Annotated in this window: 56 protein-coding genes and 1 pseudogene (1 of these 57 running past the window's edge); 22 read left to right on the top strand and 35 right to left on the bottom strand. The window is 39.5% G+C overall.

Translation table 11 applies throughout. From position 1 onward, the window contains the following. The 6 genes from B4F91_RS03260 to B4F91_RS03235 all read left to right on the top strand — a co-directional run. Positions 1-881, top strand: the 3' portion of a protein-coding gene (locus B4F91_RS03260) for a zonular occludens toxin domain-containing protein (RefSeq protein WP_286936503.1). The gene continues 421 nt to the left of window position 1, outside the view; only the last 881 of its 1,302 coding nucleotides appear in the window; the start codon falls outside the window, past its left edge; the stop codon is at positions 879-881. A 417-nt stretch (positions 882-1,298) separates the two neighbouring features. Beyond that, a complete protein-coding gene (locus B4F91_RS03255; protein WP_286936504.1) occupies positions 1,299-1,715 on the top strand; it encodes a hypothetical protein in 417 nt (138 codons plus the stop codon). 90 nt (positions 1,716-1,805) lie between these two features. Beyond that, on the top strand, positions 1,806-2,258 hold the full coding sequence (locus tag B4F91_RS03250) for a hypothetical protein (protein ID WP_286936506.1): 453 nt from the start codon (positions 1,806-1,808) through the stop codon (positions 2,256-2,258). A 3-nt stretch (positions 2,259-2,261) separates the two neighbouring features. Further along, positions 2,262-2,654 carry a hypothetical protein gene (locus tag B4F91_RS03245; protein WP_286936508.1) on the top strand — a complete coding sequence of 131 codons (393 nt, stop codon included), beginning with the start codon at positions 2,262-2,264 and terminating at the stop codon, positions 2,652-2,654. A gap of 236 nt (positions 2,655-2,890) precedes the next feature. Beyond that, complete coding sequence (locus B4F91_RS03240; RefSeq protein WP_286936510.1) at positions 2,891-3,274, top strand: hypothetical protein; 384 nt, start codon at positions 2,891-2,893, stop codon at positions 3,272-3,274. 169 nt (positions 3,275-3,443) lie between these two features. Beyond that, positions 3,444-3,842 carry a hypothetical protein gene (locus tag B4F91_RS03235; RefSeq protein WP_138684845.1) on the top strand — a complete coding sequence of 133 codons (399 nt, stop codon included), beginning with the start codon at positions 3,444-3,446 and terminating at the stop codon, positions 3,840-3,842. A gap of 328 nt (positions 3,843-4,170) precedes the next feature. Here the strand turns inward: B4F91_RS03235 and B4F91_RS03230 are convergent, their stop codons facing one another. The 4 genes from B4F91_RS03230 to B4F91_RS03215 all read right to left on the bottom strand — a co-directional run bounded on the left by B4F91_RS03230 (position 4,171) and on the right by B4F91_RS03215 (position 8,856). Beyond that, positions 4,171-5,193, bottom strand: coding sequence for a patatin-like phospholipase family protein (locus B4F91_RS03230; protein ID WP_286936511.1), 1,023 nt, complete (start codon positions 5,191-5,193; stop codon positions 4,171-4,173). Positions 5,194-5,332: 139 nt separating this feature from the next. Continuing rightward, complete coding sequence (locus B4F91_RS03225; RefSeq protein ID WP_248450161.1) at positions 5,333-6,739, bottom strand: alanine/glycine:cation symporter family protein; 1,407 nt, start codon at positions 6,737-6,739, stop codon at positions 5,333-5,335. Positions 6,740-6,865: 126 nt separating this feature from the next. Beyond that, the gene (gene ctlX, locus B4F91_RS03220) at positions 6,866-7,777 is read right to left on the bottom strand and encodes a citrulline utilization hydrolase CtlX (RefSeq protein WP_248443598.1); all 912 of its coding nucleotides are present in this window, start codon (positions 7,775-7,777) and stop codon (positions 6,866-6,868) included. Continuing rightward, positions 7,774-8,856, bottom strand: coding sequence for an ornithine cyclodeaminase (locus B4F91_RS03215; protein ID WP_286936513.1), 1,083 nt, complete (start codon positions 8,854-8,856; stop codon positions 7,774-7,776). The genes ctlX and B4F91_RS03215 overlap by 4 nt, the downstream gene beginning before the upstream one ends. A gap of 167 nt (positions 8,857-9,023) precedes the next feature. Here B4F91_RS03215 and B4F91_RS03210 point away from each other — a divergent pair, with 167 nt between their 5' ends. The 3 genes from B4F91_RS03210 (at position 9,024) to B4F91_RS03200 (ending at position 11,255) form a co-directional block, all read left to right on the top strand. After that, a complete protein-coding gene (locus B4F91_RS03210) occupies positions 9,024-9,455 on the top strand; it encodes an Lrp/AsnC family transcriptional regulator (RefSeq protein ID WP_004586320.1) in 432 nt (143 codons plus the stop codon). 75 nt (positions 9,456-9,530) lie between these two features. After that, the gene (locus B4F91_RS03205; RefSeq protein ID WP_286936515.1) at positions 9,531-10,241 is read left to right on the top strand and encodes an AraC family transcriptional regulator; all 711 of its coding nucleotides are present in this window, start codon (positions 9,531-9,533) and stop codon (positions 10,239-10,241) included. 150 nt (positions 10,242-10,391) lie between these two features. Next, positions 10,392-11,255 carry a DMT family transporter gene (locus tag B4F91_RS03200; protein WP_286936516.1) on the top strand — a complete coding sequence of 288 codons (864 nt, stop codon included), beginning with the start codon at positions 10,392-10,394 and terminating at the stop codon, positions 11,253-11,255. A gap of 67 nt (positions 11,256-11,322) precedes the next feature. Here B4F91_RS03200 and B4F91_RS03195 read toward each other — a convergent pair whose 3' ends face one another. From B4F91_RS03195 to B4F91_RS03185, 3 genes are all read right to left on the bottom strand, one after another. Continuing rightward, on the bottom strand, positions 11,323-12,318 hold the full coding sequence (locus B4F91_RS03195) for a patatin-like phospholipase family protein (protein WP_286936519.1): 996 nt from the start codon (positions 12,316-12,318) through the stop codon (positions 11,323-11,325). Between the two features lie 282 nt (positions 12,319-12,600). Beyond that, entirely contained in the window at positions 12,601-13,590 is a 990-nt protein-coding gene (locus B4F91_RS03190) for an LLM class flavin-dependent oxidoreductase (RefSeq protein WP_286936521.1), read from the bottom strand. 140 nt (positions 13,591-13,730) lie between these two features. Next, entirely contained in the window at positions 13,731-14,474 is a 744-nt protein-coding gene (locus B4F91_RS03185; protein WP_286936522.1) for a siderophore-interacting protein, read from the bottom strand. 123 nt (positions 14,475-14,597) lie between these two features. Here B4F91_RS03185 and B4F91_RS03180 point away from each other — a divergent pair, with 123 nt between their 5' ends. From B4F91_RS03180 to B4F91_RS03170, 3 genes are all read left to right on the top strand, one after another. Next, a complete protein-coding gene (locus tag B4F91_RS03180; RefSeq protein WP_286936523.1) occupies positions 14,598-15,017 on the top strand; it encodes a MarR family winged helix-turn-helix transcriptional regulator in 420 nt (139 codons plus the stop codon). Positions 15,018-15,098: 81 nt separating this feature from the next. After that, positions 15,099-15,512, top strand: coding sequence for a S24 family peptidase (locus B4F91_RS03175; RefSeq protein WP_004586327.1), 414 nt, complete (start codon positions 15,099-15,101; stop codon positions 15,510-15,512). Continuing rightward, a complete protein-coding gene (locus B4F91_RS03170; protein WP_286936525.1) occupies positions 15,500-16,759 on the top strand; it encodes a Y-family DNA polymerase in 1,260 nt (419 codons plus the stop codon). Before B4F91_RS03175 ends, B4F91_RS03170 begins: the two co-directional genes overlap by 13 nt. 1 nt (position 16,760) lies before the next feature. Here B4F91_RS03170 and B4F91_RS03165 read toward each other — a convergent pair whose 3' ends face one another. From B4F91_RS03165 to B4F91_RS03145, 5 genes are all read right to left on the bottom strand, one after another. After that, a complete protein-coding gene (locus B4F91_RS03165) occupies positions 16,761-17,216 on the bottom strand; it encodes a hypothetical protein (protein WP_286936527.1) in 456 nt (151 codons plus the stop codon). Positions 17,217-17,396: 180 nt separating this feature from the next. Then, positions 17,397-17,912 carry a DUF4240 domain-containing protein gene (locus tag B4F91_RS03160; protein WP_004586331.1) on the bottom strand — a complete coding sequence of 172 codons (516 nt, stop codon included), beginning with the start codon at positions 17,910-17,912 and terminating at the stop codon, positions 17,397-17,399. Continuing rightward, positions 17,912-18,103 carry a YwbE family protein gene (locus B4F91_RS03155; protein WP_004586332.1) on the bottom strand — a complete coding sequence of 64 codons (192 nt, stop codon included), beginning with the start codon at positions 18,101-18,103 and terminating at the stop codon, positions 17,912-17,914. The genes B4F91_RS03160 and B4F91_RS03155 overlap by 1 nt, the downstream gene beginning before the upstream one ends. A 59-nt stretch (positions 18,104-18,162) precedes the next feature. Continuing rightward, on the bottom strand, positions 18,163-18,444 hold the full coding sequence (locus B4F91_RS03150) for a hypothetical protein (RefSeq protein ID WP_286936529.1): 282 nt from the start codon (positions 18,442-18,444) through the stop codon (positions 18,163-18,165). A 3-nt stretch (positions 18,445-18,447) separates the two neighbouring features. Then, positions 18,448-18,660, bottom strand: a complete 213-nt coding sequence (locus B4F91_RS03145) for a hypothetical protein (RefSeq protein WP_004586334.1) — start codon at positions 18,658-18,660, stop codon at positions 18,448-18,450. Between the two features lie 89 nt (positions 18,661-18,749). Between B4F91_RS03145 and B4F91_RS03140 the strand changes: the two genes are divergently transcribed. Further along, a complete protein-coding gene (locus tag B4F91_RS03140) occupies positions 18,750-19,577 on the top strand; it encodes an ion transporter (RefSeq protein WP_004586335.1) in 828 nt (275 codons plus the stop codon). 66 nt (positions 19,578-19,643) lie between these two features. Here B4F91_RS03140 and B4F91_RS03135 read toward each other — a convergent pair whose 3' ends face one another. Continuing rightward, positions 19,644-20,759, bottom strand: coding sequence for a DUF748 domain-containing protein (locus B4F91_RS03135; RefSeq protein WP_288635371.1), 1,116 nt, complete (start codon positions 20,757-20,759; stop codon positions 19,644-19,646). Positions 20,760-21,394: 635 nt separating this feature from the next. Here B4F91_RS03135 and B4F91_RS03130 point away from each other — a divergent pair. Next, the gene (locus B4F91_RS03130) at positions 21,395-22,189 is read left to right on the top strand and encodes a GGDEF domain-containing protein (protein ID WP_235207499.1); all 795 of its coding nucleotides are present in this window, start codon (positions 21,395-21,397) and stop codon (positions 22,187-22,189) included. 69 nt (positions 22,190-22,258) lie between these two features. Here B4F91_RS03130 and asd read toward each other — a convergent pair whose 3' ends face one another. From asd to B4F91_RS03045, 17 genes are all read right to left on the bottom strand, one after another. Beyond that, entirely contained in the window at positions 22,259-23,398 is a 1,140-nt protein-coding gene (asd, locus tag B4F91_RS03125) for an aspartate-semialdehyde dehydrogenase (protein WP_039972138.1), read from the bottom strand. Between the two features lie 367 nt (positions 23,399-23,765). Continuing rightward, positions 23,766-26,483, bottom strand: coding sequence for a TonB-dependent receptor plug domain-containing protein (locus B4F91_RS03120; protein WP_174694626.1), 2,718 nt, complete (start codon positions 26,481-26,483; stop codon positions 23,766-23,768). Positions 26,484-26,578: 95 nt separating this feature from the next. Then, positions 26,579-28,180, bottom strand: a complete 1,602-nt coding sequence (locus tag B4F91_RS03115) for a hypothetical protein (RefSeq protein ID WP_004586339.1) — start codon at positions 28,178-28,180, stop codon at positions 26,579-26,581. Between the two features lie 300 nt (positions 28,181-28,480). Beyond that, entirely contained in the window at positions 28,481-29,809 is a 1,329-nt protein-coding gene (locus tag B4F91_RS03110) for a CDC27 family protein (RefSeq protein WP_286936866.1), read from the bottom strand. Between the two features lie 33 nt (positions 29,810-29,842). Continuing rightward, positions 29,843-30,448, bottom strand: a complete 606-nt coding sequence (locus B4F91_RS03105) for an energy transducer TonB (protein ID WP_029772986.1) — start codon at positions 30,446-30,448, stop codon at positions 29,843-29,845. 12 nt (positions 30,449-30,460) lie between these two features. Further along, positions 30,461-30,874, bottom strand: a complete 414-nt coding sequence (locus B4F91_RS03100) for an ExbD/TolR family protein (RefSeq protein ID WP_004586342.1) — start codon at positions 30,872-30,874, stop codon at positions 30,461-30,463. Positions 30,875-30,925: 51 nt separating this feature from the next. Continuing rightward, positions 30,926-31,453, bottom strand: a complete 528-nt coding sequence (locus B4F91_RS03095) for a MotA/TolQ/ExbB proton channel family protein (RefSeq protein ID WP_029772985.1) — start codon at positions 31,451-31,453, stop codon at positions 30,926-30,928. A gap of 3 nt (positions 31,454-31,456) precedes the next feature. Then, positions 31,457-32,824, bottom strand: coding sequence for a MotA/TolQ/ExbB proton channel family protein (locus B4F91_RS03090; RefSeq protein ID WP_024031703.1), 1,368 nt, complete (start codon positions 32,822-32,824; stop codon positions 31,457-31,459). A 10-nt stretch (positions 32,825-32,834) separates the two neighbouring features. Further along, a complete protein-coding gene (locus B4F91_RS03085; protein ID WP_004586345.1) occupies positions 32,835-33,587 on the bottom strand; it encodes a DUF3450 domain-containing protein in 753 nt (250 codons plus the stop codon). Positions 33,588-33,819: 232 nt separating this feature from the next. Then, positions 33,820-34,434, bottom strand: coding sequence for a DsbA family protein (locus B4F91_RS03080; RefSeq protein ID WP_286936873.1), 615 nt, complete (start codon positions 34,432-34,434; stop codon positions 33,820-33,822). Beyond that, positions 34,431-35,528: a GGDEF domain-containing protein gene (locus B4F91_RS03075; protein ID WP_286936875.1), complete on the bottom strand. Its 1,098-nt coding sequence runs from the start codon at positions 35,526-35,528 to the stop codon at positions 34,431-34,433. Before B4F91_RS03075 ends, B4F91_RS03080 begins: the two co-directional genes overlap by 4 nt. Positions 35,529-35,531: 3 nt before the next feature. Further along, complete coding sequence (locus B4F91_RS03070; protein ID WP_288635370.1) at positions 35,532-37,421, bottom strand: methyl-accepting chemotaxis protein; 1,890 nt, start codon at positions 37,419-37,421, stop codon at positions 35,532-35,534. A gap of 245 nt (positions 37,422-37,666) precedes the next feature. After that, positions 37,667-38,920: a sugar MFS transporter gene (locus B4F91_RS03065; RefSeq protein ID WP_004586349.1), complete on the bottom strand. Its 1,254-nt coding sequence runs from the start codon at positions 38,918-38,920 to the stop codon at positions 37,667-37,669. An 84-nt stretch (positions 38,921-39,004) separates the two neighbouring features. After that, positions 39,005-39,892, bottom strand: coding sequence for a substrate-binding periplasmic protein (locus tag B4F91_RS03060; RefSeq protein WP_286938413.1), 888 nt, complete (start codon positions 39,890-39,892; stop codon positions 39,005-39,007). A 90-nt stretch (positions 39,893-39,982) separates the two neighbouring features. Next, entirely contained in the window at positions 39,983-40,495 is a 513-nt protein-coding gene (locus B4F91_RS03055) for an RNA methyltransferase (RefSeq protein WP_286938416.1), read from the bottom strand. Continuing rightward, positions 40,495-41,007 (bottom strand): YcgN family cysteine cluster protein, encoded by a 513-nt coding sequence (locus B4F91_RS03050; protein ID WP_024031710.1) that lies wholly within the window; start codon positions 41,005-41,007, stop codon positions 40,495-40,497. The genes B4F91_RS03055 and B4F91_RS03050 overlap by 1 nt, the downstream gene beginning before the upstream one ends. Positions 41,008-41,102: 95 nt before the next feature. Then, positions 41,103-42,944, bottom strand: coding sequence for a DUF885 domain-containing protein (locus B4F91_RS03045; RefSeq protein WP_286938418.1), 1,842 nt, complete (start codon positions 42,942-42,944; stop codon positions 41,103-41,105). 152 nt (positions 42,945-43,096) lie between these two features. Here B4F91_RS03045 and B4F91_RS03040 point away from each other — a divergent pair. The 3 genes and pseudogenes from B4F91_RS03040 to B4F91_RS03030 all read left to right on the top strand — a co-directional run bounded on the left by B4F91_RS03040 (position 43,097) and on the right by B4F91_RS03030 (position 47,700). Next, positions 43,097-44,367 (top strand): annotated as a pseudogene (locus tag B4F91_RS03040) (amidohydrolase family protein). Positions 44,368-44,576: 209 nt separating this feature from the next. Further along, entirely contained in the window at positions 44,577-46,994 is a 2,418-nt protein-coding gene (locus tag B4F91_RS03035) for a TonB-dependent receptor (RefSeq protein WP_286938420.1), read from the top strand. 154 nt (positions 46,995-47,148) lie between these two features. Further along, positions 47,149-47,700, top strand: a complete 552-nt coding sequence (locus tag B4F91_RS03030) for a GbsR/MarR family transcriptional regulator (protein ID WP_004586357.1) — start codon at positions 47,149-47,151, stop codon at positions 47,698-47,700. Between the two features lie 53 nt (positions 47,701-47,753). Here the strand turns inward: B4F91_RS03030 and B4F91_RS03025 are convergent, their stop codons facing one another. Continuing rightward, positions 47,754-48,770 carry a lytic murein transglycosylase gene (locus B4F91_RS03025; protein ID WP_004586358.1) on the bottom strand — a complete coding sequence of 339 codons (1,017 nt, stop codon included), beginning with the start codon at positions 48,768-48,770 and terminating at the stop codon, positions 47,754-47,756. Next, entirely contained in the window at positions 48,763-49,050 is a 288-nt protein-coding gene (locus B4F91_RS03020) for a YcgL domain-containing protein (RefSeq protein ID WP_004586359.1), read from the bottom strand. The genes B4F91_RS03025 and B4F91_RS03020 overlap by 8 nt, the downstream gene beginning before the upstream one ends. Before the next feature lie 156 nt (positions 49,051-49,206). On the opposite strand from B4F91_RS03020, the gene minC reads away from it, so the two are divergent. The 3 genes from minC to minE are packed head-to-tail and all read left to right on the top strand — an operon-like array spanning position 49,207 to position 50,994. Then, positions 49,207-49,914 (top strand): septum site-determining protein MinC, encoded by a 708-nt coding sequence (gene minC / locus B4F91_RS03015; protein WP_004586360.1) that lies wholly within the window; start codon positions 49,207-49,209, stop codon positions 49,912-49,914. 5 nt (positions 49,915-49,919) lie between these two features. After that, on the top strand, positions 49,920-50,729 hold the full coding sequence (gene minD / locus B4F91_RS03010; protein ID WP_024031716.1) for a septum site-determining protein MinD: 810 nt from the start codon (positions 49,920-49,922) through the stop codon (positions 50,727-50,729). 1 nt (position 50,730) lies between these two features. After that, positions 50,731-50,994, top strand: a complete 264-nt coding sequence (minE, locus tag B4F91_RS03005) for a cell division topological specificity factor MinE (protein ID WP_004586362.1) — start codon at positions 50,731-50,733, stop codon at positions 50,992-50,994. 85 nt (positions 50,995-51,079) lie between these two features. Here minE and B4F91_RS03000 read toward each other — a convergent pair whose 3' ends face one another. Further along, positions 51,080-51,802 (bottom strand): outer membrane protein, encoded by a 723-nt coding sequence (locus tag B4F91_RS03000; protein ID WP_121638528.1) that lies wholly within the window; start codon positions 51,800-51,802, stop codon positions 51,080-51,082. A 134-nt stretch (positions 51,803-51,936) separates the two neighbouring features. Here B4F91_RS03000 and B4F91_RS02995 point away from each other — a divergent pair, with 134 nt between their 5' ends. Next, entirely contained in the window at positions 51,937-52,833 is an 897-nt protein-coding gene (locus B4F91_RS02995) for a LysR family transcriptional regulator (protein WP_286938423.1), read from the top strand. A gap of 70 nt (positions 52,834-52,903) precedes the next feature. Beyond that, positions 52,904-54,589, top strand: coding sequence for an RluA family pseudouridine synthase (locus tag B4F91_RS02990; protein ID WP_286938424.1), 1,686 nt, complete (start codon positions 52,904-52,906; stop codon positions 54,587-54,589). A gap of 190 nt (positions 54,590-54,779) precedes the next feature. Here the strand turns inward: B4F91_RS02990 and rnd are convergent, their stop codons facing one another. Beyond that, a complete protein-coding gene (gene rnd / locus B4F91_RS02985; protein ID WP_096042992.1) occupies positions 54,780-55,910 on the bottom strand; it encodes a ribonuclease D in 1,131 nt (376 codons plus the stop codon). Between the two features lie 51 nt (positions 55,911-55,961). Then, on the bottom strand, positions 55,962-57,614 hold the full coding sequence (gene fadD, locus B4F91_RS02980) for a long-chain-fatty-acid--CoA ligase FadD (protein WP_004586367.1): 1,653 nt from the start codon (positions 57,612-57,614) through the stop codon (positions 55,962-55,964). Between the last annotated feature and the right edge of the window lie 57 nt (positions 57,615-57,671).

Here is a 57,671-nt window from a genome sequence, read left to right as displayed (position 1 = left end):
GTGGTGATATTGATGATTTAGGAAGGGAGATATTTAACGAACATGGCCACATTATTTACCCCAAAACACTTAAAGAATGTTACATGCGACACAGAAAATACAACTGGGATATTATCGTCTGCACCCCAGATATTACCAGCGTCCATAAATACATTAGAAACGTTAGCCAATACGCATACTCACATAAATACTTCGATGGACTCGCAGCAATCCCCTATTACAACCGAAGGCCAAGAATTTTTGAACACAACCCAAAACTTGACGGAAAAACACCAAACAAATCGAGCACTATCGTTTGGAAGAAAATCCCAATCGAAGTGCACAAATGTTATAAATCGACAGCCACCGGCGGTGTTACAAAAGGACAAGGTAAAAATTTCCTTTTCAGTCCTATTTTTGCCTTTCCAGTTACTGCTATCTTTTTGTGCATATTGTATTGGCTATGGTATTTTTCCAGTTCTTCAAATGATGTGGAAAATATTGAAACCCCCGTTAACTCAAGTATGGAAAGTACTAAAAAAGATACTGGTATTAATAGCGGTGATTCTGATTTTAAGATTGCTGGTAGTGACCCTGTTTTTATAAGCTTGCCATATGGTGCTACCGATATTTTCGTTACTGGTATCCAGCAAGTTAAACGGCCAGAACGAACACACCGAGAATACATATTTGAATTTGTCACAGATAAATATGGCGTGTTTAGTTTAACCTCATACGAACTTGCAAGCATGGGTTTTACTATTCAGTACTTTAGCCCCTGTAATGTAGTTATCAAAAATAGTGCTTTTTCATATCGTGCTTTATGTAGCCCGAACCCTTATGACCCACCATCAGATGATAAAGAAGAAATCGACACAACTTCTCTTTTAACATCTTTATAAGCAGATTAAATCAAGCCGCCAAGCGAAGCCTGAGCGTAGCGGCTTGGTTATCTGGTACTTAACTTATTACGTAATTCTTATATATTACGTAATAAACAACATAATTTATTACGTACCAACGACCAATACATGTACGAACTTATGAAACTTTGTTTCATGAAAGGCCACAAACCAATGCTATTATTCCACTATTGTTAAATGGCCGTAACAAAGCGAAGCGCTTAGTAGTTAATAGTTACACATAAACCCGCGCTTGCGCCTTTGATAAACCAATACGGAGTTTGAGTAAATGATGATGCTAAGAGAAACACCCCTCCCCCCATATACTAATAGGGGGGGAGCGAAATTTACATTTATTGCACATTTACATTTAAGTAACATCTGCGTTGTGTTTAATAAATAGGAACAAAAATCACAATGTTTAAATCGGAATTTCACAAACAGTTACTCTCACTATTCGGCTACGACTATGCAAAAGCGGCGAATGAACTAGGTGTGAGTGAACGACAAATAAGACGTTACGTTATAGCTGGAAAGGCGAGCCCGCCAGTAGAAAAACTAGTCGCTATTATTTACCGTGGGTATTTACCCGAAAAAGGTGCATGGGCAGACTGTAAAATATCAATGGAAGATCACACAATGTCTACACCTTGGGGTAAAGTTAACCCCTCTGATGTCCAGCTAGTTCAGCGCTATAAGTGGTCTGCGAGAAAATCTGAGTCTATGTATAGAACTCTAAAAGAAAACCATAAAACACAAGATTTATACCTATCCGATTTGCAAGATCGGTTATTAAATATAATCGGAGAAATATCTGAAAGGACTGGTAGTTAAAGATGTTAAATAACTCTATTTTACGATAACATCGCTTTAAAAAGGGCTTTAAGTCCTTTCATACTAACTTTTATTATTAAGGACAGATAAATGAAAAGTTTTTTACTTATAATTGGTTTAATGACTATTTCCAATTCTTGTTTCGCAATTACACATCAAGAAATAGATAACCATAAAGCTCATCTAGTAACTGCAAAATCACTTTTATCTAATAGTAATTTTAATGGCGCTATCATATGTGGGTTCATCAGTAATTCACTGAATGATGTCTCGGCTACAGAGCAACATAGTGAAAATGCTTTCAATATTGGTTTAAAGAGCAACTATACATATACAGAGATCATGACTGGTATGGCCTTAGCACTTGAGATTTATAAATCTAGCTTTAATTTTTATATTGAGGGTTTTATAGCTGGTATTGATAAAGGTCTAAACGCAGATGGAGACAGTTCTTCAATTAAACTAAAAGCGAAAGAAAAACTATTTAAACTCTGGGACAAATCTAACAATTGCATGAATGGTAAGAGCACCTCCGAGTATTAATATATGACTAAATACAATAAGGAACGTTATATTCGATGGGCAAATCACCGTATAGCCCAGTTAACCTTTACCATTAACTTATATCTAGGTTTTTCAGTTGCCTCCTTAGCTTTTTGTATCAATCTTCTTTTAACCACATATAAAAATAACAATGATTTAAAATTTACAGTTTTTATTTGGTCTGTTAGTGCAATTATGGGTAGTCTAGCTAGCTTATTTCGCTTATTTGATTTTCGTTATACTGCCTTAAAAATAAAAAATAAGACCAAAATCAATACTTTTATTTCTAAGAATGTAGGTGCTTTGACTTGGGCTTGCTTATGGGCTCAAATTCTCACCTATATTTATGGTGCTTTCTTTTTTATTTCCACCTTTGTATTCGCTGCTTCTAACTGATTTAACTTTTACCTTCCTATTTTAATTTTCCATGATAGTTTTTGATTAATTTATTAATTTACCTCAAGTCAAACTATCACTCTAGACAGTAGATGTAACTCATTATAAAGAAAAGGTTTTTCACCCTTCCTTCATATGTAACGTACCATAACTTATAGGCCTAAACTGTGATTTTACACTTTAATCAATAGTGTTATTATATGAGCTTATGCCTCTCTATTTAATGGATTAAATATATGAATTTCAGTGAATTAAGACTCTATTTAATTATAGTTTTCGCTGGCCTTACTCTCTGGTTTGCGAATGAAATTTATGAGCATAAAAAATCCGAAACCTTGCTGAATGATTTAAAAGATATATCTAACCCTAGTCAAAAACCCAAGATACTCACATTCGAAGAAAAATTAGAGCAAGCTATGGAACGCCAAAAAGTACTACAGGCTAACTTGACTAAAAATAAAGCTGACAAATATATGGCAGATTTACGTTCTAAATTTACTAAGGAAGAGTTCGAAGAAAAACTTGCTGTATGTAACTATTTTACTGATTTATATAGAAATGACCGAACAAAAGAAAATGAATTAAAATACGTTAAGGCATGTGATCCAATGTATCACTAGTGACAGACTGTCAACCTTGACTAATGGAGTAAGAATCTAATATAAAAGGGCTTTTTGCCCTTTTCTTATTTACTACATACCGTAATTTATGAGCAATTATTGATAAGTTGTAAATTCTTTTACAACCTTGTATATTTTTAATACTGTTAATTATTTAAAGGAATAAAAAGTGACTACTTTCAAAATATTGATGTTTTTCATATTTTTCACCCTATCCATAAGTAATGCGTTTGCAAATAGCTCAACATCTTCATATTTAAAAAATGAAATCAATGAAGCCCATAAAGCTTATTTGTTTAATGATACTGCCACCGGTTTATATGCATTAAACTCACTAGCTCGTTTATTAAAGTATATTGGCCCAGATGAACTTTCAATAGAAGGAACAAATTTAAACCTTGCTTTAACTTACTTCCGAATTGGGCTATTACATGAAAAAAATGGTGATGAACTACTTAAAGATAAATATTTTTCACAAGCAATAGTTTTAGTTCCAAATTCAGAGGAAATTCTAACTAATGACTTTCGCTCTCTAGTTAATAAACTTGATAAAAATTTTAGTGAATAAAATTTTTTATGGGTAAGAATTAGTCGATACTAAAAATTTTTTCATAGAAATGAAACCGTGAAATTTTATTTCACCAAATCGTTATATAAATAATAAAGCTAGTTATTTAGGTATTAATAATTAGCTTTTTTAATTAAAAATTACACCATATCTTATGACGCTTATCTATATTAGTGGAGCAATACATTAGCAATAAAATTAAGCTCAAACTACTTTTTGACAAAGATTATTTTATAAATTTTTATTTATGAGATTGGATTTATTTCCCTATCGAATCTGCCTTTACTTTCAAACACTCCTAACTTATTGTTATTTCTAAGGCATACATTTATTTAATCATTAACCTCTTATCAAATTCCTCAGCCAACCTTTCAGTTTCACTAAAAACGGTATTCCAATATTTAATACGTGTGTCTGCATCAAGATCGGTAAAGTCGTTTCTGTCTGGGATTTTTCCGTAAGGTAAACCGGCTATAAATTCTTTTGATGGGGTGATCATCACCACGTTATCGTAATTTTGTGGTGCTACTTTACGTTTTAAATTTTTATCAAACCACCCTGCTTTTGGCTCGCTATTAAAATGGGGATATAAAATTAAGCCTGGGTTATTAATTTTTAAATCAAAGTGGTAGTCAATTATTCCGCCATCGCGATAAATACCGGGTGGCGAGCCTGCAATATTCTTTATGCCTTGCATAACAAGTGGTATAGAGCCCGATGCGAGTAAGGCATCTTTTAAATTTGTTTGGCTAAGTGGTATGTTTTGCGTTTTAAAATTGTAGGTGTCGGAAATTGATAAGTCACTTGTTGCTGGGCCAAAAATAAATCGCTCGTACTGCGAGCCTAATAATCTTCGGTTAACCCGATTAAGCATATAACTTTTTGATAAACCTAAAAGCTGAATTAATTTATTTTCACTCGCAATAAACCCATTCGATTTTGCCACTATAAAATGCGCTTTAAATACAGGGTTATTTATAATTTCGGTTACGCCCTGCTCCCCAAATACATCATCTAATAATGCGCGGGCTTTTAGTGTAATTTCAGCAGGTGTTGGTTTATTACTAGAATAGCGCGTTTGCGAATACGATTTTGCTAAACGCTCAATGGCAGCAACGGGGTCGTTTTGTGCAAAACAGGCTGATCGAAATGCGCCAGCAGATGAACCAATTAAGTTGAGTGGTTGGGTTCGGTTTTTAAAAAATTCACCAAAAATATATTTGTCTAAGCCAAATAATGTAAACCACTTAGGCCCGCCACTTGCTCCTAAAAAAGTGGTAAATAACTCGGGTTTAAAGCCCTGCTCGTTAATAATTTTTGCTGCTGTTTTACCTGCGTGAATGTCGATCATTAAATCAGTTTACCTTGTTATTCTTATATTTTAGTGCTGTTCACACAACTCAAAATTGAATAATTATGCAAAACTAAAAAGCGGTTTTATGTTGCCATAAAACCGCTTTTTATCGTTAAAATTGCTTAAAATACGGGAATCAATCCCAAATGCCGCTTTCGCATTTACCCTGTACTTTTACGTCTTTTACTTTAAATTCGGGCTCTATGCCTTTTTCTCTTTGTGTGTTGTAGTCGCGATTAACAGACAAAATAGTTGGCGTGAGCAATATAATAGCGATTACGTTAACCACTGTCATTAACCCTAATGCTATATCGGCTAAATCCCAGACTTCTTTTAGAGATGCCGATGCGCCCCACAGCATCATTGATAAATAAAGTAATGTATAAATTGTGCGCCCTACTTTGTTATCGAGCTTAAATAAATGCAGGTTACTTTCGGCGTAAGCATAGTTGGCCACTACCGAGGTAAAAGCAAATAAGGTTATGGCTGCAGCAACAAAGTACACACCGCCTTTTGCTAAATGTGCGGTCATGGCGCTTTGGGTTAAACGTATGCCTTCCATTTCGCCGCTTATATCTACATCGGCCAATAAAATAACTACCGCGGTACAGCTACAAAGTACAATTGTATCGAAAAACACGCCAAGCATTTGTATATACCCTTGTGTAACTGGGTGATTAGGCATTGGGCTAGCGCTTGCTGCAGCATGCGGCACACTACCTGCGCCGGCTTCGTTAGAATATAATCCGCGTTGAATACCGTTTTTAATGGCAGCGCCCATTGCTCCTGCGCCTGCTTCTTGTAAACCAAACGCTGATAAAAACACATCTTTAAGCATGGCAGGCACTTGCGGTAAATTCATAATCGTAATAATAACCGCCGCGGCTACAAATAATATGCCCATTAGTGGCACTACTCGCTCAGCAAAGCGGGCAATGGCTTTAAAGCCACCTAATATAATTGAGCCTGCTAATACGGTAATAACTAATCCAGAATAAAAGGTAGGTACTTGAAAAGCATAGTTAAGGGCGTCGGTTATGGTATTGGTTTGCATTGCACTAAAGGTAAAGCCATAACCTAAAAATAAACACGCGGCAAATACAATAGCAAAGGCACGGCTGCCCAAACCTTGTTGAATATAATAGGCGGGGCCGCCTCTAAATTCGCCACTACTATCGCGTACTTTATACACTTGCCCTAATACACTTTCGGCAAAGCCGGTTGCCATGCCGAGTATGGCTATAACCCACATCCAAAATATGGCGCCGCTTCCGCCTAGTGAAATTGCAACAGCGACCCCAGCTAAGTTACCTGTACCTACACGGGCACACAAGCCAGTACACAATGCTTGAAATGATGAAATGTCGTCTTTTTTACACTTGCTACTGCCTTTTAACAGGCTAAACATGTGTTTAAATTTTACTATTTGAATTGCTTTTAAACGTACCGAAAACCAAATACCTGCAAACAGTAGTATGTAGATTAGTATTTGGCCTTCTCCCCATAATAGGCCATTTACACTTTTTACTACGGTATCGAACATGGGCTAATCCTTTTGTATTTATTATATTTTTACTCAGCGCGCAGTTGAGTAATTGGCATTTAATAATGCATGTTAGCCATAGATTAAGGCAGCTAAGCTGCCTTAGGATGTTGACTTAGTGGTAGGTTATTTACTTTGCAGGTGTATGCCAGCAATCATGCATCTAACCGAACCTCCCGCCGACTCTATGGTTGGTATAGGTAACGGAACAAGTTTAGCTGTTTTTTGTATTGCTGCTTTTTGCTCGGTTGTAAGTGCATTAAACGCCGTTTGTGAGAGTGCTAAAATACGACCATTTGTACCTTGTAACTCTATTGCGTTGCCGCAAAAGCTACTTATTTGCGCATTAGATAAGTTTATTACTTCTAAATGGCTTTGTATAAAATGGCTAGTTAATTGTTTGTGCTGACTATTTGGCACCATATTTAAGCTGATCATGGCAAACTCTGTGGCTACACACATTAATACATTAGTATGATAAACCGCAGTACCTTGCTCATCGTATGCGTTAAATACAACAGGTTTTAGCTTTAATTGCTCGCACACTGTATTAACCACGGTTTTAGTAGTGCGCTTAGATTCTACTGCATAAGCAAGCTTATGCGGGTGGTCAATAACAAGCGATCCTGTGCCTTCTAAAAATGCATTTTCTTTCGCTAAAAATGAATAATCAGTCACAGACAACACTTTATAGTGATTAGTCAAAAAATCAATAATATCTTTTCGATATTCTAACCTTCTGTTTTCTGCGTACATTGGGTACATAACTAGCTCGCCACTTTGATGGGTAGAAAACCAATTATTTGGAAACACAGAATCGGGCGTGTGTGTATGTTCGTCTTCAAAAAGATGAACCGTTACGCCCTCGTTTTGTAATAATTTAACCGCATTAGTGACTTCGTCAAAGGCAAGCTGACTCTGATTTTGTGAGTTGCAGGTACTTTGAAACGTGTTGTCTAACATGGTTTGTGGGTTAGATGTAAAGTGATGCGGGCGCACCATCACCACCGCTGTCGGTGCTTGCTTTATGTGGCTCATGCGACTTGCTCTTGCTTAGGTGTTTTTGATGGTTGTGTAGTATTTAGTACCGAAAATAAATTACGTGGATCGGCTTGTTGTGTAATTAAATCAAGTAGTTCAAACTCACCCGCAGCCACCAGCGCGTCTTTAATATACACCAGCGCGGTAAAGTCTTCGCTTGCAAAGCCTACCCCATCAAAAATAGTAAGCTCGTTGTTACTTGTACGCCCAGGTGTTTGTTTATTAATTACTTTATGAAACTCTGTTACGGCAAAGGTTTTGCTCATTTGCTGTATTTCGCCCTCTATTCTGGTTTGCGGTTCGTACTCTACAAACACATTTGCGCGCGTTAATAATTGTGAATCAAGCTCTGTTTTACCAGGGCAATCGCCACCAATGGCATTTAAATGTACGCCCTGGGGGATCATATCGCTGGTTAAAATAGTGGCATTTTTTTTATCGGCTGTGCAGGTGGTAATAATGTTCGCGCCTTGTACGGCCTCTTCTGCGCTATTGCATAGAGTTACATTTAAACCGTAACCACTTAAGTTGTTGTAGGCTTTTTGTGAGGCGTTTTTATCAATATCGTATAAACGAATGTGAGTAATGCCTAATACGGCTTTAAAAGCTAATGCCTGAAACTCAGACTGTGCACCATTACCAATTAATGTAAGTGTTGTTGAGTGCTTAGGCGCTAAATACTTTGCCACAAGCGCCGATGTGGCCGCTGTGCGTAAGGCTGTTAGTAAGCACATTTCGCTGATCATAACCGGATAGCCGCTATCAACATCCGACAAAATACCAAACGCGGCCACGGTTTGAAGTTCCTTAAAGGTGTTTTTTGGATGACCATTTACATATTTACAGCTAAACATTTTACCGTCGCTTACGGGCATAAGCTCTATTACGCCATCAGGAGAGTGCGCCGCATAACGTGGCGATTTATCAAATTCGTCCCAGCGAGCAAAGTCCTGTTCTAATCTTTGAGTAAGCTCAAGCAATACGTTTTCTATTCCGACTTTATTTATAAGTTTGGCCATTGCCTGTACGCTAACAAATGGAACACCTTGTTTAGGTTGTGCGATAAAATGACTCATAAATACCTCTTTAATGACTAAATAAATTAATTGAAATAAGTTTATAGGCCAGAGGTGTTACTTAAAATGCCAAAAGTTTATACAAATAATAGTATTTTTTATCAAATTGCTATGCATTAAAGTACAAATTTAGTAATTTGTAATAAACACATAACCCAAGGCGTTTTATGACCCCTTACATTTACGACTCATTAGATAACGCATTAATAGCCGAATTACGAAAAGATGGCCGCGCTTCTATTTCAGCCCTAGCCGATGTTTTAAAGGTGTCGCGCGGGACAGTGCAAAACCGCTTAGACCGTTTAGTCTCATCCGGCGCTATATTAGGCTTTACGGTGCGTGTACACGAACACATAGAAACCGAAGCTGTAAGAGCAATAATGATGGTGGAAGTGGTGGGTAAATCTACATCGCAGGTAATTAAAACCATGCGCGGTATACCAGAGCTAACAAAGTTACATACAACCAATGGCGCTTGGGATTTAGTGGCTGAAATACAGGCGGCAAATTTAGGTGAGTTTGATGGCGTACTCAGGCAAGTACGCGAAATAGAAGGCATTTTAAATAGCGAAACCAGTATATTATTGTCATCTACTTAGGTTTAATTAACGCCATGTTTTACTTAAAGTGTTTTGGGCAATACTCGGTTTGTGTATTAGCTAATGGAGTAGGCAATGAATAAGCTTTCTATTCGGTATTATTCGCAAGATATAAATCGCCACCAGCACAATTACCATCAACTCGTTTTACCCCTACACGGGGAAATTTTTATAACATTAAATAATGACTTTAAAACAACGGTGAGTACAGGTAGTTGTATCGTTATAGAGAAAAACGTAGTGCATGCCTTTACGGCCGATGAAGCCGCGCGTTTTATTGTGGCAGATTTAGACGCGCTCCCTGAAAACCTTATTAACCTTTTATGCCCTAAAATCTCAATAGATAGCCGTTTATTAAGTTACTTACAGTTTATAGAGCAGCAACTGCTCGTTGTTAGCGATGAAAAGCTTACTAATTCAACTTTTGATTTATTTTACTTATTATTTTGTGAGCAAAGCAGCCACAGTAATATTGATAAACGAATAGATAATGTAATAACCACTGTTAAGCAAAATTTAGCCTACCCCTACACGTTAAAAGAGCTGGCCGATATAGCCTGTTTAAGCGTTACACAATTTAAAACTGTGTTTAAAAAAAGTACCACTATGAGTGCGCTGCAATATTTAACTATGTTACGAATGCAGCACGCTCGCGCCCTTTTAACCCATTCAGACTTACCGATTGCTTTAGTAGGCGAGCGCATTGGTTATAACGATGCCTCTGCGTTTAGCCGCCGGTTTAATTTATATTTTGGACAGCCACCTAAAGCGTTTGCAAAGCAGTAATATAGATAACCTAAACACGAAATAATAAAGCAAGCTCAAGCAGAGCGTAGGTTAAATAGCGTCAGAGCAAACAATAACACCGTCTTTTTAGCATATTTTTAAAAACCTATATTGATACACTCAGTACATAGTATTTACGGAGGGTAATTAATGGCAACACACATAGGGTTTTTAGCAATATTTTCGTGGGGGCTTTTAGCATTACTAGGTAATTTAACCAAAGCGATCCCGGCTTTTCAGTTACTTTTTATGTGTTTTGCACTTTCTTTTATTATTTTATTAGTAAAACGTTTTGCTACAAAACAGCCATTATTAACCCCTCCTAAGCTTTCTAAAAAACAAATGATAATAGGTGTTACCGGCTTATTTGGTTTTCACTTTTGTTATTTTATGGCTTTAAAATACGGCCCTTTAATTGAAGTAAGCTTAATTGTGTACCTTTGGCCATTATTACTGGGTGTATTTGTGGCTACCCCTGGGTCTAAATTTAAAGCAATATTGGGCGGATTACTGGGGTTTTTAGGTACGCTTAGTTTAATTACCGATGGCAGTGGGTTATCTATCAATAGTGAGTATTACTTAGGGTATTTTTTTGCAGGATGCTGCGCAGTATTGTGGTCTAGTTATTCTTATTTAATGTCGCAATTTAATAGCCAAGTAGATGACATAGGCTGGCTTTCGCTTATTGTGGCTGTGCTAGCCCTTTGTGCACATTTTTATTTTGAAACAACCGTTACTAGTTTGTCTGTTTCACAATGGCTAGGCGCTATTTTATTAGGATTAGGCCCAGTGGGTGGTGCATTTTATTTATGGGATCATGGTTTAAAATTTGGTAACCGATCGCTATTAGCTTCGTTAAGTTTTTTAACGCCAGTGCTTTCTACTTTTATTTTAATACTCGCCTCGCAGGCTCCTTTTAGTTGGTCAGTATTTATTGCTTTAGCGCTTATTTTATTAGGCGCGGTAATTAGCAATAAAAAGCCATCTATAAATTTAAAAAAAGCAGAGCTTTAATTTTGCCACGGCACTTTACTAACGCTTAAACTTAAGGGGTAATTTAAATTTAAGCGTTAATACACAGCTACATAGCGTAGCTGTGTGCGTAATCTACTATACGTGCGTTTTGGTTTTTTAAATAAGCGCGGCCTGCTTTTACACCTAGCTTATGATCAAAGCGTAAATCGTCGTTTGAGCTACCTAATAATTTACTGTGCAGCTTTTCGTCTGCAAAAATTTGTATAATTTCTACATCACTAGGCGGGTTGGCAATAAACGTTAGCTCGTCTAGGTATGCTTGCTCGTGTTGAATCAAGTAATCAAGTGTTTTTGGGCAGTAGCCTGATGCACATGCAAATGTTCTAAGCTTTTGAACCCATGCAGTTTGCGCCTGAAAATGCTCATCAACGGTTCTTATTACCACGATTTTTCGTGCGCCACGGTTATAAGCTTCGCGTACAGGCAGTGGCGCAGCTAAGCCGCCATCTAAATAAAAATCTTCACTTGATTGATCTGCAGCTAAATGCGCTTCGTTTGCCGCTTTTGTACCTAACCAAGGAGTAAGTTTAACGCCTTGTTTATACAAAAAAGGTAACGCGCTCGATGCTTTTAACAAATCGCGCCATTGCTTACCCTCGCCTGTAGGTGAAAGGTAATAGGCTTTTCTGTCGCGTGCATTGGTTGCCGTTATAAGCAGCTCTCGCTCGCCTAAGCTGGTTTTTGCTGTTTTAAAATCAAGGGCTCTATTTACTTCGGTGGTTTTTTCAAAGTACCAGTCTAAATCAACAATGTGCTTGCCCATTAAACCACGCCCTAGTTGAAAAAAGCGTTTGTTACGCGAAAGCCCTCTAATTAAGCGTTTAGCGTAACCTTTTTGACGCGCTAAATAGCTTGTTAAATTTTGCGAGCCGGCAGAGGTGCCAATAAATAAATCAAATGGGTCGTAGTTTTGCTCTAACCATGCATCTAATACACCGGCTGTGAATATCCCTCGTTGTCCGCCACCTTCAGCTATCAGAGCAACTTTTGGCTGCGCTGTATGAGTAACTGAATTAGCCGATGCGGTTGTTAGAGCGTTCACGGTGTACCTTCCTTTAATTTAATGATGTTTGGTTAATAACTACATTATAAAAAATAAAAGTGACGTCTTAAAATTGATTGTTTAAATCAGTTTGATTGAAAAAACAGAACGATAAATAATGCAAAATGGGCCTTATCCTTGGCAACCTAAGTATGTTTAATTATCGAAAGTGTTTGTTCAGACATCACTTAAAGTTAATAAGTTTGTATTCACTTTTAATGATGTCTACATAGTAGCAAGGCTTGTGTGTACGCTTGCTTAACTAAACACTTCCTTTTTTAATTAATGCTTTATTTCCATTAAAATTTCTAGAGCTCGGTGGCGTTTTTCGCTGTCGTAAACATCGTTGGTAAATATAAACTCATCCACTTCTAGTTCTTTCGCTATCATTTGTAATTTATGTTTTATACTCACATGCCCGCCAACAACGCTTAAGCTTAAAAAGTTTTCTACGTGGGCGCGCTCTTGCTCACTCCATAAACCTTCCATACTCTCTACCGGTGGCTTTAGCCATAGCTCTTTGCCGCGTATTAATTCAAGCACGCGTTGCTTTGAGGTGGTAGAGAGGTATTGCGCTTCTTCATCGGTTTCTGCTGCTACCAGCGGTAAAGCAAGCATTACATAGGGTTTATCGAGTACATTTGAGGCTTTAAATTCTCGCTTATATAGCGCAATGGCATCGTGTACAAAACGTGGTGCAAAGTGCCCTGCAAATACATAAGGCAACCCTTTTTGCGCGGCCAATTGGGCGCTAAACAAACTTGAGCCTAATAACCAAAGCGGTACGTTTGTGTCCTCCCCCGGAATAGCACGTATAGGATGTGTGCCATTGTATGGGCCTAATAATGTTTGCAGCTCTGTTACCTCCCCTGGGAAGTTTTCTGCGCGGCTCATATCATTATTTAGCGCACGGCTAGTTACTGGATCACTACCTGGAGCGCGGCCAAGGCCTAAATCTATTCGTCCAGGGTATAAACTCTCTAACGTACCAAATTGCTCAGCCACAACTAAGGGCGAATGATTCGGCAGCATTATTCCGCCAGAGCCAACCCGTATACGCTGAGTTTTACCTGCAATGTGACCTACTAATATTGAGGTGGCAGCACAAATTATACCGGGCATATTGTGATGCTCGGCTAGCCAAAAGCGATTAAACTCTAATTGGTCGGCACGCTGGGCGTATTTAGTGGTTTTATTGAGCGTATGAGAAACGCTGTCCCCTTTGATCATGGGGGCAAGCTCTAATAACGAAAAGGGAATGGAAGATAACAAAATAGCAGCTCCTTAAAATGCATGCTAACAATGGGCTTCATCATCAGCATAAAACACTTAAATGGGTCTGCTATTTATTCAATTCAAGTTAGGTAACGGATAAAAGCAAAATAGCGTTAGGCTGTTTTGCTCTAAGGTATTTATGCAAGCTCAGGGCTTTGCTGGCGCTCTTTTTTATAACCCTCTGAGTCTACGCCTTTTTTCCAATAACCAGAGGAAACTATATTACTGCGCGGTATATTACAATCCTGGGTAAGTAAGGTTTTTGCTTTACGTACTAACCCTGCCTCTAATGCCATAAATACAATAGGTGGCTCGTTTGTGTGTGGCAAATTGTTAAGCGCGCTGAGCATATCCGTATCCGGTGTATCTGTAATTAACCAATTAACATCGCGCTGCGTTTGTAAATCAATAATGTCTTGCTCTGTAGGGGCATGCACAAACGCGTCAATTTTTGCGCTGGCGGGTAACTGCTGCATGTACCCTTTTATTGCATTAACTGAGGTTAAATCGCCTAGCAATACATAATGCGGATGCTGGTAATTATCAAGCTTTTTAGGGCCTGGGCCCGCTATGCCAACCTCGTCACCTACTTTTGCAGTTATAGCCCATTGCGTAGCCGGACCTTGGTGCATGTTTATTACAAAGTCGAGCGTTAACGCGCCCGTTGCATCATCAACGTCTCTTATTGTGTAAGAGCGCATGCACGCGGTTTTTAAATTAAAATCAACTTTGCCATTTTGGGGAATAAGCACTTTTACATAGCTGCCAATATGCGCTTGCGTTAAATCCGAAAACTCATCTGAGCCTACAACAATGCGCTGTAAATGCGGTGTTATTTGTTCAGTACTTAGTACCGTAGCTTTGCGAACTTGTTTACTCATTTAAAATCACCTCGTTTAACAAAATAGTTAACTGCTTTTTAAAGCAAGCATTGCACAACGCCCCATTGGTTGATAAAATCAACTATAACAAACTAATTGATATTGTCAACCATTAGAGAGCTTATGAACACGCTTTTATCAAATACCCTATTTGAGCTGATGCAAAATTACCGCGTAACAATTCGCGAGGCTATTAACGCAGGCGACCTTGGTATTAATGCTATGCACGTGCGTTGTATACACATTATTGCCAGTACAACTAACTGTACCGCTAACGACATTGTGACTAAAACACAGCGCGACAAAGCCCAAATTGCCCGCTTAATTAAAGATCTTATTGCCTTAAACCTTATTAATAAGCAAGCAAGTGAGCACGACAAACGCTGCTTTATTTTGTCGCTCACCGAACAAGGCAATACATTATTTGATAAGTTATTAGCCTCTGAGCAGGAAATAAATGATCAAATGTGTAAAAACTTAAACCCGCAGCAAATCAAAGACTTTTTAGATACCGCGCAACAAATGATCAAAAACATGGCGTGATCTGTCTTTCATTTCTTGGCATAACTTACACAAAACGCATATACTGTATACTTATACAGTGTATGCGTTTTAGGTTGTGTTATGTTTGTTATTCCCGTTTATATAGAAGCCGGTGTGTGTGGGTTTGAATCGCCCGCGGCGCAATACGCCGAGCTCGGTGTTTCTCTTGATGAGCTATTAATAAAGCACCCCGACGCCACCTTTATTGGTATTGCCTCGGGTAATTCCATGCAAGAGGTGGGGATTTTTGAGGGCGACTTACTGCTTGTAGACCGTGCTGAGCAAGCCGATAACGGCGATGTTATTGTTGCTAACTTAAATGGCTTATTTGTGTGTAAGCTATTAGATAAAACCAATGCGCGGTTACTCTCGGCATCGCCTTTACATAAGCCGGTACAACTAACCTCAGCTGATGAGTTTCAGTTAGAGGGAGTGGTTACACTATCGATTAGAATGCACCGCCCAAGCCCTGAGCTATTAAAATGTACGCCTTAGTCGATGCCGTTGCATTTTATGCCAGTGCCGAAAAAGTGTTCGACCCCGCTATTCGCTCTAAACCTGTGGTGGTTTTAACTAATAACGATGGCTGCGTATGTGCAGTATGCCCGATAGCTCGGCGCTTAAACATTCCTAAGTTTGGCCCTTACTTTAAAGTTAAGCACCTGCTTGAGCAACACAAAGTGGTTGTACGTTCGAGTAACTATGAGTTGTACGCCGATTTAAGCGCCAAAATGATGAACGTAATTGGCCGCTTTTGCGACACACAATACATATACAGTATTGATGAGTCGTTTTTGCACTTTAATGGCTACACACCCCTTATACAAAACTGGCACGAGTACGGGCATACAATAAGGCGCACCGTTTGGCGCGAAACTAAACTCCCTGTGGGTGTTGGTTTTGGCCCAACCCCTACTTTGGCAAAAGCCGCTAACCATGCAGCTAAAAAGCTAAGCGGGTTTGATGGGGTGGCCGTTATAAATAACGAGCAAAGCCGCCAAACAATTTTACAAAGAATGAGCTGCGCCGATGTATGGGGTATAGGTAAGCGCCTAGCTAAAAAGCTTAATATAATGAACATACATACCGCGTGGGATCTGGCACAGCAAAACCCTAAAACCATGCGCCGCGCGTTTAGTGTGGTGGTAGAGCGTACCGTAAGTGAGCTAAATGGTATTGCGTGCTTAACATGGGACGATGTACGCCAAGATAAGCGAGAAATATATTCTACTCGCAGCTTTGGTGAGCGGATCAGTGAGCCAACTGCACTTAAAACCGCCCTTATTAACCACGTAACCACGGTTGCCAGTAAACTACGAGGGCAGCGCTCATTAGCAAAACAGCTTTATATATTTGCCGCCACTGGCAAACACGAAGACCGCTATTGTAAAAAGTCGTTTATATATAAATTTGCCACCCCCACTAACGATACCTGCGTAATGGCCAATGCCGTATCAGAAGTATTTACTCATATTTACCAGCCAGGTGTACGGTTTTATAAATGTGGTGTAGGCGCTTTAGAGCTTACCTCGGTGCAGTATCAGCAAACTGATTTATTTAACCAAAGTGCCGATAACCCTAAATTAATGCAGTGTCTTGATACAATAAACAACCGCTACGGAAAAGGCATACTCACCCTAGCCAGCAGCAAACTAAATCAAGGCTGGCATATGAACAGAGATTACTTATCGCCCCAATACACAACGCGCTGGCACGATATACCGCAAATTCATTGCAAGTAAGTTAATCAACTTGCCTTGCAAATGTGCACTCTACTGCGGGGGTATTCTGCGTATATTTGAGCGTTGTAACACTGGTAAACTTAATGCTTTGTCTGATGGTTTTTTCGTTATTGGGGTCAATACAGCGGCTCATTTTTAAGCTGTTATCAACACCATCACTTTTGTATTTATACGAGCTAGTTACAAAACAAAAATTTGGCTTTTTAGTTGTACGGGTGCCGTTGTGTAAACTTTCAAACGCAATATGCTCGCCTAATTTAAAACCCGCGTCTGGGTAAACTGGGTTAATTAAACTCAACTGACTATCCACACACAGTGAGGAGTTAGCAGTTACCACCTGGTAATCGCCAAGCATTGTTTTTAATAACGGTATAAAACGGCTTTTATTACTCGGCGCAGCCAATGCAGATGCACTAATAAAGGTTGTCGAAATTAAAAAACAAAGTAAGGTTTTCATTAAGTGGGCGTATCCTCGTAATAAGTAACGTGTGGCGCTAACTTTTATAACTATAACAGAGATTTAATCTAAAAAAAGGACGCAGTACTTAGCATTATGTAATGCAGTGTTGTAGTTATGTTTACGAGTAATAAAACAAAGTGGTTTATTTACTAAATAAATAAACCACTAAGAGTGACTTTACTGCCAGTATTTTGCAAATAATTGCGGGTAGCTTTGTTTTAAAAACTTGGGTTTGTCTTTAAAGCGTTTACCTGCAGGTTGCTCGCCTGAGGGTACAAAAGGTAATTCGTCGTCGTTGCGCTCTTCAAATAATAAACCGGCTATTAAGTCGTATTCATCAATATAAGGGTAAGGTTGCTCATTTAAATAATACACAGGGGAGCACTGTGCAAGTGAGTCGGCATTGCTTAATGCGTTATTAAATACCGTCTCCCCGCGGGAGATGAGCCAGCACCTAAATTCGCTAAAACCGTATTCGTCGTTACAGCCAGCCATAACAAATGCGGCACCAAATAAATCCCAGGTAAAACATTTGCGCATGTGAATACCAAAAAATTTATCAAAAGCAATGAGCTGCTCGTCGGTTAACTCGCTCAATTTAGCTTTTAAGTTGTCGCTTACGCTTTGTGGGTCGAGCCCTAACTCAGGCGTGGTCACTAAATCCCAAAATTCCTGCTCTGTTAACGCTGTCATTATAAAATCTCTTTTACTCGGCCGACTTGGCCATCTTCTAGGCGTACTTTAATACCATGCGGGTGATTAGGTGATTTAGTTAATAAACGCTCAACTACACCTTGAGTTAATGTGCCGCTGCGTTGATCTTCTTTTAATACAATATTTACGGTTGTACCTGGTGTGATTTGCGATCGCGATGGAACAGCCATGCTTTACATCCTAAAAATAATTTTGGTAATTATAACGTCCATAGCTAGGCAAACCAATGTTAATCAACTAAAAACGCTATTTGCTTACCCGCTACCGGTAAGCTTATTTTGCTAAGCTCAGCGTTAATAATATCGACTAGCTGAGAAAAATGCGCTTCGGTGTCGTTATAGGCTATATCATCTTCAAAATAGCAGCTTATGTTTAGTGACTTTGCTTCATTTTTTAAATCAATGGTGTGAGTTAAATAAGCAAAACCATCATGAGTCGTTTTTATTTGCTCACAGGCGTTGGTGAGGGCTTGGCGTATTTGTTTATCGCGCAATTTTTGTGTTTTAGTCATAAATTATTGTGTTTGTTCACTTTGCTGTTTTTTATACTCTTCAAAATTTTTATCTTGATTTTCAAGGCACTCGTAATATTCTTTATCAGCTTTATAATTACATTCATCTAAACGTGCTGATTGAATTTCGTGAAAGCGAGCGTCGGAGCTACACCCCGCAAGTACCGAAAATCCCACAAACAGCAATGCGCTTTTAGTTATTTGACTGATTAACATTAGAATTCCTTACACTTTCGTTATCGAAAGCAACAATATTATTGTATATTAGCGTCATAAAAACCTGACTTTCCATAGGACCCATAATTATGATGTCGCAGTTACAAAAGCTGTTTCAGCGTATAGACAAAAGCAAGATATTTCAATCATTTGTTATAGCTGTCATTGTTGTTTCTGCCCTCACCGTAGGTGCTCATACATATTCTCTTCACCCCACTGTAGAATTTATTCTAAATTGGATGGATGTAGGGATCACAGCTTTCTTTTTAATCGAACTCATTATTCGCTTTATTGCAAGTAAAGGAATAAAAGACTTCTTTTCAAAGGGCTGGAATATATTCGATACCATTATTGTACTTGGCAGCTTATACCCAGCTGCAGGATCAACTATGTTACTTGCCCGATTGCTGCGTATATTTAGGGTACTGCGTTTAGTATCTATGATCCCAGAGCTGCGTTTGCTTGTAAATTCGTTGCTTAAAGCCATTCCGCAAATGGGCTATATAGCACTGCTTATGTTTGTTATTTTTTATATTTACGCAGCCATGGGCAGTATGATGTTTGCCGATATTAACCCGGTACTTTGGCAAGATGTATCCATTTCAATGTTAACGCTATTTAGGATAGCTACCTTTGAAGATTGGACCGACATTATGTACGAAACCATGGCGGTGTACGAGCTAAGCTGGATTTACTACCTCACGTTTATCTTTTTGACTGCGTTTGTGTTTTTAAACATGATGGTAGGTGCTATTTTAGAAGTAATGAGCGAGGAGCATCGAAATGCCCGTGAGCTAAAAGCGGATAATAACTCTCTTCCTGCAACGCAAGGACAAGTGGTTGAACTACAAGCGCAAATAGCTGAGCTAAAAACGTTATTAAGTAAAACCTCAGATATTACCAACTCCAATAAATAGCTGATCTATTTTACTTGCTAAAACTTAAAAAGCCCTTTGTATTGAGTTAATACAAAGGGCTTTTAGTTACTCACCTTGTTGTTCTTGCGTGCTTTCAAACGAAATAACATTATCAACCTTCATTTTAAATGCTTCAAAAAACGCATTTTTTAATACCGAAACCACGGCTTCAAAAGTAGATACATCAGCGTTATCTAACTGCCCATCTATGGGCACCCGAGCAGCCACCAGCTTTGACTCGTCGTTTTCTAATAACGAGCTGAGTAAATCAATACTGCCTTCAAAAATAGCGGTAAATAGACCGTCATCATCTTTTTCAATATCTTCGCGCCACGAAAAAACACTTAAATCGTGCACACCCGCTTTTACATATCCATTTAAGTTATTATTGTTAGCGGCCAATTCCATTGCGCCATCTATTCCGCCGGCTTCAATGTCAAATGGGGTATACACTTTAAAAACAGTTTCGAGATTTTTAACCGAAAAACGCTGCACTTCAACATTAAAATCAAAATTAGCTTCATCACTAAAAGGGTCTAATTTACCATTTAAAGACAGCTTAGCTTCGCCCATAAGCTGCACTTCTACTTTTAAACTCGTAACTAAGGTTTTAGAGAGGTTTTGTGCATTGGTAATATTGTTAATGTTAGCGTTTATATTTGATACGTAAGTAGGCTGTTCTCCTTCGCTGGTGGCGTTAACTAAGGTTACTTTACCATTATCTATACGTAGCGTATCAATTGAAAAAGGCACGAGATCATTAGCAAGGCCTACCCAGGTGGTTTCATCTTTAACCTGTTGGTTTTGTTCAGCGGTAGTTGGGTCTTTATCATAAATAACAATTTCTGGGCGGGTAAAAGCCATGTTGGTGACAAAATTACCGTTTAATAAAGCAGACCACGCAAGCGAAAAATCAAGTGTATCTATAGACAGTAACGGCTTAGGCACCTGCGTGGCATCTACCGCGTAAATTTCTACCTCATCAACAGCGTAAGCGCCTCGGTATAAGTACAAATCAACATCACCCACATGCCCTGTTATGCCTTGAGTTTGTTCAAGCTGCTGATTTACATAATATTGAACCGCATAAGGGGCTAAAGCTCTGAGTAAAATTAACCCCAAGGCTGTAACCACTAAAGCATAAAACCATTTTTTGCGTGTATTTTTAAAAGTAGAAGCCATTATCTATCCTTATGTGAAGGCTTAGCATCTCGGCATAAGTAAAAAATACCTGCATAAGTGAATTAAGTACTCACAAAACAGCGAAAACCGAGCGAATAAAGGTGTAATAGATTAGTACGAGCAAAAGCTATACCAAAAAATGCAATTCATAGGAGTTGTGGGTACACACAATACATAAATATTTACAAATAGAATTTTTAAATACATAGCTTTACTCGAATTCCCAAGCAACCTCAACTACAGTAAAAAGTAACTAACACAAGAACATATAACCTATGAGCCCAGTCTTTTTTATTTTAATTACTCTTTTACTAACCAGTATTGTTTGGTCAGTTATATTTTTAATGGCGTGGTATACGTTAGGGAAAAAATCATATTCGTTATTTTGGGCCTGCGCATTTATGTGCTCTGCGTGTCAATGGGGTACAATATTATTGCGGCCCTACTTCGAATCAGAAACCTTCTATTGGCTACTGGCTGTTAGCTTTTCTATGGGGTCTGTTATTTTGGGAACATGGGGACACAGTATACGTGCCCGAAGCCCTATCAAAATCGATTATTTGTTGGCTTTAGCCGTGATTACGTTAGCTGCAGTTTATTATTATAAAGCCGTGAACGTTCATGTTGGTTTGTTTATGTCTTTATATATTTATTACGATATTTTACTGCTGCTAATAAACGCCGTCATTATAATAAAACATAAACCTAAGTCGCTACCCGCTGAAATTGGGGCTGCCATTACTTACACTTTGTGCGGCGTATGTTTATTTATTGCGGCCACTATCGCACTAATGCAAGGCAGCCAGGTTAACCAAGCTTACTTAGATTTATATACACTCATTAATTTTATAACAGTCCCAACTGCACATGTTGGTATGGCTGTATTTATTATTTTTATAATGGCCTCAGATTTAGCGCAAGAAATGCAAAAACTCGCCATGACCGACGTACTCACACAATGTATAAACAGACGTGGTTTTTACGACGTTGGCCAAAAAAAGCTTGAAAATAAATTAAGCTGCGAACAACACGTATCGCTTATATATTGGGATATAGACTCGTTTAAAAATATAAATGATGAATACGGCCATGCAGGTGGAGATGAAGTACTAATCCAAGCAACAAAACGGGTAAGAGCGTGTTTAAATAAAGAAGATATATTTGCCCGTATAGGCGGAGAAGAATTTGTAATACTGATAGCCAGAGATTCAGAGCTAAAAGCAAAGCAATTTGCCGATACTCTACGTACTACTCTTGCAAGCAAGCCCATTGAATACAAACAACAATTTATAAATGTTACAGCAAGCTTTGGCGTTATAGGCATTAAATGCGCAACTATTCAAATAGACAAAGCGATAGATTTAGCAGATAAAGCGTTATACATAGCAAAACACGAAGGAAAAAATAAAGTAGTATGCAATGTCACTTAACTAAAATAATTAAAAAAGGGGTTAGCAATACGCTAACCCCTTTTTAATATACACTTTTAAATACAGAAATTATTCACCGTCTACAATGATGCGAAGCATACGACGAAGTGGCTCTGCAGCGCCCCATAACAGCTGATCGCCCACGGTAAATGCGCTAATGTATTTTGGACCCATGGCTAATTTACGAATACGACCAACAGGAATACTTAAAGTACCTGTTACTTTAACTGGGGTTAAGTCAGTTGCACTAATTTCGCGCTCATTAGGGATAACTTTAACCCACTCGTTATGCGAAGCTAAAATTTCTTCAATTTTTTCTACGCTAATGTCTTCACGTAATTTAATGGTCATTGCTTGGCTATGACAACGCATTGCACCAATACGTACACATAAACCATCAATTGGCACAGGCTGTTTAGAAGAGCCTAAAATTTTGTTCGCTTCAACCTGAGCTTTCCACTCTTCTTTAGACTGGCCACTTGGCATTGGTACGTCAATCCAAGGAATTAAGCTACCGGCTAGCGGCACACCAAATTGGTCTTGTGGTAAATCGCTTGAAGCCATTTTTTCGCTCACTATTTTATCAATTTCTAAAATAGCTGAACTTGGGTTATCTAGTTGCTCGGCAACACTTGAATGAATAGCGCCCATTTGTGCTATAAGCTCTTTCATATTACGAGCGCCGGCACCAGAGGCCGCTTGGTAAGTCATTGGGCTTACCCACTCAATTAGGTCTTGCTCAAACAAACCACCTAAAGCAAGTAGCATTAACGATACGGTACAGTTACCACCTACAAAAGTTTTTACGCCTTGCTCTAAACCTTGTTCAATGACATCTTTATTTACAGGGTCAAGTACAATAATGCTGTCATCAACCATACGAAGGGCAGAAGCTGCATCAATCCAGTAACCATCCCAACCCGATTCGCGTAATTTAGGGTAAACCGCTTTGGTATAATCACCACCTTGACAGGTAACAATAATATCCATTTTAGCAAGTTCATTTACATCACTTGCATCTAATAACGGTTTTGCGTCGCCAGCAATATCAGGGCCGAGTTGCCCAGCTTGTGAGGTGGTGAAAAAGGTGGTGTCGATATGTGCAAAATCACTTTGCTGTTGCATACGTTCTAATAACACAGAGCCAACCATGCCACGCCAACCGACCAATCCTACTTTTTTCATTGTTTTTTCCACTGTTTGATTCATAAAAGATGCCTTAATACATTAAAAATTAAAATTCATTGCGTGAGAATTAATTTTTATTAAAACCAATCATATTAAGTTATTAATCATTTCTAGCGGCAAATTAATAGCGAGATAACAAGCCATAAATTTTTATATGTAGCTGTTCTGCATCAAAAATTTATAACGCCGTTCGCGCTTTATTGAGCACACTAGAATGACTAGTTATTTAAGTTGATTAGTATAAAGCTAACCTAACACCCCAAGCGCCCTAAAACTAGTGAATAAAGCGAAACTTAAATATTTTTCATAGTCATAAAAAAGCCCTGTATTAAATACAGGGCTAATCGGTAGTTAGGTTTTATTATATCCCCCTTCCTTGGGAAGAAAATTAAAACTCGTAGCTGTAACTTAAATCAAACGTTACACCTTGCTCTTTTGAGCGCACTATAATGTCTGATTGTGTTACCTCTTGATCTTCATCGAGTAAGTTTTTAACTTTAAACTTAATCTTAGAATTAAAATCAGGGTAATAAGTATAAACTAAATCAAGTGAGTGAAATGGCTGCTCATACGCGTCATCTCTATTAGCAACACCCGCTGCTAAAATTCGCTCACCAAATACGTTATAAACTAATGAACTGCTGTGCATGCCATCTAACGAATCGTAGTTTAATTGTAAATTAACTACATATTCAGAGTGGCCTGTCATACGTTTTTTAGGATTAGTTAATGTACCCGCCAGTGCTGGGTCAATAGACGCTTCAGAATCACTTAATGTGATATTACCGCTAGTAAATAGGCCTTCACTTACAAATGTTAAGTCTTGTAGCCATTCAGCTTCAATACCATAAACTTCTGCTGTTTCACCATTTATAAACGATGCTGAGTAATCTTCATCACCAATGTTTAAAACTGTTTCAATTGGCGCTGTAATATCTTTATAAAACGCCGCTACGCTAAATGAATTACCGGCTTGTCCGTAATATTCATAACGTAAGTCGTAGTTTTTAATTGGGCTACTTTTAATCCCCGTACGACCAAACGTTCTAATGTCGGTCAAAGGGTCATAATACGTAACAGGCACTACTTCACGAAAATCAGGGCGAACTACTGTTTCACCATAACCTAAGCGCACCTGGTAATCATCGCCACCTACATAGGTAACAGACAGTGCCGGATACCAATCATCGGTAATAACAGAGCCTGCTTGAATTTTATCTGGATCGTAAAAGGTATTTAAATCGTCTTCATCAAAAATAAGGCTCGATGTACCGATAGAAGATTGTTTAAATTCTTCATAACGAATACCACCGCTTATTCTTATCCATTGATCATAAAACACATCGAAAGACGCATAACCTGCATCCACCTTTTGCGCAGCAATGTAATCATCGGCATCAGGGGCTGTTGGCTCATTAAAGTCAACTAACACAGCGTTATTATCAATAAAGTCGTCAGTTAAAAAGCCACTATTATTAAGCGCATCAGTGCTACCGTCGTTTATTGAAATACCTGAGCCACCACTATTGTTTATAGCAAAGCTTGAGGTATTAAATATTCGGGCTCTGTCAGAAAAATCGTAACCCACTTTAAACTCAACTTCCATAGACTCAAAGCTAAGCGGCAGCGTTAAGTTACCACCGTACGATTTAACACGCTCTTCCATATTGGTGTATGACATAATTACACGGTTATCATCCCCTGTAATAGTTGAGCCGGCATAGCTGCCATCACTATTATAAGTGTCACGAAACTCAAAATCGGCACTGGTAGGTATATCAGTCGTTGCTTTAGCTTCGGTGTACTGCCAATCGGCACCAATACCAAAATAATCTAAAAAGGTATGTTGGCCCATAACTTGAGTAATGTTTAATTGGCGTTCTTCGTAATTAAACTCATGATTACGGTTTGCAATCCCATCACCCGCAATACTAAACGTAGAACTCCCCGCAGGACTTTGCGAAATAGCAATTTCAGACTCATCTTCATTATCAATAATGTAAAGCTGTTGAGCAGAAATACTGTGCGTACCTAAACGGTATGACAAGCTTAATGAACCGTTATAACTTTCGGTTTCAGTTGTCACTTGCGAATTTTTGACTGTGTTGTAACACGAGTTACTCACATCTTCACTGGTCGCTAACGACATTGTACAATCAACATTGCCTTCTTCGTTTTCTAAATCTTGGGTGATAACTGAGCTAAAGCGTTCTTCAAAATCCCATTCGTTTTTGTAAGCACCTGCCAGTAAAAACCCAACCTTGCCGCCAAAATAGCTCTCTTCAAAGCTATCACCATAATGGGCTTTAATATTATAACGCGGGTCTAACGACTCTTCTTTTAACTCATAATCGCGAGGAAGCGACTTTAAAAGTGCGTTATTAACAGCGGTTGCTTGTTCTGCACGCGTTAAATCGCCATCTTCAAAGCCTTCACTACTAACAATATTGCCAATACGAAAATCACCACGGTATGTTGAAATAGCCTGTGATAACTCACTTGGAATGCCATTTTCGTTACGATTGTAGGTAAAGCCATCACTTGATGCCGTATCGTAACCTGCACCCACTTCTATGCCTGCTGTAAATTCACTCGGTGCGGTTTTAGTTCTAATATCTATATTACCGCCACCAAACGCTGCTGGCATGTCTGGAGAGTAAGCTTTTTGAACAGCCATACTTTCAATAATACTTGCAGGGAAAATATCCAGAGGAATAACGTTACGGGTTAAATCTGGGCTTGGGATGTAAGCGCCATTTAAACGCGCACTAGAGTAACGCTCACCAAGGCCCCTAACGTAAATAAACTTACCATCAACAAGCGTTAAGCCTGTTACTCGACGAAGCGCAGATGCTGCGTCGCTGTCGCCCGTGCGTGATAATTGTTCAGAGCCTAAAATATCGGCAACAAAGGCTTGGTTTTTACGTTCTTCTACAACTGCCGCAGCGCTCCCTTGTAAACGCGTACCTACAGCAACAACTTCTTCTATTTCTTGTTCGTTTGTTAACTGTTCATCGGCTTGTGCAGCAATTAAGCTAGTCGAATGAGCGACTAAACCTAAACCAATTGCCCAGGTAATTTGATTGAGTCTATGCTTTTTAGACATGAGATAATCCTAATCAGGTTATACAAAAGAGGCGCCTGACGCTTAAATAACAAGCCACAAGGCGCCTTTAATCAGAGGTTATAATGGTGTGCTATTTAGTCAGCATTTGCTGCTGTAACAGCCGCTTCAACCCATTTATACCAGCTAGAGTCTGTATCCTGATCCGATACCGCACCAATGTAGTTTACGCTTTCAAAAAATGAATCACTTGTGCTTAAATCTGTTGCAGTAACCGTTACTTCTGCAGCTGCTGTGTTCGTTGCAAAACCGTTATCTGCAAGTACTGCAACATCATCAGTTAAGATTTGGTTAGCACCGTCATTTTCAAACCACGCTGTTTTTGTTTGACCTTCTAATGGGCCGCTTGCAAACGTATCTGTATCAGTAAAGTTTGCAGAACACGCCATTACAGAGCTTGTGAATGAGATTTTATCTGCTTGTGCTTCACCGTCGCCTGAGAACTCAATACATTGCGTGTTAGTTGCGTTTTGCTTAACGATAACAGTGTTGTAAATGCTTGAATTAAATTGGTCATCAAACTTGTAAGCTTGTGAAGGGTCGTCATCACGTACCGAGTTACCATCGGTAGTTACAACCGTTACATTGGCAACCGTTGGGTTAGATGGAGACACTTGCTCGGTAGAAGAACCTTTAACACCATCAGACTCAAAGCCATTGTTACCCATGTTAACAACAGTGCCGTCATTTAGTGTCACAGTACCGTGTTGAATAAATAAGTACTGAGCTTTACCTTGCCAACCTGCGTCAAAGTCAAACGAATCATCTTGTGTATCTGTTACCGCTACGTGTTTAAGCGTTGTAGCACCACCAAAAATTTCAATACCGTCATCAAAACCTTGGTGAATGTGTAGGTAATCAAACTCAGAACCAGAGCCAACTGCATTTAGTGTTAGTGAATTCAAATCATCGCCTTCACCACCAACGCGAGGGCCTGAACCTGCGTACCAAATTTTAGCCCATTTAATATTACCGCTAGAGTCTGCATTATCGTTACCACCAAAGTAGCTTGTTATACCTTCAGAGGCTACGTTACACGTACCACCGTCACGCTCTGCATCAGTACATTGGTCAGTAATGCCGTTACCATTAATAATGATACCGCCCCAATCTGCGTAGCGTGCGCCTTCGCCTGCTGTATCAAAACGGTCAAACGCGTTTGCAGAAGTAAATACAACCGGCTTTTCTTCAGTACCTACCGCTTGAATTTTTGCACCACGTGCAATACGTACAATTGCTTCACCTGAGCCAAATGCTAAAACGGCACCTGGTTCAACAGTCATTGTTGGACCATTTGCTGGTACTTCAAAGCCATCTACTGTGCTGCCGTCTTCGCCAATTTGTAATGCATCTTCAAAAACGTGAACACCGCCATCAGGTAGCTCAGCGAAAGTAATGTTGCTTGTGATAGAAATTGTTTTGCTTGCAAACGAGTCGTTGTATAAACAATCAATGCCACTTACTACGCCTGTTACCGTACCTGCATCTGATTCGTAGCTTGCACAAACAGCTTCTTCTTCAGTTGTTGAACCAGTTGTATTGTTTGAATTATTAACACTGTTATCTGTTGACGAGCTGTTATCGTTTACAGTAGGTGTAATTTCGATATCGCCGCCACAGCCAGCTAGTGTCATTGCAGTTGCTACTAGGCTGACCTTAAATAAATCAGATAATTTCATTGTTCACTCCGTTAAAGTATTTAATTATTTTGTTAGTGCATTAAGTAAAAACTTAAGTCACTTTAAGGCACGATACTCATGCATTAAGGTGACCTGAGTTATCGGATGCAAATAAGATACTGTAGAGATATGACAAAGCAGTTACAGTTTAGTAACCATAAGATGACAATAGTAATTAATTTAAATTCAACAACTTAAATGTTTTAACAACGAAAAAAACCGCCCTAAGGCGGTTTTGGTGTTGCGATTATGAAATAGGTAAACGCTTCTTTATTTGTAAAATAGCGTTAGGGTATAAAGTTAAAGTAACGCGGCTTTAAGTGTTTGCGCATGCACTTTTTCACGCTTAACATATTTAATCCACTGCTTTGCTAAACGTTGTGATTTATCATGCTTTTGGGCTTGTTCAAACGCTAAAATAGACGCATCAAAATTTTGCATATTGTACTGTGCCATACCTAGCGCAACGTAAGCGTTTGATTCAAAATCAAGGCCGCCTTTATCAAGCGCCTTACGCGCAGCATCAGCCGCTTCTTCGTATTGCTCAGTGTTAACAAACACTTCTGCTAGGCGTTGATCGTACTTACCATGCTCTGATAGGTCAGCCGCTTTTGCAAAGTAGCTAATCGATTTTTCATCTTCTTTAGCTTGAATCATGGCCTCTGCAATAAAGGCATAGTTTTTCGCTGATTTTTCTACAATGCCTTTTTCTATCGCATCACTCATTGTTTTAGCTGCTTTGTATGCCAGGCCGTTATAAAGGTAAGTTTGCGATAACTGTCTTAAATCAGACTTGGTTTTTAAAAAGCCTTGTTGATACGCCGCTTCTATTACTGCTAGTTGCTCTTTCTCTTTGCCGGTTTCTCCGTACATACCAGCTAGCTGAACCCAATACTCTGGTTTATTGTAAAGTTTAACCATGCGCTCAAGCACTGCCACTACTTTATCTGTTTGATTAAGTGAGTAATACATAGCGCGCTGTAGTACCAGCCAGTTTTCTTTAGGGGTTTTACCTTCGCTGTCGCTAAGAGCAATAACTTGATTAATGTACTCAAGCCCCTTTGGGTATTCTTTTAACTGGTAGTAAGTTTGCGCTCTAAGTAAGTAATACCCTTCTGTAATAGGTTTGGTATTTATTTCATCCCACTTATCTAAAAACGCGATAACTTTTTTATACTCGCCGTTGGCCATTGCAAGCTGCGCTAGGCTAAACGTGGTACTTAAACGTAATGATTCAGGAATAGCCTCTTCGGCTACCACTTTTTCAAACGAGGCAATGGCTTTTGGTAAATCATTTTCGTTGTAATAAATAAAGCCATAAAAGTTATGCATCATCGCAATTTCGTACGAGTTCATACTTGAAGCTCGCTCTTGAATGCTATCAAGTGCTTCAAGGCCGCCTTTTACATCGCCATCGTCAGCGAGCTTTTGCGCACGAGCAAGCTGGCTATAAACCTTTTCGCGCAGTGCAGGTACACGCTTTGTTTTTTGTTCTTGCTCTGCATGGGCAGTTGCTACGTTTAGCCCCGGCACAAGGCTTAGTGTACTTGGCACAACAATACTTGCACTGATCGCGGCAGTGCAAAATAATGCCAGTTTTAAATTTTTAGCTGTAGGTAGTAATTTCATAATCGCCTCGCTATTTCATCCAATTAAGATAAGTTAACCATTAATTTGGAAAGATATTTTGTTTTGAACACCCGCCACTTCAACGGCTTCACCATTTACTACGCGCGGTTTATATTTAAATTTAAGTGCGGCATCCATCGCTGCTCTATCAAACAGTGACTCAGGGACCGCTTTTACTACTTGCGGGTCACGTACAGTACCTTGCTTAGTTACTGTAAATTCAACAATTACATAGCCTTCAATACCACGCGACAAAGCACGACGTGGATAAACTGGAGCTACTTTTACAATGGGTAGGTATTCACCATCACTTGTTTCAAGCGCTAAGCCACCCGCTAGGTCAACGTCGCTGCCTACATCCGCACCAAAATCAAAATTATTACTGGCCGCGTTTGCATCATTATTTTGCATTTGCGGCGACTCCATAGGCGGTGGTGGCTCTTTTGGTGTAGGTGGCTTTTGCGGTTTACGCTCTTTCTTTTGCACTGTTTCTTCTTTTTTCAAACGTACAAAGTCTAAAACGTTTCCTTTTACTGGCTCCGACATGGCACCTTCACCACCGGTGATCAGTGCCTGCATGCCTAAAAACAGCATAAAGGTCACTACACCCGCTACTATTAATGCTACTAAATATCGCAACATGGCTAACCCTTAAGACGCATCTTGTGCAGCAATTGAAACATCAAACGCACCTGCAGCACGCGACGCATCCATTACTTTAATTAACATATCAGTGGTGGCTTTTTTATCAGCTTGAATAACCACGCTCCCTTGTGGGTTTTCTGCTTTTAAGCGTTCGATATTGGCTTGCACTGCACGTACATCGATTTGACGTTTATTAATCCAAATCTCGCCTGTATCAGAAATAGCCACTAAAATATTAGCGCGTTCTTTTTTAACCGCTGTTGCGGCTTCTGGGCGGTTTACATCAATACCGGCTTCTTTAACAAACGAGGCGGTAACGATGAAGAAAATAAGCATGATAAATACAACGTCTAACATTGGGGTCATGTTAATTTCTTCTGCTTCGTCTTCTTGTAATAGGTTTCCTAACGGGGCTCTCATTTTTATTCTCCTAGGATGAGCGACTCTATAAGCCGCTTATCAAAATGTTACTTAATGGTCTAAAACCATGCTGTCTTCAAGTAGTTCAACTTCGCGCTTGGCTCTGCGCTGTAAGAACGTAGAGGCAAATACACCCGAAAGTGCACCAACCATACCTGCCATGGTTGGAATAGTTGCTTTAGAAACACCTGATGCCATAGAGCGCGCACTACCCGTACCGGTAATTGCCATTACATCAAATACTTCAATCATTCCCGTTACTGTGCCTAACAGCCCAAGTAGCGGACACAATGCAACCATTACATTTATCAGTGCTAAGTTGGTGTCTAAACGCATTGAAGCACGTGAAATCATCGCCTGGCGTATTTGCTCAGCATTCCAGCTATTGCGCTCTGCACGGTTTTTCCACTGCGCTTTTACGTTTTGCTTGTAACTACGAAAACCTTTGAAAAAATAAATAAATCGCTCGAGTATCAATAACCACATCGCGAAGATTAACACCCCGATGACCAAGAGGACTTGGCCACCAGTGTCGAGAAAATCACGGATAGCATTGATTGAGTCAATCAATAGCACCATGGTTTATGCTCCCTTCTCGCTTCGCTGTGCGATAATACCTGCGCTTTGCTCTTGAATAGTAAGCAAAATGTTTTTAGCGCGTGTATTAAGTAGGGTGTATAAAAATACCGTAGGAATTGCCACAACTAAGCCAAGCACCGTTGTTACCAATGCTTGCGAAATACCACCAGCCATTAGTTTAGGGTCACCTGTACCAAATAATGTAATTGCTTGGAAGGTGTTGATCATACCGGTTACTGTACCTAGTAAACCTAGCAGCGGCGCCACCACCGAGATGATTTTAATAAGCGTTAAATTACGCGTTACTTTTGGCATTTCACGTAAAATAGCTTCGCTTAATTTAAGCTCTAACGTGTCGTGGGCAACATCAGGGAACTGATCTTTTACTTTCATTACGCGGCCAAGTGGGTTGTCATCGCGTGCTACATCATCTTTAAGTTGACGACGAATTTTACCGCCCATAATCAGTAATGAGAAAAAACGTTCAAGTGAGATAAGTAAAGCAATAACACCTACACCTAAAATAACGTAACCGACTGTGCCACCTTGGTGTACGCGCTCTTCGGTATCTGGTGCTTGCACTAATAAACCTAAAATTGAGCCACCCGTTGGGTCAAGTGCAAACTGCACAATACCATTTTTTGCATTTTGTAACTCTTCTGCAGTTGCAGTAAAACGTGCTACAGGCTGGCGATTTAACTCGCTTAAGGTATTTGTTACTGGGTTAAATTCTAGGTATTTACCGTTAGAGATTAAGTTAAAAGCACCTACACGTACCACTTCTTGCTGTGCTTTTTCACCACCTTGTACAATTACATCGGTAGTAAAGCGGCTTACTTTACCTTGCTCTGTCATTTCGCGTTGTAACTCAAACCATACTTTTTCAATATCTTCGATAGAGGCAAGCTTTGAAGTAGAGCCCATTTTTTGTGCTAGCTCATCCATAAATGTGCTACGACCCGCAATTTCAGCTGATACCACAGAGGTAGCGAACTTATTGCTAGAATCACCAGCAACTTGCTGAAGCACACCAAATAGCTCTTTTAAAGAACCCATTCGTTTAGACAGTGTATCTGTTAAGTTAGCAAGTTTAATTTCGTTTTCTTCAAACTGTGTTTCTAAGCGCTCAGATTCAGCAAGCATTTGATTACGTTTTGCTTGTGTGTTGTTAAGCATTTGCACTTGTTCGTTTTGGCGCGCCATAAATTCTTGTTCGCGTTGCTTGTTTTGCGCGCTTTGAGCCGATTTGCCTTCTTCAAGTGTTTTTAATAGTGAGTCTAAGTCCATAGGCTCAGCTGCCACACTTGCGCCTGCAAAGCTTAGGCTTGCAGCAAAAAGGGCCATTTTTGTCATTTGAGTAAACAGTTTCATCTTCAACCTCTTATTCTGCTGCGTGTACTGGCAGAGTTAACATATCTGGGGCAAGTTGCTTACGTGCGATACGTAAACCTTTGTTGATTTGGCTAATTGTTGAGTCTGGTAAAGTAACAAACGACTTTGTTTCTTCATCCCAGCTACCAGCTTGCTTACCATCGCGTGTTAAATAAATAAGCTCTAAGCGGCCAATGCGTAAAAAGTCTACTTCACGCTCTTTACCGTCTACCGTTAGCAGTGAGGTGTAGGCTTCAATAGTGCGTCCGTAATCAACTTCTACTTGATATGCTTCTAATACGCGGCGGAATTTTTCGCTTGAGTTAATATCTGCACGGTCCATCATTGCGTTTAAAGAGCTAATACGCTTAGTGCGCTCTTCTTGCAAAAATGGCACATCAAGTGCTACAAATTGCTCAAGCCCTTCAATCATGCGCAGCATTAGTGGTGTGATCTGACGCTCAATAATAGAGACCTGATCCATTGAAAGGTTAAGTGACTCCATTTCTTCAATTTGGTTATTTAACTGTTTAGTTAATTGCGCGTTATAAACAGTTAAACCATCAATTTCTTTATTAAGGGTTTTAAACTGTTGAAGACGTCCTTGCATTGAATCAGCAATCTTGTCTATTTTTGTTTGTGATTGCGCAGCTGATTTATTTATTTCACTGCTTTTATCGATAACCTTTTCTAAATCATTGGCATGTACTGCAGCACTTGCTGCTACAATACCAGCTAAGATCAATGGTTTAACGCCTTTCATCGCATACACCTTTACTCGTTAATTAGCGGATTTGCTAGTTTGTTGTTTTAGCCTAAACTGACTTGTTTTAGGCTAAAGATTTTCAATGAGTGAAATTGTATAGATGAATAATGACAGGCATGTTGCGCAAAAAAGTCTATTTTGTTACAGCTGTAACATTTGCGTCTTATATCGAAGTGTTTATATGCAAAGCGTGTATTAAAGCAGCAAATACACGCATTTTGGCTAGTTGTTAAGCTAATAAAGCGTTAATTGTGTTTAGTGTTTGCTGGTGATCGGTGTAATTTATTTTAATTGCAATAGCTTTATTATCAGTTATTAATACTAACGAGGGAAAGCCTTGTATTGGCAAGCTTGCACTAAATGCTAACTCCTCATGTAATTTTTGATTCAAAGCCTCAGAGCAAAGTTCCTCGGTAAACTGTTGTTTACCTAGGCCTATTTTTTCAGCTAAGGTAATTAGAGTACTTTCATCAGATGGATTTTGAGCATGTAAATAATAAGCATGTTGAATTGCCTCTATCATTTGTGGCTCTTTATTATGAGCTCTGGCAATAATCGCCGCTCTGCAGGCTGGGTAAGTAGAGCGCCTTGGCTGACAAACCTGCCAAAAATCAAAATTAAACTGTGTGCCCAACATCGCACTAATTTTATGCCACGTGCTTTGGAGCATAGCGCGCATATTTTCTGGCATGGGCTCTTGGCTATCTGGAGCAAGCCCCCCTACTTTGTATTCTATAGTCAGCTGCGAAGCTAATGCGGCTTTTAGTTTTAACCACGTCGGTTTATATCCCCAGCACCAACTGCACATAGGGTCGTGTATATATATAAGTTTAGTTTGAGTCATAGTGTTCCTGTGTGATTTGATACAACTTTGTTACGCCCTTGCTCTTTAGCTAGGTACAGGTATTCGTCTGCTTGTTTAAGTGCACGGGTGTAATGATCCACATTATCAACCTGTGCCACACCAATACTACAGGTAATAAATACCCGTTTATTATCGCTGGTTAAAATAGCTTGTTTTGCGACACATTGTCTAAAATCATCGGCTAATTTTGTAGCCACTGGGGCTGTTTCTTTAGGTAAAATCACCACAAACTCTTCGCCTCCATAACGGGCTTTAACTGCGGAGTTTGGAAATTGTGAATCAAGTAATTTGGTAAATTCTATCAACACTGTATCGCCAAAATCATGACCATAGGTGTCGTTTAGTCGTTTAAAATAATCTAAATCAAGTAATAAAATAGAAAACGGCAGGTAGTTTTCGGGCGTTTTAGCGGCTAATTTTAAAAAGTGAGCGGTGATGAAACGCCTGTTCGCGCCACCCGTTAACTGATCTGTATAGGCATCTTGCGTTTGCGCAAGGGTTATATCAGCAATTGCCAGGTGACTTTTATGCCTGAAATATTCACCTATAAACGAAAAAATAAACACCAGTGTAAAAGAGGCTAAAAACCGAGACTTTTCAATACCGCCATAGTTAACTTGGCCAAAATCAGGCCCGTATAAAATAACACTGCAGCACAATAATAAGCCTAAGCCAAGCCTGCAGCCATGCTTTACACCTAAAGAGGCAAAACACACTACTGGGTAAAACATTAGCCAATAAAGCGCGGTATTTTCTTTTCCGCCTGTATACGTAAGGGCCACACACATAATAAACACTATACACATACTTATAAGTGCAACCATTTCGAGCTTGGCTGTTTTTATAAAATAAAAAGTGCCGCTAATAAGGGTAATATTAACCGCTATTAACGACGTGGTAAGAATAGGCGAATACACCGTGTAGTTAAACACCACCAACATAGAGATAACAATAATAGCAATGGCTATCATGGTGAATAGTGAAAATGCTTGGCGCTGTTTATCCGAGCTATACACCTTATCTATGTTAATAAGGCTTAACCAACTTTGTCCTGTAACCGATTTTTTTGGCATATTTTAAACTCTAAACTTTTGAACCATTTGCTCTAAATCACTAAATTGTTGTTTAAGTTTAGTACATTCATTGAGGGTGTTTTTTAAATTTTCTTGGCTTTGTACCGATAACTCACTCATGCTTGTAATGTCTGCGTCGAGCACTTTAACAAGGTCGTTTTGCTCAACAGTGGCATTGGCAACACTATGATTAGCAATGCTAATTTGTTTTATTGACTCTATTATTTGGCCCATTAACACGCTCACACCTTCAGCGTGCTCTACGCTTTTTTCACTGTCTTGAATGCTTGTTTTCATCAGTTCTACCGCTTGGTTTGAGCCTCTTTGTAATTGCCCTACGGTATCTTCAATCTCTTGGGTTGATTGCTGAGTTCGATGAGCTAACTGGCGTACCTCATCAGCCACAACAGCAAAACCGCGCCCAGCTTCGCCTGCTCTTGCAGCTTCAATTGCCGCATTTAAAGCAAGTAAGTTGGTTTGCTCGCTCACACCTTTAATCACCTCAAGCACTTGCCCAATACTAATTGTATGCGCGTTAAGGCTATTAATAGTGTGTTGCGCTTGTTCCATATTGGCTGATAACTGATGAATACTATTAACGCTGTGCAATAAGGTTTGCTGGTTTTGTGTTGAATGCTCATCTGCATTTTTAGCAATTACAGAAGCGTCACTGGCGTTATTAGCAATAGCCATAGCCGATTGTGAAAAATTATTAACCGCCATGGCCACACTATCAGTACGTTTTGTTTGGTCATGGTGCATGGCTAGTGAAGAATGTGTCTGCGACACCACGCTGGCTATTACGCTATCGAGTTGTTCAGTCGTTAATTTAACGTGTTCTATAGAGTGCTGAATTTTTTCAATAAAAATGTTAAACGAGTGACTAATTTGGCCAAACTCATCATTGTTTTCAACCTTTAAACGTTTGGTTAAATCGCCTTCGCCTTTTGCAATATCTTCTAGTGCATCATTTAGGCGCGCCATAGGTTGCATTAAGTAACGCAGTAAAAATTGCATAAACACAATAATGGCAACAATTCCCACTAACATGTAAATAAGCGCGTTAACACCAAAGCGAGACACCTCTGCATAGGCTTGGTTTTTATTAATAACGACACCTAAATACCAGTCAACATTATCTATGCCACGTATTTTAGTAAACGATATCAACTGCGGCTCACCCGCTATATCATATTGTGTAAATTCGCTATTAAGTGCGGTAGGTTGGCCAAATAATTCGGCGGTGTTTTTTAAATTAAGTTCGCTATTAGGGTGGCTCAGCACTTGGCCATTTTTATCTACTAAAAAAGCATACCCTAACCCTAAAAAATCAATATCGTTAATTATTTCAGTCACTGTGTGCATGTCTATATCTGCACCCGCTACGCCACTAAAGCGGCCATTGCTTTGAATGGGCACAACGGCAGATATAGTCAGCTCGTTGGTGGTTACATCAATATACGGGGTGGTAAATGCGGTATAGCTTTTATTTTCAACTAACTTATACCAAGGGCGCGAGGTGGCATCAAAATCAGAAGGTAACACAATGCTTTGATCGTTAAGTATAAATAAACCACTTGGTTTACCTATATACGTGTTTTTAAAGCCACCAGCGTATTTAGCAGTATTAAGCTGGGCAAGGGTTAACTGTTTTTGATCACTGTTTTTGTGAGTTTGTGCAATCGATTTTACTATGGTGAGTTTAGCGTTAAGCCAGCTTGCAATGTTTTGTGAGGTAGATTCTGAATTTTGCTTAAGGACTAAATCGAGCTGCTGTTGCGTTTGGTTTCGCATGGCGATGTAATTATTTATAGCAAATAAACCCAGTACAATAACCAGTACCATAGATGCTGCAATAGTCACTTTTGAGGTGAATTTAAGTGAGTTAAGCATGACTGCCCTTTTTTATTTTTTGTTATTAATTATATTTTTAGCAAAAATTTAAAGGTATGTCGTCGTTAATGAGGTAGATAAGCAGGTTATGTACTTAAAATAAGAATAAAGAACCACCTCTATTCACTATACAGTTGTAACACCACTGCTTTTTAAAAAACAAACCCGCATTTGGAACGTTCCTATAAAATAGTAATAAAAAAGCGACTGAATACGTATTCAGTCGCTCTTTCATCGGGGAGTATTTACCACTTTTTAGCTAAACGAACCACGTTTAAGCCATACCAAGCAATAAATACATAACATACTAGCGGAACAAAAAAGCTTTGCTGAATATTAACAACATCAGCAATGTAACCTTGTAATAAAGGCACCAAGGCACCCCCTACTATTGCCAAACACAACCAACCAGAGCCTTTACTGGTTAATGAGCCTAAGCGCTCTATCGCTACAGAAAATATAGTCGGGAACATAATTGAGTTAAATAAACCAATGGCCAATACCGCGTACAGGGCTACATTGCCTTGCGTAAATATAGTCACAAGTAATAAGGCAATTACCATACAGGCATTAAATGCCAATGCTTTAGATGGCGCTATTTTTTGTAGCGCAGCAGAGCCAATAAAGCGCCCAACCATTGCTCCGCCCCAATAGTAACTGATCAGTGCAGCAGCAGCGTGCTCTTCCAGCCCAGCTATATGTGCTTCGCCAAAAAAGTTAACTAAAAAACTACCTATAGCAACTTCACCACCGACATAACAAAATATAGCAAATACGCCCATTGTTAAATGAGGTGCCTGTGTTAGTGAACGAGTTTCATTAACCGGGTTATTTTCTTCTTTATGGCCTTCTATTTCAGGAAGTTTAATAAAGGCAAATACGATAGCAATAATAAGTAAGGCCGCTGCTAACATTAAATAAGGTACTTTTACAGATTCAGCAGAAGCAGCGCTTGCCGCTAATGTACCTGCGGTACCAAAAAACAGGATACCTCCAACATACGGGCCTACTGTTGTCCCTAAGGCATTAAGTGCTTGCGCTAAATTTAGCCTAGATGAGGCGGTTTTTTCTGGCCCTAAAGCAGCAACATACGGGTTCGCAGAAACCTGCAAAACAGTTACACCAGCAGCCAGTACAAATAAAGCACCTAAAAACAACCAGTATTCATGCACCACTACCGCAGGGTAGAACAACATACAGCCAATCGAGGCAACCACTAGGCCGGTTAGTATGCCTTTTTTATAACCTAATTGTTTAACCAAAATTCCAGCAGGAATAGAGACAATAAAATAGGCGCCAAAAAAGCAAAACTGTACGAGCATTGCTTCAAAGTAAGTTAGGTCAAAAACGCCTTTCAGACGAGGGATTAGTACGTCGTTTAAAACGGTAATAAAACCCCATAAAAAAAACAGTGTGGTCATTGCAGTCAGCGGTAACAGGTAATTTTTATTTTGTTGCTCTTTGACCGCAAATGATTGATTGGTATTTATTTCACTCACGTCATTTTCACTCCATTAACAAGTTGAAAATGATTTTACACGTTTGCGACACATTATAAGTACAAAATAATTGGAACGTTACAATTAATCACATTCATTTAATAAAGCCTGTTTCATCCTTTGGGTTTCGCCGCTATTTTTAAATTTATATAAAGCAGTATTAATATCTTCTAATACAGTGAGCCAGTTTGGTGTTTTTTTACTAATCGCAAAATATAAAGGGTTATATTGAATTGCCTTGCTTTCTGGTTCAATAGCACTAAGTAGGGTCTGTTTTTCGCTATCGGGTAAAGCGGCATATTTTACCGAGTAAAGTAACACAGCGGGGTCGCCTATAATTAAATCTACACGCTTTGCCGCAAGTAACTTTACCAGCTGTAAATCATCAACGGCATTAATGATGATAAATTCGTTGTTATCCATCATGGCATCAAACTCAGGGGTATTTTGATACCCTCTTACAACACCAATACGCGAGCCTTTAAGCGACTTTAAATTGCCATTAAACCTGTCGGGCTCGCCTTTGCGTTTTAAAAAACCGATATTGCCGCCCGAAAACGAATTTGAAAGGCCAAGTAATTTTCGACGAGTATGGTTTGGTACGTAATCAGAAGGGGCTGTATCTTCAATAAAGTACTCTGGCAATAAAATATCCGCTGTGCCTAGTTCAACGGCTCTGACAGCTCTAGCCCAGGGTACAAATTCAATATAAATATTATAGCCAGCACTGTTAAATGTAGATACCGCAAATTGGTATACCCACCCTTTGTTACAAAGTTTGTTCCCAATGTAAGGCGGCCAATCTTCGGTTACCACATGGATAGTGCCTTTACTGTTAGGCGCGCTAAATAGGTAACCCGATTTATAGCGCTCACCTATTACAGTGTGACGAGTATCATCTTGCATGTAGGTCACAGGAACCTCAGCAAAACAATAAGATGAAAAGAGTATGAGGATTAAAAATAAACGCATAATTAAATTTCATTTACAATATGTTCCTAAAGTGTAGAACTTAGTACATAAAGTAAAAGAAATTTTAATTAAAATTACAGCTGTGGCTGCTTAAGCTTTTACCCACTTCATTTTATTATTGGTATCACGAGAATTAATAATAGTTGAGTCGCTGCTCTCCACCCCGCCAAGTTTGGCTAAACGGTCGTAAAGTACCACATTGCAGGTGGCCGCAAGGTTCATACAACCAATTGTAGGTACGTAAACCACTTCATCGCACCATTTTAAAACTTCTTTTGATACTGAGCCGTCTTCTGGCCCAAATACATAAAATGCGTTTTCAGGGTGTTTAAAATCAGGTAACGCCGTGGCGCCTTCAATCAGCTCAATAACCACAACCTTTGCACCTTCAGGTTTTACACTGAGTAAGTTATCAGTGCCGGTAAGTGCAATACGCTCAACAACATTTTTAGTATCGGTATGAAACTTTTTAGCATTTAAGTAGCGACTACCGGTAAAAAATACTTGTTTAGCGTCATAGCAACCCGCGGCACGTAAAACGCCGCCAACATTTGTCGGGCTTTTTGGGTTAATTAAACCTATTACAGCCTTAAGCTCGCTCATTAGTCGCAATCCTTTGTTGGCCACTCAGCAATGTATAAATCAAAGTCATCCAGCTTTACGTCACAGTCTTTTACGGTTTTATCTTTAACAGAAATACCAAGCGCATGCATTTGGGTTTTGTCACCCTGATTTAATAGCGGATGCCAAGAGGCTAAACCTCGCCCCTCATGAAGACGGCGATAACTACAGCTTTGCGGCATAAAAAAGATATCTTTAAGGTTGGCTTTGGTTAGTTTAACGCAAGAAGGGACAAGCGTTTGGCGGTTTTCGTATTCGCTACAACCACAGGTATTGTTATCAAGGTATTGGCAAACAATGTTGGTGAAAATAAGCTCTTCGCCTTCACGTAGTTGGTCGGTGGCGGTAAATTCGTCTTCATCTTCACTGTCAATAAAGGTATTTAAACAGCATTTTCCGCAACCATCACAAATCGCTTCCCATTCGTTTTGGTTCATATCGGCTAAGCTTTTTTTAAGCCAAAACTGTGTATTTGCTAACTCTTGATCAAACATAATTTACTCGCGCCCCTAAAGAGCGCGCATTCTAACGTATTGCTACAGCGTGCGCAAAGCCCGTGCCTTTATTTGTACAGGCTTTGTGCATTTTGCTATTTACTGGCAGCAACCCAACGTTTAATTTTTTCCTCTAAAATAGGCATCGGCAAGGCACCATCAATCAATATTTGCGTATGAAACGCTTTAATATCAAACTTATCACCTAACTCTTTTTTAGAGTAGTCACGTAATTGTTGAATTTTAAATTGCCCCAATTTGTACGACAGTGCTTGGCCAGGCCATGCAATATAACGCTCAACTTCTGCTATCACATCGCTTTTAGCCATTGACGAATTGGCCAGCATGTAATCGATACCTTGCTGTCGAGTCCAGCCTTTTGCATGAAAGCCTGTATCAAGCACTAAGCGCATTGCTCTAAGTTGCTCATCGGCCAAACGCCCGTACCACATATAAGGGTCGGTAAATAAACCCAGCTCTTTTCCTAGGCTTTCTGCGTACAACGCCCAGCCCTCTGCAAATACCGTGTAGCCGCCAAATTTTCTAAAATCTGGAAGGCCATCTATTTCTTGCTGTAAAGCAATTTGAAAGTGATGGCCTGGCGCGGCTTCGTGTATAGAGAGTGTTTCTAATAAAAATTTTGGCTGCGCTTTTAAGTTATAAGTATTGATGTAAAAAATACCTGGTCGAGAGCCATCAGGTGCCGGCGCTGCATAAGATGCACCCGCTGCAGATTGAGCTCGATAAGGTTCAACCGCTTTTACAACATAAGGGGCTTTAGGCGCAACATCGAACAATAAAGGGACGCGCGCATCTATTTTTTGTTTTATATCTTCATATGCTGCAATTAATGCCTCTGGCGTATCGTAATAAAATTGGTCCGAATCACGTAAGTGCTGAAAAAATTCATCCAAGGTGCCGTTAAAACTTACCTCGTGTTTTACTTTTTTCATCTGACTTAAAATACGCGAAACTTCACTTAAACCAATCTCATGTATTTCATCTGCAGAAAGGCTCAACGTGGTATTTTTTTTAATTTGATATTCATACCAAGCTTTACCATTAGGCAAGTCACTATAACCTACCGTTTCTCGGCTTTGAGGAATGTATTGATTGGCTAAAAAGTCGCTCATACTTTTATATGCAGGCACTAATTGCTGCATAATAAGTGCTTTATATTGCGCCGTTATTTGCTGCTTTTGCTGTGCAGTAAATGAGGCTGGTAAGTTTTTAATTGGCCCCCAAAATAACGAATCCTCTGCATTTTTAACCACATGCGCAGCAAATTGTGGCTGAAGCTTTTTAGCTAATGGTTTTGGTAAGGTAATGCCCGCTTTAATCCCTTTCGCCATCGCGCACTCTACACTGCTGAGCCAGGAAATAAAGCCTTCGCTTCGTTTTATAAAATGATTGTAATCTTCTACGGTATTAAATGGCTGCGCACTTTGCCCCGAGCCAAAACCTGCAAAGGTATTATGCGCTCCCGCCATTTGGTTAATAGGCAGCATATAGCTTGGAAATTGCATTCCCTCTAAATTAAGTGCTAGGTCTCTTTGTAATATTTCATAGCTGAGTAACGCTTGCCCTGTTAACTGCGACTTATCAATAAGTGTTAAACGTTGTTGATACTTTTTGTAAAACGCGGCTTTTTTTGCCCTATTCTTTTGGGTAATAGCGGGGGTAAACTTATCATTAAATTCACTGCGACCACTATAAGTTGCATTAATAGGTTTAAAGCTGAGTAACTCGTTGTAGTACTGTGCTACAAGTACATCTAATTGCTGCTCATAAGAGAGCTCTGAAACAATAGCCGCAGGTGCGCTTGACGTGTTTAGCTGTGCACTATTGCCAGTGTTATTACTGGTTTGTGTGTTCATACAGCCACTTAAAGCAAACATAACGCCACTGGCAACTAAGGCTAATTTAATTGATTTCATGGTAATCCTTTTTAGTATCGTCAGCCGATTATGCGCACTTAACCTGCGTTAATAAAGAAATTACGATAAGTGGCGATTAACCTATTATATTTACACTTTTATATTAGGTTGTTACATTTCAATTAATTAAACCGCCACCAGAAGAAAAAACAATGAAAAAAAAGCTACTCAGTGCCTCCGTTGCACTTATGTGTTTAGGAAGCTTTAACGCGCAAGCCCTTACTTATATATCTGCTAAAGCCATGGTAGATGTACAACTGGCGAGGTTATTCAATCGCCGCTGATCACCATTGATAATGGGGTGATCACTAACGTTGCACAAAACAAAAAGCCGAGCATGAGCAAAAACGATCAGCATATTGATTTACCCGAGCTCACTTTAATGCCGGGCCTTATGGATATGCATGTACATTTGACCAGCGACCCTACGGTATCTCGAAGTGAGCGTTTAAGTCAGTCGGTACCGCGCATGGCCATTAAAGCCGCGCACTTTGCTAAAAAAACATTACTTGCTGGTTTTACAACCCTCAGAAATGTAGGGGCCGAGGGCTATAGCGTGATTGCAGTGCGTGATGGTATTAACGCCGGAGATATTGTAGGCCCGCGTATTTGGGCAGCTGGCCCTTCGCTTGGGATCACAGGCGGACATTGCGATAATAACCGTTTACCACCAGAGCTAAAATACACTTCAACAGGGGTAGCCGATGGCCCATGGGCTGCACGTGTAAAAGTACGAGAAAACATAAAGTATGGCGCTAATGCCATTAAGTTTTGCGCCACGGGGGGCGTTTTTTCTAAAGGGACAAAAGTGGGTGTACAGCAGTATTCATTTGAAGAAATGAAAGCCATTGTAGATGAAGCCCACATGCGTGATTTACCTGTAGCCGCTCATGCACATGGCACAAGTGGTATTAAAACAGCTATAAAAGCCGGCGTAGATAGTATTGAACATGCCAGCTTTTTAGATGATGAAGCCATCGCACTTGCTAAAAAACATGGCACGTGGTTATCAATGGACATTTATAATACAGAATACACACTGAGTTTTGGTGAGCAAAATGGGGTAGATGAAGAAAACCTCAATAAAGAACGCCAAGTGTCTAAAAAGCAGCGCGACAGCTTTAACCGCGCAGTAAAAGCCGGTGTAAATATGGTATTTGGTACCGATGCTGCTATTTACCCTCATGGCGATAATGCAAAACAATTTAGCCGTATGGTTAAATTTGGCATGAGCGAATTACAAGCAATACAAGCTGCCACCATTAACAGTGCAAAGCTATTAAAAATGGATAATAAACTGGGTCAGCTAAAGTCAGGGTTTGCAGCCGACATTATTGCCGTAAAAGGTAATCCACTTAAAAATATCTCTGTGCTTGAGCGCATTCCTTTTGTTATGAAAGCAGGCGTTGTTTATAAAAAATAGTCACTAATTAATGTATTATTTTACAAAAGCATGAAAGCTTACACTTTCATGCTTTTTATTTACCGCATTAATTTAACCTTAAATTTACTTTTTAGAACAATAACTCACCTACTACGCAATTAATTTCACTTTTTTAGAATTTTTTATTCACTTAACGAATAATAACTATTACTATTCGCAAACTTTATGGAATGCGAATAATTATCAATATGAAAAAGTTCAAATACTCTCTTGTTACACTTGCGTGTTTAAACGCATCATTAGCGGTTGCTGCAACAACGGCTGAAAAAGACATTGAGCGCATCAGCGTTTACGAAAAGCAAAACCAAGTTGTAATGAGCTCAGGCCTTGCAACTAAATCAGACATGTCTTTAATGGAAACACCGGCACCGGTTGTTATTATTGACCGTGAACTTATAGAGTCACAAGGTGTAGATAGCCTACAAGAGCTTGTACGTAATGTAAGTGGTTTAACTCAAGCCGGTAATAACTACGGTATAGGCGACAATTTAGTCATTCGTGGTCTTGATGCTAATTACACTTACGATGGTATGTATGGCGGTGCAGGCTTAGGTAATACATTTAACCCAACTCGTTCACTCACTAATGTTGAGTCGGTTGAAGTACTTAAAGGCCCTGCTACCGGTTTATATGGTATAGGCAGTGCTGGTGGTGTTATAAATCTGATTGAAAAAAAGCCTGAGTTTGAAGAAAAACATAAAATATCTGCCGAACTTGGCCAATGGGATAGTTATTCACTTGCCTTTGATAGCACCAATGCGATTACCGATGACCTAGCGTATCGCGTAATGGCTAAAACGGCCTCAAGCGATGGCTTTCGTGATTTAAAAGAAGACCGCGACGAAATTTATACCTCGCTTAAATACATACTAAGTGACAAGCAAGATATCATGCTCTCTGCTGCCTATATTAAAGACTCAATTGCAGTAGATTCTATTGGCCACCCTATTCGAATTTATAATGCAGAAACCGCCAATGGTTTAACTGCAGGTGAAGTAACTGGCGAAGATTTAGTAAATGACCCATCTGGTAATGGTGTTCAATTAACTGCGGCTCAACAAACACAATTGGCACAGTCGCTTTCATCAACCGATGGCCTTACCCCGTACGATTTTGGTACTAACGGTATTATCTCTCCTATGGCGGATGATAATGAAGGTGAAGAGCTTCGCTTTAAGCTAACCCATAATTACTTTATTACAGATGATTTATTTTTAAATCAGCAGTTACAGTACCGTAACTACACATCAAGCTTTGCTCGTCAAACAGGTGCGTTTAATTATGTGTATTCAACACGCGATGGCATTATAAATAACGACCCGCGTGCCCCGTTAGTTGAAGACGGTGTGCTTTACCCGTTTGCAGCGCGACGCCAAGAATACCGCCAAGTAGAAGCTGATGAAAAGTCATGGCAGTATTTCTTAGATTTGCGCTATGACTTTATGTTAGGCGACGTGGATAACGAATTACTGGTTAATGCAAACTACGAAGACAGAGACATTCGCTTTAAACAGTATTCTATTTACGATGCAGACAAAGTTATTTACGACAGCGAAGGAAATGTACTTTACCAAGGCACGCTGCCATATATTTATGATATGCGCTCGCCAAATTGGCCAACAGGCAGTTTTGATGACTACGACCCGCTAAAAACAAGTGACTACAACAAAAAAGTACAAGCGTGGGGCTTAGGTATTCAACACGTAGGCTATATTACTGAGCAGCTTACAACTCGAGTTGGTGTTGCTTATAATCGCATTAAGCAAACATATGAGCACTATGGTGTAGATGAGCGTTATAGCTCAAGCCGCGCTGAGCCAACGCCTGAAGCAAACACATCAGACAGTGGCTTAACTTATAACTTAGGCGCAACGTATCAGCCTACTGAAAACTTTTCCGTGTTTATTAACCACGCTAAAGGCCGTACTGCCTACAGTGTATTAGGCTCAGTAGCAGGTACAGAGGCCGACCGTGAAGACTCTGAGTCTATCAGTAACGATTTAGGCTTTAGATTTAAAGCATTTGATGATCAGCTTTTAGCATCACTGGTAGTATTTGAAAGCGCGCGTACAAACCTTGAATACACAAACCCACTGTATGAAGCCGGAGTGTCTGGGCCTGATGTAGTAGAAAGCTACTACGATGGTGAAGAGCAAACCAAAGGCGTTGAACTCGATTTAAATGCGCACTTAAACGAGCAATGGAAAGTAAATGTAAACGGCGTATACCAAGATGCCCGCGATAAATCTAATCCAAATAGCAGCAGTTACGATACGCGCCAAAAAGGCGTACCGTATGTAACGGCAAGTACGTGGGTTACCTACTACGCCGATATGTTTAACCTACCTGAGGCTATTAACATAAGTGGCGGTATTACTTTTGTAGATAACAGAAGCACTAACTCAAGCTCATTTAGTATTCCTGATGGCTATGTACCAAGCTACACGGTGTACGACGCAGCAGTTTCGTACACCACTGATAAGTGGCACATGCAGCTTAATTTAAACAATTTGTTTAATAAAAAGTACTACTCTAAAGCCATGTTTTTAGGTGGTATGCCAGGCGAAGAGCGCAACGCTAAGCTCAGCTTTAGCTACACACTTTAACCCTGCCTAAGCAATTAATTTACTCCTACTAAAAGTAGGAGTAAATTAAACCTAATCTTGATTTAATACTCTACAAAAGATACCAGGCTAAACGTTGCTATAATTTATAAGCGTGCTAGCATTACTTTCTGAATTTACTGAAACTTAAAAAGCTATGAGTCTATCTGAAAAAAACTTAGCCTTTGTTATGCACTGTGGTGAAATGGGCAGCCGTTGGGGTTTCAATCGTACGATTGGCCAAATGTGCGGTTTGCTGATCATCACCAAAGAGCCCATGACCGCAAATGAGATTGCCGATGCGCTAAGTATCTCGCGTGGCAATGTAAGCATGGGAATTAAAGAGCTCCAGTCATGGCAATTAATTAAAGTGCATCATATCCCTGGTGATCGTAAAGAATATTACGCCCCAGCGGGTGAAATTTGGGATATGGCTAATCGCGTATTTGAAGAGCGTAAAAAGCGTGAAATAGATCCTACCCTAAGTTTGCTGCGTGATAACCTTTTAGACGAAGCAAACAACGAAGAAGAGCGCTATGCACAAAAGCAAATGGGCGAAATCCACAACTTACTCGAAACGGTTACTAAGTGGTCTTCAGAATTACAACGCTTAAGCCCAGAGCAACTTAATAAGTTAATGAAGCTTGGTTCAGGAATTGGCAAGGTTATCGATTTAAAAGATAAAATATTTAAAAAAGAACATGATTAAACAAATAAAAAAAGCCGCTTAGCGGCTTTTTTTATTACACAACAGCGTATAAATTATATTTTTGGATACCCAATTCTATCTGATAGATAGCCCACGCTGGTGGCAAAGTAATATGAGCGGTTCCAGTGCATAAACACTTTGTAGTTATCGTACGCTAAGTACATACGCCCATTAATGTCATCGGGCATTACCAGTGCAGCGCGTACATCAACATTAGGTAAGTCAGACCCGTCAGCTTTGCGTACACCCAGTGCTTGCCAGTCTGCAAGCGAGCGCTCTGAGTCGTTCCAATATTCTAACCATTGCTTACGTGTTTTAGTGCCACGTTTTAGCACGTATTTACTGTCAAAATTTTCAGGTAATTTTACCTGGCGACCCCAAGTTAGTGAGTCATTCCAACCTTCTTGTTTTAAATAATTGGCAATAGATGCAAATGCATCCTCTTTTGTGGTCCAAATATCTTTACGGCCGTCGTTATTGTAATCAACAGCGTAGGCGTTAAAAGAGGTAGGCATAAACTGAGTTTGCCCCATTGCTCCAGCCCAAGAGCCTTTAAATTTATCAAGCGTAATATGGCCTGACTTTAAAATATCTAATGCTGCCCAAAGCTGGCGCTTATAAAGTGCTTCACGACGACCATCAAAGGCAAGCGTCACTAGCGATGAAATAACATTATGGCCACCTTGTATTGTGCCAAAGTTACTTTCAAGGCCCCATAATGCCACTATAAAGCGTGCTTGTACGCCAAACTCTTTTGCAACTTGTTCCAATACATCTTTATTTTCTGCGTAGAGTTTACGTGCACGATCAATTTTCCATTGCGGTACACGTTTTGGTAAGTAGGTTTCGAGGGTTTCTTTAACCTCTGGCTGGTTTTTATCAGCAGATACTACTTTTTCTTTGTATGAGGCAGTCGCAAATGCATCATCTATTAACTTGCTATCGTACCCTTTAGCAATGGCCTCTTGTTTTAAGTCACTTAAATAAGTTTGAAATTCGGCCTGCGTTTTAGCAACTACAGAGCCACTTAAACACACTGAGCATAAAATTACGGCTAACTTTTTAATCACTATCAACTCCGTTTTCTTTTCGTAATTGGCTAAGTAAATTTTCTTCCGGCGGTGGAATTTGCAAATAGTAACCCTTGTCTGGGTCAGCTAACGCTGCTTTTACTGTTTCAAGGTCGGCACCGCCTAAATGATCACGCTTTGCTAAATTGATAATCATTACATAAATAGGTTGACCAAACATAGCCAGTAAAGGTTCAGGCACTTTACTAAAATCATCTCTTTTTTCAACAAATAAGAAGGTATCCGCTTTTTTCTTACTTTTATATACCGCAGTGAGCATAATGGCCCTATTTAATCTTGCTTAACATTGCCGCACACTATAACATGAGAGTAATAATAAGTTAGAAAAATTAGATTAGAAATTTCATTAAAGGCCTTATTCAGCCTACGTTTATCTAAAAATTAATTTCTAATCAGACAAATCAATTGAGCGTGTATGTCGGAACAAATTTTTGAGCTAAAAGGGAACCTTTTCACGTTGTCAGTATTGCATCTTTATAGCACTGATATCGCCCTTCTAGCAGAACAGTTGTATGTAAAAATAGCCCAAGCTCCTCGTTTTTTTGAAGGAGCGCCTATTGTTGTTAATTTAGAAGAAATTAAAAACAGCTCACTTGATTTTGTACATTTAAAATCTCTCATTGAGCGTATGAGCTTTAATGCTGTAGGTGTTTGTAATGGCTCAGATGAGCAACACACGCAAGCTAAAGCCGCTGGCCTTTCTGTACTAAATTACTCGCAAGATGCTAAAAGTGCACCCGTTAAACAAGAGGCGCCAAATACCTCTATTGTTGAAAAAAACGTGTACCTACCTGCGCAAGTAATTAATGGCACGGTACGCTCAGGGCAGCAAGTTTATGCAAAAGACAGAGACTTAATTGTACTTGGTGCAGTTAGCCATGGTGCAGAAGTAATAGCCGATGGTAATGTGCATATTTATGGCACCTTACGCGGGCGTGCTATTGCAGGTGCAAAAGGGATTAAAGACGCCTGCATTTATTGCCAAAAGCTCGAAGCCGAATTGGTTTCAATTGATGGCAATTACTGGATCAGCGACTCATTACAAGGTGAGCACTGGGGCAATGCAGTACAAATACAACAAAAAAACGAATCATTAGAAATTTCAGCTTTGGTTAAAGGATAAATCTCATGGCAAAAGTAATTGTCGTTACCTCTGGTAAAGGCGGTGTTGGTAAAACAACATCAAGTGCTGCAATAGGCACCGGTTTAGCTTTAAAAGGCTATAAAACAGTTATTATCGATTTTGATATTGGCTTACGTAATCTAGATTTAATTATGGGGTGTGAGCGCCGCGTAGTATACGATTTTGTAAACGTAATAAACGGCGAAGCCAACCTAAATCAAGCGCTTATTAAAGATAAACGCGTTGAAAAATTATTTTTACTACCCGCATCACAAACACGTGATAAAGATGCCCTTACCCGCGAAGGCGTAGAGCGCGTTTTAAACGAACTAAAAGAAGACTTTGACTACATTGTGTGTGATTCACCTGCAGGTATTGAAGCCGGCGCAATGATGGCCATGTACTTTGCTGATGAAGCAATTGTGACAACAAACCCTGAAGTATCTTCGGTTCGAGATTCAGACAGAATTTTAGGTATTTTACACAGCAAATCAAAACGTGCTGAAGAAGGCCTAGAAAATATTAAAGAACACTTATTATTAACACGCTACAACCCTGAGCGAGTTGAAAAAGGTGAAATGTTATCGGTAGAAGATGTTAAAGATATTCTGTCGATTCCTTTACTTGGTGTTATCCCTGAGTCGCAAGCGGTATTAAGTGCTTCTAATTCAGGCCAACCAGTAATACTTGATGGTGATTCAGATGCAGGGCAAGCATACGCTGATGCAATCAATCGCTTACTCGGTGAAACAGTCGATTTTCGCTTCTTAGATGTTGAGAAAAAAGGCTTATTTAAACGGATTTTTGGAGGTTAATGTGTCTTTACTTGACTACTTCCGCTCAGAAAAGAAAAATAGCGCGTCATTAGCAAAAGAGCGATTGCAGATCATTGTCGCGCACGAGCGTTCGCAACGCGGAACACCGGATTACTTACCACAATTAAAACAAGATATTTTAGATGTGATCCGTAAGTACGTAAATGTAAACACTGATGCAGTGCAGGTACAGTTTGATCAAAACGAAGATGATTTAGCGGTACTTGAGCTCAACGTGACATTACCTGACGAAGAAAAAAAGTAGCACAACTAAAAGCGGCATTTTAAATGCCGCTTTTTGCTTTGCACACTCACTACACGTATGTGGTGCATTGTGTTGTGTTTTAAATTTAAAAGTTTACACGTAAACCAAGTAAAAACTCATGGCTTGCTGCACTGTCAATTTTAAAGCCATCAGTAAATGCATCTTGCCCCGTTTGCACATCACCAAATTCAATGTATTGATACTCAGTGTATAACGACATAGTTTTAGTTATTTGATAGTTAACCCCTGCACCAATATTCCATGTAAATTCAGTTGAATCGTCATCAGCATACGCATCGTAATAGCCATCAACATTTCCATCGAATGCGTCAAAGGCGCTAATGCCTGCACCACCTAATTTTGCAGAATAGCTGTTATCGGCAACCCCTAACCCCGCTTTAATATAAGGCGTAAACGCGGTACTGTTATCAAAATCGTAAAAGCCTTCAATTGTATAAGTGGTAGTTTTTAAATCCCCCTTTAATACATACTGCTCACCTTCGCGTGCACCCACGCCAACTTTTGTATCGCTATAGTCAGTATCATGATAGCTAATACGCGCCTCTACTCTAAATTGAGGATTGAACTGATAACCTAAACCAATACTGCCTACACTGCCCTCACCGGCATCAAATTCAGATGGAAAATCACTATCTACGGCAATATTGTTACCAATGGCTTGAGAGTCATTTGCTTGCGAACTATAGCCTACATGTGCAGTTCCATAAAATCCCTCTGCACTAGCTAAAGTAGGCGTGGTACACGCTAAAGCAATTGCGGCAACTATAGTTTTTTGTAATGTGTTCATTGTTATTCCTGATTTTTTTATCAACCAAATTATTGGACTGTAAGGCTAGTGTTGAATTCGCAGTTAATATAACTTTTAGATACACAAGCGAATAGATACAATAACGGCACAATACAATTCCGACTTTCAGAACAATGATTAACTATTTACGACACATGGCTATTTTTGCCAAAGTGGTTGCTGGCGGTTCATTTCGTATTGCAGCTAAGGAGCTTGGCATAGCACCTTCACGTGTTAGCCATAGTGTTTCTAACTTAGAACAGTTTTTAGGCGTCACTTTATTACATAGAACAACCCGTAAATTGTCGCTTACCCCTGAAGGTGAAAAATTTTACGCCCACGTAGAAAACATAACAAAACACGCAGAGGCAGGTTTGAACGAGATTAACTCTGTGGGTGATGAGCCTATAGGGTCTTTAAAAATATCGCTGCCCGCCTTTTTAGCAAGCTCCGAAATTTCAGCCGCGATAGCAGAATTTGTGCAAACCTACCCAAAAGTGAACTTGTCTCTTAATTACACAGACCAAGTAATAAATATAATGGATGAAGGACTCGATTTAAGTATTCGAGTTGGCTGGCTAGAAGACAGCTCACTCATGGCGCGTAAAATTGGAGAGAGTAAACGCTTTTTAGTTGCCTCAAGTAAGTACGCGAGTAAGCATCAACCCCCTACGCACCCAAACGATTTAAAACAGTGGGATTGGGTTCATTTTAGTATGCGCGGCAGCACTGTAGATTTTACCTCTCCAAATGGCGAAGTGGTGTGTATTTGTGAAAAGTCGCGCGTAAATGTAAATAGTGCGCTTGCAATAAGTCACTTTGTATCTGAAAACTTGGGTCTTGGCATATTGCCCGAAAACCTAGTAAAAAAACAATTAGCACGAGAAGAGTTCATTCACATTTTACCTAACTGGCAACTCAAGCCGCTTGGTTACTATGCGGTATGGCCAAATAATGCACGCAGAGAAAACCTAACACTATTATTAGTGCGCTTTTTAGCTAAGCGCGGTTTAATAACCGCAGAGGATTAAGCGAGTACCCCTTAAGTGAATATGTTATTATGAGCCCATTACTTTGCTTTATGCCTGCTATTACTTTGCTATGTTAAATCACGCTTCTTGTTTTACTTTATTTGATTGCTCTGTAGATTCTATACCGCTTCCAGATAAATTTACGTTTCCTTTTTACTACCAACCTCATCCGTTATCTGTTTTAGCCGCAACACAATTGCAGCAGCAACTTGAAACGCATTTACCGTATAACGAAAATGACAGCAGTAATACAGCAACGAATGATGGCAAAATGTTTGGTGTACTGGTTGTACAAAACCAGCAACAACAACTTGGCTTTTTAGCGGCGTATTCAGGCCAGCTTGAAAATTTAAATACCGATATAAAATGCGTGCCTAATGTATCTACAATGGCACTGGAAGATGTGAGTTATTTAAAAGAAAGTAAAATAATTAACGAAATAAATGCGCAAATACATGCCCTAGAAAATGCAAGTACATTGAATAAATTAACAGCGTCATTAAATGCCGATAAAGCCGCGTTTGATCAGCAGTTACACGCTCAACAAAGCGTAATGCAAGCCAATAGAAAAACACGTAAAAAGGCGCGCAGTGCACTTGCAATTGAGCAAAGCCAAGCGATAACGCCTGAGCAACAAGCAAGCTTGAATGAATTGGCCAAACAAAGCATAGAAGATAAAAAATACTATCAAAGCATAAAAGATCACTGGCATGATAAAATAACTCAGCAACAGCAGGCGCTTAATGCCCTACACGACGAAATAAAACAGTTAAAAAAACGCCGTAAAGTTTTATCTAAAAACTTACAAAAGCAAGTGTTTGCGCAGTACCAGTTTTTAAATGCAGAGCATGAAGTTAAAGATCTCAATGCCATATTTTCAGCATTGCCAGAGCATACTCCGCCATCAGGTGCGGGAGATTGCGCTGCGCCCAAGCTATTACAATACGCTTACCTTAATAATTTAAAGCCAGTGGCTATGGCTGAGTTTTGGTGGGGGGGCGCACCTAAATCGGCAATACGCCAACATAAAAACTATTACCCTTCTTGCTACAGTAAGTGCCAACCTATTTTATCGCACATGTTAAAAGGCCTCAGCATAGAAGATAACCCGCTACTCGTTAACCCTGCTGAAGGTAAAACGCTGCCGATTGTCTATCAAGACGATGATATTGTTATTGTAAACAAGCCCAGCGAGTTTTTATCTGTACCAGGTGTCAATATTGAAGATTCTGTGTATTTACGTATTCAAACGCAATTTCCGCACGCTACAGGCCCGTTAATTGTGCACAGACTAGATATGTCTACATCAGGTTTATTAGTGGTGGCGCTCAATAAACGAGCCCACAAAGCACTACAAAAGCAATTTATTGCCCGCACCATTGATAAACGTTACATTGCGCTGGTTGATGGTATTGTGCCCAAGGACAGTGGCAAGATAGAGCTGCCCTTGAGACTTGATTTTGACGATAAGCCACGCCAGCTTGTTTGTTATAAAAACGGCAAACCCGCACTTACTACATGGCAGGTGCTTGAACGAAAAAACAATATTACACGTCTACAGCTCTACCCTAAAACGGGCCGCACTCACCAGTTAAGAGTACACTGCGCTCATCACTTAGGGCTTAATATGCCTATTATTGGTGACACACATTACGGTAAAAAAGCCAACAGGTTACACTTACATGCCGAGTATTTGGCGCTAGATCACCCCATTACACATAAGCGTTTAACGTTCAGCGTAGCGCCCGATTTTTAATACCAATTCGCATAATTAAGTGATCTATTTTGAGGATGAAAAAACGTGTTGATAGCAAGGCAAAAAAATCGCTATTTAGTTGTTCTAAATGAGAATTTTTTAACGCAGATAGCGACACGTTTAGCCCCTAAAAATGATTAAATATTATTGCGAATTGGTATAACATAGCCTGTTAGCTTAAAAAGTGGGTTTAATTATCCCACTCTTTAAGTGCGTCTTTAACAAAACTGTAGCGCCAAGAATTAAGTAAATCAGGTTTAATATGATTTACCTTTTGCTCATCGGTGAGTTTCCAATTCCAGCTAATAAGCTGATTAATTTGCTTTTTAGAGGCCATTACATCCTCTGGTATACCCTGCTCTTTTGCCACTTTAGTGATTTTTTGCTTAATATCTTTAGCTACTTTTTTATAAGCCGGAAAATCAATTAAACGTTTAAGCACAGGCGGATGCTCATCAACCGGGAGTGCTTTGGCCTTTTCAATACACTTTAGTATTTCAACTCCAGAGCGGTTTACTTCCATCGACTCAACACCCGGAATTTGTCTTAGCGTATTTAAGCTCGAAGGCCCACGTTTAGCAATTTCCGTCATGTTGTGCTCTTTAAGCACAAAATTAAGCGCTAAATTTTTACGAATAGCTTTATTACGACGCCATACGGCTAATTCTTTTAATACCGCGAGCTCGTGCGGTTTTAGTTGCCATGCGTTTTTTATATCTTTGTAAAGCAGCTCATCTGGGGTTTGAAAGGCGCGTTTATTTGCAATTAACTCGCTCTCATTTATTACAATATCAAATAGCTCAGCTTTGTTTATACGCTCAATTATTAGTTCAAAACAAGGCAGTAAATGAAACGTATCAGCGGCTGCATAATCGAGCTGCTTTTTAGTTAATGGGCGCTGTAGCCAATTAGTTCGCGATTCACTTTTGTCTATTTCTATGCCTAATAGCTCTTTTACCATTAGCGCAAAGCCCATACAGTTGCCTTCGCCTAAAAGCTGAAGAGCAAATTGTGTATCAAACAATGGAGCGGGTACAAAGCCTGCATATTTTTGAAATACTTCAATATCTTCTGAGGGTGAATGCAACACTTTCAGTACTGATGGATCTTGTAATATTTGCCAAAATTCAAATAGCGAGAGTTCAGCAAGTGGATCTATAAGGGCGAGATGCTCGCCATCATATACTTGAATAAGTGCAACTTCAGGGTACAAAGTACGGCGGCGCATAAACTCTGTGTCTATGGCTAAAATAGGCTTGTTTTTTATTTGCTCAACAAAGGTGTTGAGTTGATTTTGTGTTTCGATCAATTGGTATTGCACTTAATCTCCTACAATAAAAAAGCCGGCTAATGCCGGCTTTTTTATAGTTTACTAATCTTTTAGGGCTCTTCTGAGAATTTTACCTACATTTGTTTTAGGTAACTCATCCTTAAACTCAACGAGTTTAGGCACCTTATAATTAGTTAAATTATCACGACAGTGATTTATTATATCTTTTTCAGTTAAAGAAGGGTCTTTTTTAACAACAAAAACTTTAACTTGTTCGCCACTTACATCGTGCGGAATACCAATAGCCGCAACTTCTAGTACGCCGTCGTGCATGGCAACCACTTCTTCTATCTCATTTGGGAACACATTAAAGCCCGATACAATGATCATGTCTTTTTTGCGGTCAACAATATAGAAAAAGCCTTCATCGTCGTATGTGGCAATATCGCCGGTAGCAAACCAGCCATCTTGCAAACATTCTGCGGTTGCATCTGGGCGGTTATAGTAACCTAGCATAACTTGTGGGCCTTTAACCCATAGCTCACCGGGTTCACCTTTTGCCGCTTCTTCACCGTTTTCAAGCATTAGCTTAATTTCGGTATTAGGAGCAGGTAAACCAATAGAGCCATTATAAGCTTCTAAATCGTACGGGCTTACAGTTACAAGCGGTGCACACTCAGTTAAACCGTAACCTTCCATCAATTTAGAATTAGTTACTTTTTGCCATTTTTCGGCTACAGGACGTTGTACCGCCATGCCGCCACCTAATGACATTTTTAAATGACTAAAATCAAGCTCTGCAAACCCTGGTGTATTAAGTAACCCGTTAAACAGGGTATTTACACCGGTAATAGCAGTAAATTTATGCTGATTTAGCTCTTTAACAAAAGCTGGCATATCACGTGGGTTTGTAATTAATACATTCAAACCACCGTATTTCATAAACGTTAAGCAGTTAGCCGTTAACGCAAATATATGATAAAGCGGTAATGCAGTAACAACAACTTCAGTACCACGGTCTAATACTTTATCTAAACAGCCCGATACTTGCTCAAGGTTACCAACCATGTTGCCATGACTTAACATCGCCCCTTTAGATACGCCGGTTGTACCACCTGTATATTGTAAAAAGGCCAGATCAGATAAGCTCATTTCTGGGCGCGTATACTTTGCAGGGTCACCTGCTAACACATCTGAAAACTTAATTGTATTTGGTAGGCTGTAGCTAGGTACCATTTTTTTTATGTATTTAACCACAAAATTAACGATATGCTTTTTAATACCACCCACCATGTCGCCCACTTGGGTAACAACAATGTGTTTTACATCCGTTTTTGCAAGTGCTTTTTCAAGCGTGTCTGCAAAGTTAGCCAATATAAAAATAGCTGACGCGTCAGAGTCTTTTAATTGATGCTCAAGCTCTCGTACTGTGTAAAGTGGGTTTACGTTAACCACCACACACCCTGCACGTAAAATACCTAAAATAGCGATAGGCGTTTGTAACAAGTTAGGCATCATTACGGCAACTTTGTCGCCTTTTTTCAAACCTAAATCATTTTGAATATACGAGGCAACACGTTGTGTCGCTGTATCTATTTCATCATACGATAATGTTTTACCCATATTCGTAAATGCAGGTAAATCTTTGTAATCGGTAAAACTTTTTTCGAACACTTCGAGTAACGAGTTGTAATGCTCAGGATCGATTGTTTCAGGCATACCTTCTGGGTAGCGCTTAAGCCAGATTTTTTCCACTCTTAGCCCCTGTTTATAATTATATTTTTATTAACCTTAATCTAAGTAAGGCACTTT

Source organism: Pseudoalteromonas sp. UBA6610 (genome assembly GCF_002433295.1).
Classification (GTDB): Bacteria; Pseudomonadota; Gammaproteobacteria; order Enterobacterales; family Alteromonadaceae; genus Pseudoalteromonas; species Pseudoalteromonas atlantica.
Note: the sequence above shows the minus strand (reverse complement) of the source record. Positions and strands in the feature narration are given on the sequence as shown.

What these genes read in the sequence shown, in the direction of transcription:
- B4F91_RS03255 (WP_286936504.1), top strand. Translation starts at nt 1,299, where the DNA reads ATGTTTAAATCGGAATTTCACAAACAGTTACTCTCACTATTCGGCTAC.
- B4F91_RS03250 (WP_286936506.1), top strand. Translation starts at nt 1,806, where the DNA reads ATGAAAAGTTTTTTACTTATAATTGGTTTAATGACTATTTCCAATTCT.
- B4F91_RS03245 (WP_286936508.1), top strand. Translation starts at nt 2,262, where the DNA reads ATGACTAAATACAATAAGGAACGTTATATTCGATGGGCAAATCACCGT.
- B4F91_RS03240 (WP_286936510.1), top strand. Translation starts at nt 2,891, where the DNA reads ATGAATTTCAGTGAATTAAGACTCTATTTAATTATAGTTTTCGCTGGC.
- B4F91_RS03230 (WP_286936511.1), bottom strand. Translation starts at nt 5,193, where the DNA reads ATGATCGACATTCACGCAGGTAAAACAGCAGCAAAAATTATTAACGAG.
- B4F91_RS03225 (WP_248450161.1), bottom strand. Translation starts at nt 6,739, where the DNA reads ATGTTCGATACCGTAGTAAAAAGTGTAAATGGCCTATTATGGGGAGAA.
- ctlX (WP_248443598.1), bottom strand. Translation starts at nt 7,777, where the DNA reads ATGAGCCACATAAAGCAAGCACCGACAGCGGTGGTGATGGTGCGCCCG.
- B4F91_RS03215 (WP_286936513.1), bottom strand. Translation starts at nt 8,856, where the DNA reads ATGAGTCATTTTATCGCACAACCTAAACAAGGTGTTCCATTTGTTAGC.
- B4F91_RS03210 (WP_004586320.1), top strand. Translation starts at nt 9,024, where the DNA reads ATGACCCCTTACATTTACGACTCATTAGATAACGCATTAATAGCCGAA.
- B4F91_RS03205 (WP_286936515.1), top strand. Translation starts at nt 9,531, where the DNA reads ATGAATAAGCTTTCTATTCGGTATTATTCGCAAGATATAAATCGCCAC.
- B4F91_RS03200 (WP_286936516.1), top strand. Translation starts at nt 10,392, where the DNA reads ATGGCAACACACATAGGGTTTTTAGCAATATTTTCGTGGGGGCTTTTA.
- B4F91_RS03185 (WP_286936522.1), bottom strand. Translation starts at nt 14,474, where the DNA reads ATGAGTAAACAAGTTCGCAAAGCTACGGTACTAAGTACTGAACAAATA.
- B4F91_RS03180 (WP_286936523.1), top strand. Translation starts at nt 14,598, where the DNA reads ATGAACACGCTTTTATCAAATACCCTATTTGAGCTGATGCAAAATTAC.
- B4F91_RS03175 (WP_004586327.1), top strand. Translation starts at nt 15,099, where the DNA reads ATGTTTGTTATTCCCGTTTATATAGAAGCCGGTGTGTGTGGGTTTGAA.
- B4F91_RS03170 (WP_286936525.1), top strand. Translation starts at nt 15,500, where the DNA reads ATGTACGCCTTAGTCGATGCCGTTGCATTTTATGCCAGTGCCGAAAAA.
- B4F91_RS03165 (WP_286936527.1), bottom strand. Translation starts at nt 17,216, where the DNA reads ATGAAAACCTTACTTTGTTTTTTAATTTCGACAACCTTTATTAGTGCA.
- B4F91_RS03160 (WP_004586331.1), bottom strand. Translation starts at nt 17,912, where the DNA reads ATGACAGCGTTAACAGAGCAGGAATTTTGGGATTTAGTGACCACGCCT.
- B4F91_RS03155 (WP_004586332.1), bottom strand. Translation starts at nt 18,103, where the DNA reads ATGGCTGTTCCATCGCGATCGCAAATCACACCAGGTACAACCGTAAAT.
- B4F91_RS03150 (WP_286936529.1), bottom strand. Translation starts at nt 18,444, where the DNA reads ATGACTAAAACACAAAAATTGCGCGATAAACAAATACGCCAAGCCCTC.
- B4F91_RS03145 (WP_004586334.1), bottom strand. Translation starts at nt 18,660, where the DNA reads ATGTTAATCAGTCAAATAACTAAAAGCGCATTGCTGTTTGTGGGATTT.
- B4F91_RS03140 (WP_004586335.1), top strand. Translation starts at nt 18,750, where the DNA reads ATGATGTCGCAGTTACAAAAGCTGTTTCAGCGTATAGACAAAAGCAAG.
- B4F91_RS03135 (WP_288635371.1), bottom strand. Translation starts at nt 20,759, where the DNA reads ATGGCTTCTACTTTTAAAAATACACGCAAAAAATGGTTTTATGCTTTA.
- B4F91_RS03130 (WP_235207499.1), top strand. Translation starts at nt 21,395, where the DNA reads ATGTCTTTATATATTTATTACGATATTTTACTGCTGCTAATAAACGCC.
- asd (WP_039972138.1), bottom strand. Translation starts at nt 23,398, where the DNA reads ATGAATCAAACAGTGGAAAAAACAATGAAAAAAGTAGGATTGGTCGGT.
- B4F91_RS03120 (WP_174694626.1), bottom strand. Translation starts at nt 26,483, where the DNA reads ATGTCTAAAAAGCATAGACTCAATCAAATTACCTGGGCAATTGGTTTA.
- B4F91_RS03115 (WP_004586339.1), bottom strand. Translation starts at nt 28,180, where the DNA reads ATGAAATTATCTGATTTATTTAAGGTCAGCCTAGTAGCAACTGCAATG.
- B4F91_RS03110 (WP_286936866.1), bottom strand. Translation starts at nt 29,809, where the DNA reads ATGAAATTACTACCTACAGCTAAAAATTTAAAACTGGCATTATTTTGC.
- B4F91_RS03100 (WP_004586342.1), bottom strand. Translation starts at nt 30,874, where the DNA reads ATGAGAGCCCCGTTAGGAAACCTATTACAAGAAGACGAAGCAGAAGAA.
- B4F91_RS03095 (WP_029772985.1), bottom strand. Translation starts at nt 31,453, where the DNA reads ATGGTGCTATTGATTGACTCAATCAATGCTATCCGTGATTTTCTCGAC.
- B4F91_RS03090 (WP_024031703.1), bottom strand. Translation starts at nt 32,824, where the DNA reads ATGAAACTGTTTACTCAAATGACAAAAATGGCCCTTTTTGCTGCAAGC.
- B4F91_RS03085 (WP_004586345.1), bottom strand. Translation starts at nt 33,587, where the DNA reads ATGAAAGGCGTTAAACCATTGATCTTAGCTGGTATTGTAGCAGCAAGT.
- B4F91_RS03080 (WP_286936873.1), bottom strand. Translation starts at nt 34,434, where the DNA reads ATGACTCAAACTAAACTTATATATATACACGACCCTATGTGCAGTTGG.
- B4F91_RS03075 (WP_286936875.1), bottom strand. Translation starts at nt 35,528, where the DNA reads ATGCCAAAAAAATCGGTTACAGGACAAAGTTGGTTAAGCCTTATTAAC.
- B4F91_RS03070 (WP_288635370.1), bottom strand. Translation starts at nt 37,421, where the DNA reads ATGCTTAACTCACTTAAATTCACCTCAAAAGTGACTATTGCAGCATCT.
- B4F91_RS03060 (WP_286938413.1), bottom strand. Translation starts at nt 39,892, where the DNA reads ATGCGTTTATTTTTAATCCTCATACTCTTTTCATCTTATTGTTTTGCT.
- B4F91_RS03055 (WP_286938416.1), bottom strand. Translation starts at nt 40,495, where the DNA reads ATGAGCGAGCTTAAGGCTGTAATAGGTTTAATTAACCCAAAAAGCCCG.
- B4F91_RS03050 (WP_024031710.1), bottom strand. Translation starts at nt 41,007, where the DNA reads ATGTTTGATCAAGAGTTAGCAAATACACAGTTTTGGCTTAAAAAAAGC.
- B4F91_RS03045 (WP_286938418.1), bottom strand. Translation starts at nt 42,944, where the DNA reads ATGAAATCAATTAAATTAGCCTTAGTTGCCAGTGGCGTTATGTTTGCT.
- B4F91_RS03035 (WP_286938420.1), top strand. Translation starts at nt 44,577, where the DNA reads ATGAAAAAGTTCAAATACTCTCTTGTTACACTTGCGTGTTTAAACGCA.
- B4F91_RS03030 (WP_004586357.1), top strand. Translation starts at nt 47,149, where the DNA reads ATGAGTCTATCTGAAAAAAACTTAGCCTTTGTTATGCACTGTGGTGAA.
- B4F91_RS03020 (WP_004586359.1), bottom strand. Translation starts at nt 49,050, where the DNA reads ATGCTCACTGCGGTATATAAAAGTAAGAAAAAAGCGGATACCTTCTTA.
- minC (WP_004586360.1), top strand. Translation starts at nt 49,207, where the DNA reads ATGTCGGAACAAATTTTTGAGCTAAAAGGGAACCTTTTCACGTTGTCA.
- minD (WP_024031716.1), top strand. Translation starts at nt 49,920, where the DNA reads ATGGCAAAAGTAATTGTCGTTACCTCTGGTAAAGGCGGTGTTGGTAAA.
- B4F91_RS03000 (WP_121638528.1), bottom strand. Translation starts at nt 51,802, where the DNA reads ATGAACACATTACAAAAAACTATAGTTGCCGCAATTGCTTTAGCGTGT.
- B4F91_RS02995 (WP_286938423.1), top strand. Translation starts at nt 51,937, where the DNA reads ATGATTAACTATTTACGACACATGGCTATTTTTGCCAAAGTGGTTGCT.
- B4F91_RS02990 (WP_286938424.1), top strand. Translation starts at nt 52,904, where the DNA reads ATGTTAAATCACGCTTCTTGTTTTACTTTATTTGATTGCTCTGTAGAT.